The sequence below is a fragment of the Sphaerisporangium cinnabarinum genome (assembly GCF_055567015.1).
The window spans coordinates 1-55279 of record NZ_JBVHRG010000009.1 but is presented as its reverse complement, the minus strand read 5'-3'; the positions used below and the strand labels follow the sequence as shown (position 1 = coordinate 55279).

Below are 55279 nucleotides of genomic sequence, written 5' to 3'. Positions count from 1 at the left end.
GCGTCCGGCGACCCACGGGCAGCGTACGCGTACCGATCGCGCGCGCGTGTCCACCCTGAGGAGGAGATCGGGCGGCGGGTACGGCGCCCGGGGTAGGCCGCGCGAGGGATCCCCGTCACCCGACGCGCGACCGGACCGGGACGCTGCCATCATCGACCGGGTCAGCACGGCGCCGCCGAGCCGCTCGGCGCGGGCCGGCACGCGAGCGCGAGGGGCGTGGGGCATGGCCGCTGAGGACACGGCGCGGGGGACGGCGTCCGGCACCACGAAGGTCACCGTGCTCACGCTTACGGCCATGGTCGTGGGGTCCATGGTCGGGGCGGGCGTCTTCTCGCTCCCGCGCCGCTTCGCGCAGGAGACCGGGGTCGCGGGTGCGCTCGTGGCGTGGGTCGTCGCGGGCGCGGGCATGTTCACGCTCGCGCTCGTCTTCCAGCGGCTCGCGGTGCGCAAGCCGGGGCTCGACGCCGGGGTCTACGCGTACGCGAAGGCGGGCTTCGGGGAGTTCACGGGCTTCTACGCCGCCGCCGGGTACTGGGCGAGCGCGTGCGTGGGCAACGTGACGTACTGGGTGCTCATCATGTCGACGCTCGGGGCGTGGGTGCCCGCCCTGGGCACGGGCGACACGGTGCTCGCGCTCGTGCTCTCGTCGGTCGGGCTGTGGCTCTTCTTCGCGCTCGTACGGCAGGGGATCCGGGAGGCGACGGCGATCAACCGGATCGTCACGATCGCCAAGCTCGTGCCCATCCTCGTGTTCGTCCTGCTCGCCGCCCTCGCGTTCGACCCCGCGGTCTTCGCGGAGAACCTCCACGGCGCCTCGTACACCGGGTCGCTGTTCGACCAGGTGCGCGACACGATGCTCGTCACCGTGTTCGTCTTCCTCGGGGTCGAGGGCGCGAGCGTCTACTCGCGGCACGCACGCCGCCGCGAGGACGTGGGCCGGGCGACGATCCTCGGGTTCACGAGCGTGCTCGCGATCTTCGCGTCGGTGACGATCGTGTCCTACGGGATCCTGCCGATGGCCGAGATCGCGGAGCTGCGCCAGCCGTCGATGGCGGGCGTGCTGGAGGCCGCGGTCGGGCCGTGGGGGAGCGTGCTCGTGGGCGTCGGGCTGATCGTCTCCGTCCTGGGCGCCTACCTCGCGTGGACCCTCATGGCCGCGGAGGTCCTGTTCGTCGCGGCCAAGGACCGCGACATGCCGCGGTTCCTCACCCGCACGCGCCGCGAGGACGTGCCGGTGAACGCGCTGCTGCTCAGCACGGCGCTCTCGCAGGTGGTGCTCGTCGTCACCTACTTCTCGGACGACGCGTTCGACTTCGCGCTCGACCTCACCGCCTCGATGACCCTCATCCCGTTCCTGCTGGCCGCGCTGTACGCGCTGCGGCTGCGGCTCACGCGCGAGACGTACGACGGCGCCCCCGCCCGCACCCTGACGGGCGACCTCGTGGTGGCGGTCCTCGCGTCGGCGTACACCGCCTTCCTGCTCTTCGCGGCCGGGCTCGACCTCGCGCTGCTCGCGTTCGTCTTCTACGCGCCCGTCACCGTCCTCTTCGTCATGACGCGCCGCGAGCAGGGGCGGCGGGCGTTCGGGCCCGCGGAGCTCGCGCTGCTCGGCGTCGTCGTGGCGCTCGCGGTGCTCGCCGTCGTCGGCCTCGCGGCGGGGTGGGTGTCGCTGTGAGAGCACCGGACCGTACCGACCGCACCACCGAGAGGGAGCACCCATGAGCGTCGCGTCCGCCGTCCCGTCCACCGTCCCGCCCTCCCAGCACGGCGTCCACTCCGAGGTGGGGCGCCTGCGCAAGGTCCTCGTGTGCGCGCCGGGCCTCGCGCACGAGCGGCTGACCCCGACGAACTCCGACGACCTCCTCTTCGACGACGTCATGTGGGTGGAGGCGGCCCAGCGCGACCACCTCGACTTCGTCAACAAGCTGACGAACCGGGGCGTCGAGGTCGTCGAGCTGCACGACCTCCTCGCGCAGACGCTCGCTATCCCCGAGGCGCGGGCGTGGGTGCTCGACCGCAGGGTCGTGCCGAACCAGGTGGGCCTGGGGCTCGTCGAGGGCACGCGCGCCTACCTCGACTCGCTCAGCGAGCGCGAGCTCGCGCGGTTCCTCGTGGGCGGCCTGGCGACGACCGACCTGCCCGACGACTACCGCACCGGCTACGTGAACCTCGCACGCGAGTCGACGGGCGGGTTCGAGTACCTGCTCCCGCCGCTGCCCAACACGCTGTACACGCGGGACACGACGTCCTGGGTCTACGGGGGCCTGACGCTCAACCCGCTGTACTGGCCGGCGCGCCAGGAGGAGACGCTCCTCATGAAGGCGGTCTACACGTTCCACCCCGAGTACCGGGAGTCGACGGTGTGGTGGGGCGACCCGGAGCAGGACTGGGGGCAGGCCACGCTGGAGGGCGGCGACGTCATGCCGGTGGGCAACGGCGCGGTGCTCGTCGGGATGAGCGAGCGCACGTCGCGGCAGGCGATCTCGCAGCTGGCGAAGGCGCTGTTCGACGCGGGCGCGGCGGAGCAGGTGGTCGTCGCGGGCATGCCGCGGCTGCGCGCGGCGATGCACCTCGACACCGTGTTCACGTTCGCGGACCGCGACCTCGTGACGGTGCACCCGGCGATCGTCGACGGCATCCACACGTTCACGCTGCGGCCGTCGGACCGTTCGCCGGGCGTCGAGATCACCGACGAGGGCGACACTCCCTTCGTCGACGTGGTGGCGCGCGCCCTGGACCTGCCCGCGCTCCGCGTCGTGGAGACGGCGGGCGACGCGTACGCGTCCGAGCGGCAGCAGTGGGACTCGGGGAACAACGCCGTCGCCGTCGAGCCGGGCGTCGTCGTCACCTACGACCGCAACACCCTGACCAACGCGGCGCTGCGGCGCGCGGGCGTCGAGGTCGTGACGATCGTCGGGGCGGAGCTCGGGCGCGGCCGGGGCGGCGGGCACTGCATGACGTGCCCCCTCGCGCGCGACCCGCTCGACTGAGACGCCGCTCGGCGGACCACCGGTGCGGCGCGGCTCCCGGGATACCCTGCACGGGCCGCCCACGACGAGAGGACCCGCCCGATGTCCGACCCCACCGAGCCGTACGAGCCGGTCGACGACCAGACCGTCATGCGGCCGCCGCGGCGGTACGGGGACGACGGCGCCGCGACCCCGGGCGGGACGCCGCCCCCGCCGCCTCCGCCCGGTCCCGGGCAGCCCCACGCCCAGGTCCCGTACGGCACGGACCCGTACGGGCAGCGCGGGGCGCCGCCCGCGCCCCAGGGCTACCGCGGCCCGGACCCGCACCGGACGCTCCCGCCGACGGACACGGGCGCGACCTGGCCCCCCGCGGAGACCGGTGCGACGTGGCCGCCCGCCGCGACGTCGTCCGGGCACACCGCGCCCCCGCCGCCCCGGGCGTACGCGGGCGCGCCCGGGGCGCCCTACGGCGCCCCGACCCACGGCACCCCGCCCCCTGCTCCCTACGGCACGCCGTCCGCGCCGTACGGGGCGCCGTCGGGCCCGGGCTACGGCGCGCCCGACGACGCGACGGTCGTCCCGACGGCGACCGCGCCGCCGTCGGACCCGTACGGCTTCTCCCCGTACGCGACCCCGCCGGGCCGCGGGCGTCGCCCGTGGCTCGTGCCGGTGCTCGCCGGGGTGGGCGCGTTCGTGCTCGTCGCGGGCGCCCTCGGCGTGTGGCTCGGGCTGCGCGACGACGCCGCGCCCGACCCCGGGCCGACGGCCGAGCAGGCGCTCGCGACGTCGGACGCGCCGACGGAGCCCGAGCCGGAGCCGGAGCCGGAGGAGACCGAGGACCCCGCGGACACCGACGTCACGGACGACGAGCCGTGGCTCGCGCAGGAGTACCGCGCGGGCGCGGAGATGGACCCCGAGAAGGGCCCCGGGCTCGCGCCCCTGTCGTGGGAGTACTTCTCCGACAACGACTACCTCGTCAACGACGACCGCATCGCCCTCGTCGCGCGGCGCGACTTCGCGTGCGACGACGTCCCGGCGATCCCCGCGATCCAGGCCCTCGCGGGCTCGTGCCAGGCCGGGTTCGAGGCGCGCGTCGTGTCCGACGACGGCCCGACCGTCGCGCTCGACGTCGTCGTGCTGGACGTCGGCTCGAAGGAGGAGGCCGAGCGCGCCGCCGCGGCGTTCAACGACGCGCCCGAGGGCGACCCCGTGGCCGACACCACCGGCCCGGCCCACCCGACCCTCGCCGCGGCGGTCCCGCAGCCCGGGTTCCAGGGCTCGTACGCGATCCTCGACGACGGGGACGCGCCGTCGGTCATGCTGAGCACGGGCACCGTCGTGATCATGTACCGGCTCGGGATCGACGACGGCCTGGAGCGCGACCAGGTGCTCCCGGTCGCGCAGGCGGTCGGGTTCGTCGTCACCGACCACGAGCTGGCCAAGTCGTTCGAGGAGAAGAAGTTCGCGAAGCCCAAGGCCGGCTGAGCGGACGGTCCCGGCGCTGGCTACGCTGGGAGCGGTGATGGATCCCGCCGGGGCGCAGCCGCCCGAACCGCCGCCAGGGCTGATGGTTCCTGACTCGTCGCACGTCGGCGGGCAGGACGCTGCCCGCGGGAGGAGGCCGCATGAGAGCACGGCCGCACGCGGGGCCGGTGCCCCAGCCCGCGCTCGACCGGATGGTCCCGTTCGCGGGGCACGCCGTGGTGGTGGGCGTCGTCCCGGGCGGTGACCCGCTCGTCGTCCGCACGGCGGCGGCCTGGGCGGACGCCGCCAGGTCCCGCCTCGTCGCGGCGTACGCCGACGCGTCGCGCGCCGTGGTCGAGGAGCACCCGGACGGGTCCGTGACGCACGCGTCCCTCGACCCGGACTCCGCCGACGACGCCTGGCAGGGCACCGCCGAGCGCCTGCGCGCCGAGGTCGCCGCGGAGCTCGCGGGAGCACGCGTGCCGTGGGAGCTGCGCTACCTCGCGGGGCGGCCCGACCGCGCGCTGACCCACCTCGCGCGCGCCGTCGACGCGGCGGTGATCGTCGTCGGCTCGCGCGCGCAGGGCTCGCTCGCCCACGTGCGCGAGCTCGTCGAGGGGTCGGTCGCCGTGCACCTGGCCCACCACCAGCACCGTCCGGTGCTCACGGTCCCGCTCGCCGTCGTGGACTGGAAGGAGCTCCGCACCCCGTGGGAGAGGTGACGCGCCGGACCCCGCTGCTCGCGCTCGCGGGCCTCGTCGCGGCCGGGGGAGCGGTCGGCACGACGGCGCGCGCGCTGCTCGAGCAGGCGTTCGCGCCCGTGCCGGGAGCGTGGCCGTGGACGACGTTCTGGATCAACCTCGTCGGCTCGTTCGTGCTCGGCGCGCTGCTCGAGACGCTGCTGCGCGCGGGCCCCGACTCGGGCGGGCGCCGCGCCGTCCGGCTCGGGTGCGGCACGGGCGTGCTCGGGGGCTTCACGACGTACTCGACGTTCGTCGTCGAGGTCGAGCGCCTCGCGAGCGGCGGGCACGCCGCCCTCGGCGCGGCCTACGCGCTGGGGAGCGTCGCGCTGGGGGTCGCGGCGGCGGTGGGCGGGGTCGCGCTCGGGGCCGCGGCCCGACGGCGGCGCGTCGCCCGGGGCGGTGGCGCGCGGTGACGGGGCTCCCCGACCTGCTGCTCGTCGCCGTCGCGGGCGGTCTCGGGGCGGCGTCCCGGTTCCTCCTCGACACGGTCGTCGCGCGGCACAACCGCTGGTCGACGCCCCTCGGGACGCTCGTGGTCAACGTGACGGCGTGCTTCCTGCTGGGGCTCCTCACGGGCTGGGGGGCGACGCACCCGGGCCAGGGGGACGTCGTGGCGGTGCTCGGCGTCGGGTTCCTCGGCGGGTACTCCACGTTCTCGACGGCGTCGGTGGAGGGGGCGCGGCTCCTGCTCGCGGGCCGCGGCACGGTCGCGCTCGTGCACGCGCTGGGGATGCTGCTCGTGTGCCTCGCGGCCGCCGTGGCGGGGATCGCGCTCGGAGGCGGGTGAGGCGTCGTGGGCCCAGATGCAACCTGGGGGTTGCGCTCGACCGGGCGCAGTGCAACCGTGGAGTTGCACAGCAAGACCTTCCCCACGGAGAGGACGCACCATGACCACCACCAACGAGCCGGCCGTCGTCGACACGGCGTCGTACACCGTCACCCGGACCGTGACGATCGACGCCCCGGCCGCCCGCGTCTGGGCGGCGCTCACCCAGGAGGACCTCATCAGCCGCTGGTTCGGGCGGCGCACCTCCCTGCCCGACCTGCGCGTCGGCGGCGAGGGCGTGTTCAGCTGGCCCGACGTCCCCGACGTCCAGGTGCGCATCGAGGAGTACGACCCCACGACGACGCTCGCCTTCCGGTGGGGGACCCCGGTCGGGCAGCCCCTGGACGAGACGACGTCGACCGTCGCGCGCTTCACGCTCGAGCCGCAGGGGCCGACGACCGTCCTGCACGTCGTCGAGACGGGGTTCGAGCGGGCCGCCGACCCCGACGAGCTGCTCGAGAGCCACCGGCAGGGGTGGACGAGCGAGCTCGACGAGCTCGTCGAGCTGCTCGAGGGCGCGCTCGCGGGCGAGGGCGGGCACGCGTGAGCGCAGCGTCGACGGAGCTCGCGCCGGTGTTCTCCGCGCTCGCGGACGACACCCGGTGGCGGATCCTCCAGGAGCTCGGCAGCGCGGACCTCTCGGCGTCCGCGCTCGCCGAGCGGCTCCCCGTGAGCCGTCAGGCCATCGCGAAGCACCTCGCCGTGCTCGCGGAGGTCGGGCTCGTCGAGTCCGTCCGCGTGGGACGAGAGGTCCGGCACCGGGCCGTCGGGACCCGGCTCGGCGAGACCGCGCGCGCTCTCGAAGCCATCGGGGCGGCGTGGGACCGCCGGCTCGCGGCGATCAAGCGGATCGCGGAGTCGTAGGGGCCGTCGGTCAGGAGCCGGGAGCGGGGACGGGGTGCGCCGCGAGCGCCGCCGCGACGGCGTGCAGGTTGTGCGCCATGAGGCGCCCCGTCTCGCGCGCCCACTCGTGGCCGTGACCGGTCTGGACGTAGTCCGGCCCGGGGCCCGGGCCCTGGTTCCAGTAGGTCCACGCCTGGCCCGGGATCGTGTAGCCGATGTCCGCGAGGGCGCCGCTCACCTCCGAGATGACGTGGTGCGCGCCGTCCTCGTTGCCCGTGACCACGACCCCCGCGACCCGGTTGTAGGCGACCGGCATCCCCTCGGGCCCCTCCTCGGAGATCATCGCGTCCATGCGCTCGAGCACGCGCTGCGCGAGCGACGAAGGGCGCCCGAGCCACGTGGGCGTGAGGACCACGAGGATCTCCGACGCGAGCAGCCGCTCGTGCACGCGCGGCCACTCGTCGCCCTCGCCCACGTCGGTGACGACGCCGGGCGGCACGGCGAGGTCGACGAGGCGGACGTGCTCGACCTCCACCCCGCGGTCCTGGAGCGCCTCGGCGACCACGCGCCCGAGCGCCTCGGTGTTGGACGGCTCCGGGGAGCTCTTGAGCGTGCAGCTGACGAAAAGCGCCTTCATGGGGTCCTCCCGTGGCGCCGGGCGGTCGTGCCGCCCGGGACGGCCGGCGGCGGCTGGCTCCACCGTCCCGTCCAGCGTCACGGGGCCGCGCGGCGCTCGCAACGCGCGGCGTCGTCAGGGGAGGGCGGCGTCCTGGCGCCGGTAGCCCTGCGCGAGCCGGACCTCGCCCCGCCCGACGGCGGCGACGTCGTCCCACGGCACGAGGAACGTGCCGCGGTGCCGGCGCCGCACGAGCTGCGGCACCGGCCACGGCGCCGTGACGCCCGTGCGCTCGTACCCGAGGAACGACGACCCGGTCCGCGGGCTCACGAGGACCCCGACGACCCGCGCGCGCCCGACGCGGCTGCGCCGTCGCACCTGCTCGCTCAGCGCCCGGTCCTCGCGGTGCGCGTCGTCGGGGTCGGCCCCGCCCGCGGGCGGGGCGTCGTCGGGCAGCGTGTCGAGCGCGAGGCGCACGTCGACGAGGAACCCGAGGTCCTCGCCGTCGGGCCCGAGGACGCGCGCGTCGAGCAGGTCGCCGAGGATCACGACCCCTCCTCGGGGTCGTGCCGGCCCCCCGGGACGCGGCCGACCACGTGCTCGCGCAGCCAGTCCTCGGTCCAGTGCAGGTCGAGCGAGTCCGCGCGGACGGTGAGCTCGAGCGCCGTGCCCACGTGCCCGACGTCGGACCACGGCACCCGCTCCCAGCGGGACGCGGGCGGTCGGCCGCCGAGCAGGCGCGTCACGAGCACCGGGCCGGTGAGGACCGCGCCGACCTCCGCCGGCTCGCCGGGCACCGCGTCCCGCGGGCGGTCGTCCGGCGAGCGGTCGGGCGCGTCGTCGTCCCCGGCGGGCGCGGCGACGAGCTCCAGGTCGTCGACGGTGGTGACCGGCTCGCCGTCGACGTCGAGCACCTGGCGGCTCAGCAGGTGCAGGCGCGCGTCCACGAGGCGCACCCCGGTCGGCACGGAGTCGTCGCGGTTCATGACCCTGCTCCCGTCGCGATCATCAGGGGGACCGCCGCCACCGCCGCGACGACGACGATCACCAGGTAGACCATGCCGAGCGCGTTGGTCACGCGCCCGTTGACGTGCTCGCCCATGTACTCCGGGTCGTTGGCCACGAGGAGGATCGGCACGTAGGTGAGGGGCAGCGCGACCGCGGAGAACACGACGGACATCTCGGTGACCGCCACCGGGTCGACGCTCGTCATGAGGATCGCCACGGCGAGCAGCAGCGCGACGACCATCGTCAGGTGGAAGCGTGCGGCGCGCGCCGGGCGGCGGAACTTCCCCCACGACCAGCCGAGGTACTGCGCGAGCGTGTACCCGCTGGACAGCGCGGTCTCGAGCGCGGCGCCGAACGTCGCCGCGACGATCCCGACGATCACCACCGCGAGCAGGAGCGTCCCCCCGGCCTCGGCGACGGGCAGCACGATCTGCGACAGCGACGACACCTCGATGCCCGCGGGCAGCAGCACGACGGCCGCGCACGCGGCGATCGCCACCGACAGGAGCCCGCCGAGCGGGAACCCGACGAGCACGTTGACCCGGTTCTGCGCGAGGTCCTTCGCGGTCCAGCCCTCCTCGACGGCGCCGGAGGAGAAGAAGAACACCTCGTACGGCGTCATCGCGGCGCCGAAGAGCGCGACGGCGTAGTACCAGTACGTCGCGACGTGCTCCGTCGCGGGCGGCGACGGCGGCACCGCCTGGCGCAGCAGCTCACCCCAGTCCGGCCCCAGCAGGAACAGCGCGACCCCGAACCCGACGAGCAGCAGCCCGAGCAGGCCGGCGACGTTCTCCATCACCTGGAACTTCACGCACCACAGCACGAGCCAGACGGCGAACGCCGCGACCGGCATCCACAGCCGCGGCTCGACGCTGCTCGCGAGGTGCAGCGCGAGCGCGATGCCGCCGATCTCGGCGGTGAGCGTGAGGAGGTTGATCGCGAACGACGCCGCGAGGTTCACGCCCGCCGCCCGCGGGCCGAGGCGCTCGCGGATGATCTCGAACGTCGCGCGACCGCTCACCGCCGCGACGCGACCCGACATCGACGCGAACAGGCAGATCCCGACGACACCCACGACCACGACCCACACGAGCGACAGCCCGAACCGCGACCCCACGACGGCGTTCGTGACGAGGTCGCCGATGTCGACGAACCCGCCGATCGCCGTGAGGATGCCGAGCGCGACACCGAGCAGCTGCTTCACGCGCCACCCGCCAGGGCGAGCACCGTGTCGAGGTCGTCGGCCGCGCGCGCGAGGTCGGCCTGGAGCTCGGACGCCGTGAGCGGCACCGCCCCGGCGGCCGACAGGTCGCCGCCCGCCTCCCGTGCGACCCACGCGCGCGCGGTGACGACCTCGGCCGTCGCGTCGGCGACGGCCGCGAGGCCCGCGTCGCGCTGCGCGGACGAGACGTCGTCCGGCGGTACCAGAGTGGTCAGGGCGGTCGTGGACTCCTCGAGGACCCGGACCTGGTCGAGCACGGCGGCGTCCGCGACGGGCGTCGTCACGCGGTCGGCGTCGAGCAGCCGCACGGTGAGCCGCGTCGTCTCGACCGCCGACCCGGCCTGCGCGACCGCGTCGGCGACGGCGGCGGTCGCCTGGCCCGGCTCCTGCCGGCTCACGGTGCAGCCCGCCGTCGTGCCGAGCGCGAGCCCGAGCAGCAGCCCGAGCGCGGCCCCGGACCGGGTGATGCGCGCACGACGTCCCACGTCAGCGATGGTGCCGCTGCTCCGGGGGGCCCGCACCCGGACGGGACGGCGGTCAGGCGGCCTGGACGCCCGCGAGCACGCGGTCGAGCGCCGGGCGCGGGTCGACCCCGACCGGCAGGTCCTGCGCGACGGCGACGATCGACTCGGCGATGTCGCGCACCTTGACGTTGGCGAGGCTCGACGAGCGGCGGAGCGACGCGAACGCGGCGTCGGGGGTGACGCGGTAGGCGAGCGCGATGATGCCCTTGGCCTGCTCGATCGCGGCGCGGGACTGTGCCCACAGGCCGATCTGCTCGTTCGCCTGGGCCCGTGCACCCACGCCGACGACGCTCGTCACGTCCAGCACGACGCCCCGGGCGACAGGTACGCGGGTCGGGTCGGTCCAGGCGACGTCCACGAGCACGACGACCGCGCGCTCCCGGCCCCTCGCGTCCCGCATGATCTGCACCTGGACCGGCGCCTCGCCGGACACCGCGCGCGCGATGGCGGTGAGCGTCTGCTCCCGGTCCTTGCCCGTGGCGCGGTGGTGCCACAGGAGCAGCTCCGTCGTGGGGACGACCTCACCCGGGGAGTAGCCGAACAGCTCGAGGAGCGGGTCCGACCACCACCACCTGTCCTCGTCCGGGTAGTAGCGGAACTCCCCGGCGGCGACGGCGCCGGGAGAGGGCACCCACGTCGAGAGGACGGCGTCGGCCGAACCGTTCACTTCTGCTCCTTGCGGCCTCGAGGGCGGCGTCCGGGCCGCTGCATGACCCCGTCGCCCCGGCGCACATGCTCCCGCACCGCGCCCCCGAGCGACGAATCGCGTGCTCAGGGGCGCGGCGGAGCGGCCCGGCGCAGCGCTACAGGCGGTGCCGCGCGGTTCCCGCGGGCGCCTGCGCAGATCTGGCCGACGCGTCGGCCACCGGGTCGGGAGCCCTCTCGGCCGCCCGCCCCGGGCGCGACGGCACGAGCTTGAGGCCCACCACCGCGGCGATGATCCCGGCGATGAAGACCACCTTGCCCACGCTCACGGACTCGTCGCCCGTGAGGATGGCGTAGGTGACGGTGAGCGCCGCGCCGACCCCGACCCACACCGCGTATGCGGTGCCGATCGGGATGTGCTTGGTCGCCCAGCCGAGGCCGAGCATGCTGAGCGCGAGCGCGACGAAGAAGACGACGGACGGCCCGAGCACGGACAGCCCGTCGGACGTGCCGAGCGCCGTCGCCCAGACGGCCTCGAAGACGGCGCTGACGAGCAGGATGATCCACGGCACGGTCAGCTCACCGCCTTGAGCCCGATGACGGAGCCCACGAGCAGCACGAGCAGGCCGACGCGCGCCACGGTGGCGCGCTCCTTGCCCGTGACGAAGCCCCAGACGACGGTCAGCGTCGCGCCGATCCCGACCCACACCGCGTACGCGGTCCCGGTGGGGAGCGTGGTCATCGCCCAGGCGAGACCGACCATGCTCAGCGACATGGCGACGAAGAAGACGACGGTCGGGCGCCAGCGGCGGAAGTTCTCCGACGCTCCGAGCGCGGTGGCCCACACCGCCTCGAGCAGGCCCGAGAGGACCAGGACGAGCCATGCCATGACAAGCAACCCCTCTGAGTCAGTCTTGTCCGTGCGGGTACTGCTCCCTCGTCCGCAGAGCTACCTCGACGCAACTCTGGTACTAACGTACCACATTCGGCGCCGCCAGCCGCCAGCCGCGGCTCACGGTCGTCAGCTCGCGGAACCCCCAGGCGCGCAGCTGCGCGATCTCCTCGTGGTCCGTCGCGTCCGTGCCGACCAGGACGCGGTGCACCCCGGCGAGCTCGAGCCACGCTCGGGCCTCGGCCAGCACCCCGGCCAGCAGGGCGTCGTCGGCCCCCGGGCCGGGCGCGAGGTCCACCAGCTCGGCGGTGCCTCCCGTCGCGGCCTGCCGCTCGGCGCGGCCGAGGGTCGTGTCGATCTCGACGTACGCGGCCGTCTCCGTGCCGCGGTGCGCGGTGAACCGCACGCCCCCGCCGGGGCCGAGCGTGCGCCGCAGGGCGACGCCGTCCGGCACGGGGACGGCGCGGGGGAGCGCCGAGGTCGGGGCGAGCAGCACCGTCTCGGCGTGCTCTCCGGGACGGAAGCCCGCGCGCTCCAGGGCCTCGCGGACGTGCGGCCACTGCTCCGGCACCCCGTAGACGCCCGCGAACGGGAGCTGCCCGTCCGCGTACGCCACGCGCACCTGCCACGCGGCGAGCTGGGCGTGGCACGCGGCCGTCAGCGCGTCCGCGGCCGCGCGGGCCTCGGCGGACTGCTCCAGGCCCTCGTCGTCGGGCGGCGTGACGAGGAGCCACTGCACGAGGCCGGCGTCGCGGTAGTCGTCGCTCGCCTCCGGCCCGGCCGTGAACCGGTGCAGGTGCGCGGCGCCCACCACCCGGTGCCGGGACTCGACGACGAACGTCGCGCGCTCGACGACCCACGGGTCGACGACGTGCTCGTCGGGCTGGCGCTCCAGGCTCCCGAGCACGCTGTTGACCGAGAGCCGCGCGCCCGGCACGACGGCGGAGAGGTGGGAGTTGACGAGGTCCGTGAGCTGGTCGCGGTCGTCGCGACGGAAGGTCCGGACACGGGGACGTGCAGACATGCGGCTGCCTCCAGGCGAAGTGATGAGCTGGGAAGGCCGCCACGCGATGCGGTATGCGGGCACCCTAGCAGCCGCGGTCGCCCACCGTCAGGGGCGCAGCAGCGCCTTAATCGCGCGCCGCTCGTCCATCGCGGCGTAGCCCTCGGCCGCGTCGTCGAGCGAGACCTCGAGGTCGAACACGCGCGCGGGGTCGATGCGCCGTTCCAGCACGAGGTCGAGCAGCTCGGGCAGGTACCGGCGCACGGGCGCGGGCCCGCCGGACCAGTGCACGTGCCGGTAGAACATGTCGACCGCCGGGAGGTCGACGCCGTGCGGCAGCCCGACGACCCCGACGTGCCCGCCCGCACGGACGGCACCGAGCGCCTGGTTCATGGAGTCCTGCGTGCCCACCGCCTCGACGACGCTGTGCGCGCCGAGCCCGTCGGTCAGCTCGCGGACCCGCTCCACGCCCTCGTCGCCCCGCTCCGCGACGACCTCCGTCGCGCCGAACGCGCGCGCGAGCTCCTGGCGCGGCGCGTGCCGGCTCATCGCGATCACCTGCTCGGCGCCGAGCTGCGCGGCGGCGAGGACCGCGAGCAGCCCGACGGCGCCGTCGCCCACCACGACGACCGTCTTGCCCGGGCCTGCCTCGGCCGCACGGGCGCCGAACCACCCGGTCCCCAGCACGTCCGACGCCGTGAGCAGGCCGGGCAGGAGGTCGTCGTCGGGGCGTTCCGGCGTCGCGACGAGCGTCCCGTCCGCGAGCGGGACGCGCAGCAGCTCGGCCTGGGCGCCGCGCACGGGCTCCCGGTGCACGCACGACGTCTGGTACCCGGCCCGGCAGATCGGGCACGTGTTGTCGGACGCGAAGAACGACCCGACGACGAGCTGTCCCGGGCGCACGGTCCGCACGTCCGCGCCGACCTCCTCGACCGTGCCCACGTACTCGTGCCCCATCGCGACGGGGTGCTCGACCCGGTTGACGCCGCGGTACGTCCACAGGTCCGACCCGCACACGCACGCGGCCTCGACGCGCACGATCGCGTCGGTCGGCGCGAGCAGGCGCGGGTCGTCGCGCCGCTCCACGCGGACGTCGTACGGGGTGTGGATGACGGTCGCGCGCACGGGGGCTCCTCGGGGTGGGCGGGTGGCGGTCGGGACGTCGTCGAGCCTACGGCGACCGGTGGCGCGGGGCCTGTGCGGCCGTCGAGAGCCTGAGGTCAGCCGTCGTCGGTCCGGAGCGTCTGGACGGCGTGCTCCTCGTCGTAGGCGAAGCTGAGCCGCCTCGTGACGACCTCCTCGGCGACGTCGTCGAGCGTCGTGGACCGGGCGTAGGCGTGCGCCCGGAGCACCGCGAGCGCGTCGCCGGGAGGGATGCGGAGCTGGGCGGTGACCATGCCGGTCGCCTGGTGGACCTCCGCGCGGGGCGCCCAGTCCAACGAGTCCAGGTCGCCCAGCAGGGAGAGCCCGATGGTGTCGGCGAGGAGCTGCACGTCCTCCGGCCCCCGCGCCAGCGTCCGGGAGGAGGTGACGAGGCTCAGCACGCCGACGACCCGCCCTCCCGCGTGCATCGGCACGGCGTGGTACGCGCCCGGGCCCGTGATCGCCTCGACCGCGTGGGAGAAGACGGGGAAGTCGTGCTCGTCGCGGCCGTCGTCGGCCCCGCTGACGACGATGTGGTCCTCCGAGAGGGCGCGCTGGACCGGGCCCTCGCCGATCACCTCGCCCAGCCCCTCGATCCGAGCCGCGAGGCCGTCCGCCGTGGACACGGTGAGCCGGTCGTCCGCCGTCGGCGCGACGGTCAGCGCCGCGCTCCGGGCTCCGAGGACGGTCGCGGACGCCTGGCACAACCGCGTGGCCAGGGGGAGGCTGCGGTCGGCCCGGGAGAGCGCGCGAGAGAGCAGTTCCAACAGATCCGGCGCGGCGCCCACGATGTGCCTCCCTCCCTCGCGCACGGTCAGTCTGACAGCGCACCCCGCACTCGCTCGTCGGCGGCGGGCCGACGCTCCGACGCGCTCCGTCACGGGCAGTCCCCGGACCGGTTGCAGGAAACCGACGCCGGGCTAGAGTCCCCGGAGTCGAGTCTGGACCTGGCTCACCACCCCGCTGAACGACGACGGAGACGACCCATGTCCGTGGAGAACCCCGCACCGCTGCACCCTGTCTCGCTCGGCGACGGCGCGACGCCCGGGCAGTTCCGGGTCGACCTCGCGACCGACGCCTGGTGGTGGTCGCCGGAGACGTACCGCCTGCACGGCTTCGAGCCCGGGGAGGTCGTGCCGACGACGTCGCTCGTGCTCGCCCACAAGCACCCCGACGACCGCGACCGCGTCCGCGACCTGCTGGAGCGGGCCCGCGTCGACGGGGAGCCGTTCTCGAGCATGCACCGCATCATGGACGCGCGCGGCGGGGAGAGGGTCCTCGTGCTCGTCGGGCACGGCCGCCGCGACCGCGACACCGGCCGGCTCGTCGAGCTGATGGGCAGCTTCGTCGACGTGACGGTCGCCGTCCGGGACCGGGCGGAGCAGCAGGCCCAGCGCGACATCGCGGCCGCGGCCCGGAGCCGCGGGCCGATCGAGCAGGCCAAGGGCGTCGTCGCCGCCGCGCTCGGGGTGGGAACGGAGCAGGCGTTCGGGCTCCTCAAGCGCGTCTCGAACGACCGCAACGTGCGTCTCCGGGAGCTCGCCCGGCGGGTCGTCGAGGAGGGCACCGTGCCGAGCCCGGACCGGGCCCGGCGCGTCGTGTCCCTCCTGCGGTAGGCGCCGGGCCGGACGGTCAGCGCCGCGCGAGCGACCGGACGACCGCGGCGACGTCTCCCGGCGCCTCCTCCGCCAGGAAGTGGCCGGCCGTCGTCGTGAGGTGCTCGAGGTCGGGCGCCCAGCGCCGCCAGACGCCCGCGGCGTCGTACCCGAGCTGCGCGCCCCAGTCCTGCTGCACCACGGCGACGGGCATCGCGAGCCGGTCGCCCGCGTCGAGCGACGCCTGGTCGTGCTCGACGTCGACCGTCGCGGTCGCGCGGTAGTCGGCCACGATCGAGTCGACCGCGTCGCGGCTCGACGCGAGGTAGTGCGCGCGCACGTCGGCGGGGATCGCGGCCGGGTCCTGCGTCCACGCGTCGAGGAAGGACCCGAAGAACGCGTCGGCGCTGTTGCGGATCATCGTCTCCGGCAGGCCCGGGGGCTGCGCCATGAGGTACAGGTGGAACGCGACGGCGGCGTCCACGCCGTGCAGCACGGCCCACGTGTCGAGCGTGGGCACCACGTCGAGGATGCCGAGGTGGCTCACGCGGTCGGGGTGGTCGAGCGCCGCGCGGAACGCGACGAGCGCGCCGCGGTCGTGGCCGACGAGGACGAACCGGTCGACGTCGAGCGCGTCGGCGAGCGCGACGACGTCGGCGCCCATGGTGCGCTTGGCGTAGACGTCGGGCGTCGTGGCGGCGGGCTTCGCGCTCTCGCCGTAGCCGCGCAGGTCGGGCACGAGGACGCGGTGGTCGCGCGCGAGGTCGGTCGCGACGTGCCGCCACATGTGGCGCGTCTGCGGGAAGCCGTGCAGGAGCACGACGGGCGTGCCCTCGCCCGCGGTCTCGGCGCGCAGCGCGACGCCGGGCGCGACCTCGACGGTGCGGGTCTCGAAGCCGGGGATGTGCATGGGGTGTCCTCTCTCGGGGCGGTTCTCGGCCGTGCCGGGGTCGTGCCCGGCCGGCTCGTCGCCATCCTTCGGGCCGCGGATCAGTGTCCGATCAGTGCCGTCCGATCAGTGCCCCGGTGCGGCGAGAATGGCGGGGTGGTGGAGCTGCGCGTCGAGGTGCTCGGGCCGGTCCGCGTGCTGCGCGACGGCGCGGACGTCGACCCCGGCGGACCGCGCCAGCGCGAGCTCCTCGCGCGCCTCGCCGCCGCGCGCGGGCGCCCGGTGCCGTTCGACCGCCTCGCCGACGACCTGTGGGACGAGCCCGGCGCGGGGACGGGCGACCGGCGCGGCGCGCTCGCGACGTTCGTCGGCGACCTGCGGCGGCGCCTGGAGCCCGGGCGCGCGCCGCGCACGCCCCCGCGCGTCCTCGTCACCGCGCACGGCGGCTACGCGCTGCGGCTCCCGGACGACGCGCTCGACGCGGCGCGCCTGGAGGCGGCCGTCGCCCGGGCGAGCGCGTCTCCCGGGGCCGGGGACGCGGCGTCGGGCACGACGCGCGCGCTGGCGGACGCCGTCGCCGCCTGGCGCGGCGAGCCGTACGCCGACCTGCCGGAGCGGGAGTGGGTCCGGGCCGAGCGCCGGCATCTCGTCGAGGTGCACGCGCGCGCCGTCGAGCTGCTCGCGGACGCGCTGCTCGGCGAGGGCCGGGCCGCGGAGGCGGTCGTCGTGCTCGACGCGCACGCCGCCGCGCACCCGTGGCGCGAGCACGCGTGGGCGCTGCTCGCGCTCGCGCTGTACCGCGACGGGCGGCAGACGGACGCGCTCGACGTCCTGCGGCGCGCCCGCCGCCGCCTCGCCGACGAGCTCGGCCTAGACCCGGGCCCCGAGCTCGTCCGGCTCGAGCGCGACGTGCTGGGCCACGCGGCGTCGCTCGACGGCCCGACGCCGGGGCCGCGCCTCGCCGTCACGGCCCCCACCGGCTCGCGCACGCACCTGCGCTCGACGGTCGACGTCGCGCGCACGCTCGCCGTCGCCGGGGGCGACCACCTCGCGACCGCGCAGGAGCAGCGCGTCGCCGCGGCGCTCGCGGCCGAGGCGACCGGCGACCCGGTGCTCGCCGCCCGGACCGTCACCGCGTACGACGTCCCGGCCGTCTGGACCCGGAGCGACGACCCGGTGGCGGCCGACGCGCTCGTCGGCGTCGCGCGGCGGACCCTGGGGCGCCTCGGTCCGGGCGCGGCGCCGGTGCTGCGCGCGCGTCTGCTCGCGGTGGTCGGCATCGAGCACCGCGGGACGCGCGACGCGTGGGCGTGGGCCGCGGCGGAGGACGCCGTCGGGATCGCGCGCGACCTCGGCGACCCGGCGACGCTCGCGCTCGCGCTCAACGCGCAGTTCCTCCAGTCCTTCCAGCGGCCGGGCGCCGGTCCCGAGCGGGACCGGACCGGCGCCGAGCTCGTCGCCCTGGCGGAGGACCACGACCTCCCGACCTTCGCGATCCTCGGCCACCTCGTCCGGATGCAGGCGGCGGCGGGCGCGGGCCGGTTCCCCGACGCCGACGCCCACGCCGCCGCGGCCGAGGACGTCGCGGCAGGCTACGAGTCACCCGTGGTCCCGATGCTCACCGCCTGGTACCGGGCGATGCGCGACGCCGAGACCGCCCCGCCCGACGCCGCGGCGCGCGCGTACCGCGCCGCCGACGACCGGCTCGCCGGGGTGCGCATGCCCGGTGTGCGCGACGGGCTGCTCCCGCTCGCGCTCCTCACCGTGCGCATGCGGCACGGGCGACCGCTCGCCGGGATCGAGGCCGCCGACCTTGGCCCGTACGCCCCGTGGGCGGAGCCGCTGCTCGCGCTCGACGCCGGCGGCCCCGACGCCGCCGCGCGGCTCGCGCGCGCGGCGCCCGAGCCGCCCGCCGACCACCTGCGCGAGCTGCTGTGGGCGCTGCGCGCGGAGACCGCCCTGCGGCTCGGCGACCGCTCCCTCGCCGGGCAGGCCCGACGCGCGCTCGCCCGCACCCCCGACGAGCTCGCCGGGGCCGGGTCGGGCCTGGTCTCGCTCGGGCCCGTCCGCGGCTGGCTCGACCGGCTCGACGGGCGCCGCGCGTCGTAGGAGCGGCCGTCCGGGGTGGGCGTGAGGCCGCTCAGTGCTCCGGGAGCAACCCCGCCACGAGCGCGTCGACGACGTCGTCGGTCGGGATGTCGGGGTCGATCGGCGTGGTGAGACGGTCGAGGAGCAGCCCGTCGATCGCGTAGTGGAACAGGGCGATCTCCCGGCGTCCGCCGGGCAGGCCGGCCGACCGGTTGAACGCGACGTCGGCCTCGAATCCCGCGCGCAGCCACGGGCCGAGAACGGCCGCGAGCTCGCCCCGACGGCCGGACTCGAGCCGCAGCTCGAACAGGGCTCGGGTGACGTCGGCGTCGGTCGACAACCGGCGCACGATGTCGCGGAGGTAGTCCGCGAACAGCGCGCGGTCGGGCGTCTGGGCCGCGCGTCGGGCGAGGTCCTCGGGTGCCGGCGCGAGCCGCTCTCCGATGCGCTCGAAGAGCCCCGCGACGAGGGCGTCTCGGCTCCGGAAGTAGTTCGACGTCGTGCCCGTCGGGACCCCGGCCTCGTCGTCGATCGCGCGGTGCGTCAGGCCGCGCGACCCCTCGCGCGCGAGCACGGCGATCCCGGCGTCCGCCAGGGCGCTGCGCCGTGCGGTGTTCTTCGCCATGCGCCGAGGCTATCGCAACCACTGCACCTGTTGTAGTCTCACCGACAACCACTTCATCTGTAGTTGTCAGGAGACATGATGCGTGAGCTGACCTACTACGTCGCCGTGAGCCTCGACGGGTACATCGCCGGGCCGGGGGGCGAGTTCGACGCCTTCCTCGCCGAGGGCGACCACATGGCGCCCATCTGGTCCCGGTACCGCGGCACGGCGCCGACGGACCTGGCCGGGGCCGCCGGGCTGCCGGTCGCCGACGGCCCCTTCGACACCGTCCTCATGGGCTGGAACACCTACGCCGTCGGCCTTCCCGACCACCACCTGCCGAACCCCTACCGGCACCTGCGACAGATCGTCTTCACCCGCACGCACGAGGCGCCCGAGGGGAGCGAGGGGGTGCTGTTCACCGGCGCCGACCCGGTCGAGACGGTCCGCGCGCTCAAGCGGGAGGACGGCCGGGGGATCTGGCTGTGCGGCGGGGGAGCGCTCGCCGCCGTGCTCGTCGACGAGATCGACCGGCTCGCGCTCAAGGTCAACCCGGTGATGCTCGGCGCCGGGGTCCCGCTGTTCGGCGAGCGGGACTACGCGCCCCTCTCCTGGCGATCGACGGGCACGCAGACGTTCCGCTCCGGCGTCACGCTCGCGGAGTACGCGCGGGCGTGAGTGCCGGTCCCGGCGCGACGACCGTGCGCCTAGACGTCGAGCGGTCCCCGCACGACCGAGTCGCCCGAGTGGGACGGGTCGCCGTCGAAGTGCTCCTCGGAGACGTCGACCACGGGGAACTCGGCGAGGTCCAGGCCGTCAGGCACGTCGAAGCGACCCTCCGTGCCGTCGAGCACGCCGAGGCTCACGAGGCCGCTCAGGTCCTCCGCGAGCAGCCACACCTCGCGGTAGGTGCCGTCGGGCACGGGGGCGTCGACCGTCACCACGACCTGGCGGCGCCCGTCGGGACGCTCCTCGACGCGCGCGTCGCCGCTCGCGCCCTGCCAGTCGGGCAGCGGGTCGAGCGTCGCGCTCGCGACCGTCGTCTCGGGGGGCTCGACCTCGCGCCGCTCCCAGAGGATGCCGCCCACACCGCCGACGACGAGCGCCGCGGCGGCCGCCGCCGCGACCGGGACCCACATCCGACGGCGTCGCGGGGCGAGCGGCACGACGACCGCCGTGCCGGTCGCGCCGCCGTCCTCCGTCCCGGGCCCGGCCGCGGCCCGCGGGAGCGTCGGACCTGCGGGAGCGTCGGTGACCGCCGCGGGGGCGACGACGGGCGGCGCGGCGGTGCCGCTCGTCAGGCCGAGCTCGGCCTGGACCCGCGACCACACCGCGGCGTCGGGGGCGACGAGGTCGTCGGCCGCGTCCGCGCCGTCGAACGCGTCGACGACGCGGGCGAGGCGGGCGACGGCGTCGGCGCACTCCGCGCAGGAGGACAGGTGCGCGCGCGCGTCGTCGTCGAGCACGTCCTCGCCGAGCGCGAGGAGCGCGAGGGTCTCGTCATCGATGTGCTGCACCGTCCACCTCCAATCGGTCGCGCAGCCGGATCAGGCTTCGTCGTACGTGGCTCTTGACCGTACCCAGCGGCAGGCCGAGCTCCTCGGCGATCTGCACGTGGGTCAGGTCGCGGAAGAACGCGAGCTCCAGGATCGTCCGCCCCGGGTCGCCGAGCCGTCGCAGCTCCTCGGTGAGGAGCACGCGGTCGGCGACGCGCCCGACGTCGGTGTCCTCGCTCGCCGCGCGACCCGGGTCCGGGGCGGTCGTGGCCGCGGCCTCCTCCGACCGGCGGACCCGCGAGCGGGCCTCGTGCGCGTCGGCCACCGTGTGCCGCGTGATCCCGACGAGCCAGGCCGGGAGCCGGGCCCGGTCGGGGTCGAACCGGGACCGGCCGCGCCACGCCGCGACGAAGACCTGCTGGGTGACGTCCTCGGCGTCGGCGCGCGTGCCGAGCGAGCGCAGCGCGATCGTGTGCACGAGCGCGGACCAGCGTCGGTAGGCCTCGGCGAGCGCCTGCTCGTCGCCGTCGGCGAAGTCGCGACCGAGGCGCCACAGGTCCGGGTCGGTGGTCCCGGTCTCGGTCACGTTCAGGGCGGGTCCTCGAGGGTCGGTGCCGACCACCCGGGCGGCAGCGGCGAGCGGGTAGCAGCGATCGTAGCGCCCGTGCGGGCCGTCACCGCGCGGGGACCGCGGTCACGACGACGTTGTCCGAGTACGAGCGTCGCTCGGCGTCCCAGCGGCCGCCGCACGTCACGAGGACGAGGCGGCGCTCGCCGTCGCGGTCGAACAGCGCGTCGAGCGGGACGTCGGGCTTCGCGATGCTCCTGATGTCGGTCACTGTGTAGGTGTACGAGGTGCCCGTCGCGTCGACGACGTCGACGCTCGCGCCCGTCGTGATCTCGCGGAGCCGCGCGAACGGCCCGACGCCGTCCGGGTCGTCCACGTGCGCCGCGACCAGGGTCGTCCCGGTGGGGCTCGCCGGGGCCGGGCCGAACCGGTACCAGGCGGCGACGTCCCCGGAGCCCGGCAGCGCCATGCGTCCCTCGGGGTCGACGCCCGCCGCCTCGACGGGCAGGTCGATCCCGAGGTCACCGACGACGACCCGTACGGGCGCCGGGGGTGGGGGAGCCGGGACGTCCCGGGCCGGGCGCACCGGCACCGGTGCGTCCCGGGCCGGCCCGGGCGTCCCCGCGGTCTCCTCCCCGCCCTGGTGGGGGGCCGGGGTGGGGAGGGGGTCGGCCGTCGGTCCGAGGAGTCCGTCGGTCGACCCGTCGGCGGACGGCAGGGAGCATCCGCCGACGACCGCTGCGGTGACGAGCACCGCCCCCAGGAGGGTCCGGAGGCCGGCCCGCGCGCCCCGGGTGGGGCGCGCGGGACCGGCGGTCGTGCGCTGCGTCATGCCGTCCGGTCGCTCCGGACGGCGTGGGCCGCGTGCTGCTGGCGCCACGCGCGTGCCAGCATGACGGTCGCGGCGACGAGCAGGAGGCCGAACAGGGACGCGCCGAACGCGATGGCCACGCCCGTCGCGGTGCTCGGCGCGTCGGCCGCCGCGAGGCCCGAGAGCCCGGCCGGGACGCCCGACGGCGACGAGTGCAGACCCTCGACCGTCTGGGTCGCGAGGGCGAGGTTGCCCGCGTCGAGGCTGCCCCACGCGTACGCGATCGTGTTGACGCCCTCGGCGACCGTGAGGTCGGCCGGGCCGAGCACGGGCTCCGTGGTGCCCGCGGCGGCGATCGACGCCGAGATCGTGCCGGCCGGCAGGTCGAGCACGGCCTCCTTCGGGTTCTCCAGGCCGGTCACGACCGCCTCCCCGCCCGCGAGGACGTCGACCGCGGGCGCCGCGGCGACGTGCCGCACGGTCAGCCGGCCCTGGCCCGCGGCCGTCGGCTTCGTGTCGTTCGTGAAGAGCGTCGCGGTCGGCTGGCCGCCCGCGTCGAGGTGCGCGACGGCGGTGTAGCTCGTGCCGCCCGCGAGCTGGAGGTCGACCGGGCCGATGACCGGGGAGCTCGTGTCGGTCGCGTCGGGCGCGGTGATCGCGACCGTGTACGTCCCGGCGGGGAGATCGAGCGGACCCGCGAGGTCGCCGGGCTGGAAGTCGTCGAGCGTGAGCTCGTCGTTCACCCAGACGTCCACGGGCGTGTCCGGCACGCCGTGCAGGACGGAGAGCGAGGCGCCGTCGTCGGTGGCGGCCTGGGCGGGGAGCGCGACGGCCCCCAGCGCGACGAGGGTCGCTGCGCCCGCGAGCGCGGCGGTGCGTCGTGCGGTGCGGTGCATGGTGTCCTCCGGTGGTCGAGCCCGGTCCGTCCCGGGCGCTCGATCTGCTGACACCCCCTCTTCCCCCGCAGGTGCGGATCTGGATGCACACGCATCAAAAAAAGTGCCCGGCCCCGCGGGTGCGGGGCCGGGCACGTGGGGTCGGGCTGGTCAGAGGTTCTGCGGTCGCAGCACCGCGCTGATGCCGTGCGCGATCTGGACGTTGCCCTTGTTGAGGTCGAGCTTGCTCTTCACGAGGAACGGGTCGAGGTCGTTGCGGTCCTGGTCGACGAGGCGGACCAGGGCGAGGCGCTTGCTCAGCACGTCGACCCGGAACGTCGCGCCCTGCGCCGTGGTGAGGACGACGTCGTCGGACCGCAGCGCGGTGCCGGAGTCGATCGTCGCGCCGGGGACGACGTGGTACAGCAGGACCTGCTCGATCGCGTCGATGCCGACCGCGCCGGCGAGCGAGGTGAGCACGCGCTCCTCGGTGGGCTGCCAGCGGTGCGTGAGGTCGAGCGCGAGGAGCTGGAACGCCCGGTCGTTCGGCAGGAACGCGGTGAGCGGCACCGTGCCGTCGGCCAGGACCGCCACGGGGCTGTCCGGCTTGGCGGCGAGGACCGCGGCCACGGCCTGGTCGACGATGTCGAAGTCGTACCAGTTGCGGTCGAACGTGTCGCCGTCGGCCGCGAGCACCGAGGCGAGGCTCGCGGTGCCCGACGGCGGCGCCGCCGAGGGGGCGGGTGCTGCGACGGCCGGTGCGGCCGCGGCGGTCAGGGCGAGGAGCGCGGCTCCTGCCGCGGTGAGCGTGCGTCGGAGGTTCATCGTCGAGTCCCTTCGTCGTGCACGGGACGGCGGGAACGCCGTCGGACGCCGGTGCGGCGTCCACCTCTCCTTCACCCGGACCGCCGCCCGCGGATGCACCCACCGCCGGACGGCCTTCCGCCGCGCTCGACGCGCCGTCCGCTCAGCCCTCCGCGTCAGGTCCGTCCGTCGTGCCGCCCCCGAGCGGTCGCGCGAGCGCCCGGACGGTGTCGATCGTGTCCGCCTCGGCGGCCGTCTTGTCGTCGCGGTACCGGACGACGCGCGCGAAGCGCAGCGCGAGCCCGCCGGGGTACCGGGTCGAGCGCTGGAGGCCGTCGAACGCGATCTCGACGACCTGCTCGGGGCGCACGTGCACGACGTACCCCTCGTCGGAGGTCCGGAGCTCGCGGAAACGCTGCGTCTGCCACGCGAGCATCTCGTCGGTCATGCCCTTGAACGTCTTGCCGAGCATGACGAACCCACCCTCGGGGTCGCGCGCGCCGAGCCAGATGTTCGACAGCCACCCGCTGCGCCGGCCCGAGCCCCGCTCGACGGCGAGCACCACGAGGTCGAGCGTGTGCCGTGGCTTGACCTTCACCCACCCGGCGCCGCGCCGCCCGGCCGCGTAGGGCGCGGCGAGCGACTTCACGACGACGCCCTCCTGGCCCTCGGCGACGGCGGCGTCGAAGAACGCGGTCGCCGCCGCGGCGTCGTCGGTCACGAGGCGGCGCACGGCGAGCGGCCCCGCCGCGTCGGCGAGCAGGTCGTCGAGCACGGCGAGCCGGTCGCGCAGCGGCTCGTCCAGCAGGTCGCGGCCGTCGGCGTGGAGCACGTCGAAGAAGAAGGGGGAGAGCTCGAGCGAGGCCGCGAGCTCGGCCTCCTCGGCGGCGGTGCGCTCGCCCTGGGTCGCGGAGCGGGCGGCGGTCTCCTGGAACGGGCGGGGGACGCCGTCGGGCCCGACGACGAGCGCCTCCCCGTCGAGGACGAGCGCCCGGGCGGGGAGCGCCCGCACGGCTGCGACGATCTCGGGGACGCGCGCGGTGATGTCGTCGAGCGAGCGCGTGAAGACGCGTACCTCGTCGCCGTCGCGGTGCACCTGGATGCGGATGCCGTCGAGCTTGAGGTCCACGGCGACGGCGGTGCCCGACGGGTCGCCCGGTGCGGCCCCGAGCTTGTCGAGCGCGGCGCCGACGTCGGGCGCGGACTGCGCGAGCATCGGCCGGACCGCGCGGCCGACGGTGAGCCGGAACGTCGCGAGCGCCTCCGTCGCGGCCTCCGGGCCGCCCGCCGTGAGTGCCGCGCGGGCGACCGGCCCGGTCGCGCCCGCGAGCATGACCGCGCGGCGCACCGTGTCGGCGGGGACGCCCGCCGCCTCGGCGACGGCGTCGACCACCACGGAGTCGAGCGCGCCCTGGCGCAGCTCGCCCGAGACGAGCCCGGCGAGGAGCGACTGCTCGCGCGCGGTCGCGGCGCCGAACAGGGCGGCCGCCTCGGCCTGGCGCGCGGTCGACGACCCAGGGCCGGAGAGGTCCGCCATGCGGGCGAACGCGGTGTCGACGTCGGTCAGCGTGAGGCCGGGTTCCTCGGCGGGGGCGGGGAGGTCGCGCAGCGACCGCCACCCGAGCCCGGTGCGGCGCTGGCGCAGCTCGCCCGCGAGGTACGCGACGGCGATCTCCACCTCCGCGCTCCCGGCCTCGGCGTCGTCCGCGACGCGCCGCAGCAGGTCGGCGATGGCCGCGCGCTTGGCGAGGCGCGAGCGCGTGGCGGCGACGGCGTCGGACGTGGCGGCGACCTCGGCGAGCAGCATGCCCCATCCTCACGCCGACCACCCACGCCCCGCCCGCCGGGCGCCCCTCCGCGGTACATCCTTTTGTGAATACACGTGTCCATGTACTGTCGCACCCATGGTCGAGACGGTCACCCTCACCCACACCGCCGCGCTCGCGCGGCTGGGGCACGCCCTGTCGGACGAGACGCGCGCCCGCGTCCTGCTCGCGCTGCGCGAGGCGCCCGCCTACCCGTCCGACCTCGCCGACGCGCTCGGCGTCTCCCGCCAGGTCATGTCCAACCAGCTCGCGTGCCTGCGCGGGTGCGGGCTCGTCGAGGCGATCCCCGACGGGCGCCGCACCTGGTACCGCCTCGCCGACCCGCACCTCGCGCCCGCGCTCGACGACCTCCTGCGGCTCGTCGTCCAGGTCGACCCGACCTGCTGCGGCCCCGACGGGTGCACGTGCTCATGACCTCCGTCCCCGTCGGCGCACCGCCGTCCGCCCCCGCCCTGACGACCGCGCGCCGCGCCGTCCTCGAGCGGCGCGTGCGGTGGGTCGTCGCCGCGACGATCTCGTGGAACGTCGTGGAGGCCGTCGTCGCGATCACGGCCGGACGGGTCGCGTCGTCGGCCGCCCTCGTCGGGTTCGGGCTCGACTCGCTCGTCGAGGTCCTCTCGGCTGCCGCGGTCGCCTGGCAGTTCGCGGCGCCCGACCCCCACCGGCGCGAGCGGGCCGCGATGCGGGTCATCGCCGTCTCGTTCCTCAGCCTCGCGGTGTTCGTGTCCGTCGACGCCGTCCGGTCGCTGCTCGGCGCGGCGGAACCCGAGCACTCGGTCGTCGGCATCTGGCTCGCCGCGGTGAGCCTCGCCGTCATGCCGTTCCTGTCGTGGTTCGAGCGCCGCACCGGACGCGAGCTCGGCTCGGCGTCCGCCGTCGCGGACTCGAAGCAGACGCTGCTGTGCACGTACCTGTCGGCGGTCCTGCTCGTCGGGCTCGTCCTCAACGCGACCCTCGGGTGGTCGTGGGCCGACCCGCTCGCCGCGCTCGTCATCGCCGCCGTCGCGGTCAAGGAGGGCGTCGAGGCCTGGCGCGGCGACGCGTGCTGCGCCCCGACCGCCGTCGTGCACGCCGCCCCCACGGACGCCGCCGCCCCGTCCTGCGACTGCTGCTGACCGCGCCCCCGACCGACGAGCGACGTGCGTCGGTCGTACAGTGACCGCCGTGACGACCGAGCCTCCCGCTGATGTCGGTGCTGACTCCGACGCCGCCGCGGGCACGGCTCACCGGCGACGCCGCCGTCGTCTGCCGCCGTGGCTCCTCGCCGCGGTGGTCGTCGTCGCGCTCCCCGCGACGGGGCTGCTCCCCGCGGCGGACGCGCGCGACCTGCTCGTGCGCGCCGGGCCGGTCCTCGTGTTCCTCCTCGCCATCACGGTGGTCGCGGAGCTGTGCGCGGGCGCGGGCCTGTTCGACGCCGTCGCCGCCCGGGCGGCGCGGCTCGCCGGGGGTCGGCGGATCGTGCTGTGGGTGCTCGTCGTGCTGCTCGCGACGACCAGCACCGTGGTGCTGTCGCTCGACACGACGGCGGTGCTCGTCACGCCCGTCGTGCTCGCCCTCGCGCGTCGCACCGGCACCAGACCCCTGCCGCTCGCGCTCACCGTGCTCGCGCTCGCCAACACGGCGTCGCTCCTGCTGCCCGTCTCGAACCTCACCAACCTGCTCGCGGCGGACCGGTTCGGCACCGGGTACGTCGGGGTGATGTGGGCGCCGGCGCTCGCGGTGCTCGCCGTGACGGTCGTCGTGCTCCTCGTGCTGCACGGACGCCACCTGCGCGGGCGGTTCGACTTCGTGGGCCCTGGCCCGACGCCGCCCGACCGGGTGCTCCTGCGGGTCACCGGGGCCGTCGTCGTGCTCCTCGCGGTGGCGTTCGCGCTCGAGCTGCCCGTCGCGCCGACGGCGCTCGCGGGCGCGGCGGTGCTCGCGCTCGCGACGTGGTGGCGGCGCGTGCGCCCGCTCGTGCCGGTGCGGGAGATGCTGCCGTGGAGGTCCGCCGTGGTCGTGGCGGCGCTGTTCGTGGTCGTGGAGACCTGGCACGCGCACGGGCTCGGCGACCTCCTCGCCGCCGTCGCGGGCACGGGGACCGGACCGGGCGACCTCGCCCGCCTCGCCGCGACGGGCGTCGTCGCGGCGAACCTCGTGAACAACCTGCCCGCGTTCCTCGCGCTGCTCCCCGCGGCGGGCGAGGACGTCGAGCGGCTCGCGACCCTGCTCGTCGCGGTCGACGCCGGACCGCTGATCACGCCCTGGGCGTCGCTCGCGACCGTGCTGTGGTGGCAGCAGTACCGCCGTCACACCTTCGGGCAGGAGGCACCGCCCGCGTGGCACGTGATCCGCCAGGGCCTCGTGCTCGCGCCCCTCGCCGTCGCGGCGGGGGTCGCCGTCGTGGTGCTGCGCTGACCGGCGAGATCCGGCATCGCGGCCGGCGTCTCGGTCGCACGCGGTACCGGGCTCGAGGTCGCGGCCTGGGAGGGCCGAGCGGTACGACGGAGCCCGCGCGAGAAGGTAGCTCTCGGGACGCGCGCTTCGTGCTCTCTCAGGCGGAGAGCTTGTGGTTGGCGAGACGGTTCATGGAGATGCCCTGCGCGGCAGCCTCCTCGACGAGCCGGCGGTGCATGGCCGGGGGATCCGCACACGGAACTCGCCGGAGTAGTGGCGCTCGGACAGGGGCTCGGGGACCTCTTCGCCAGAGGCTGCCAGGTCCTCGACCACCTCGGAGGCGAGCTTCCGGATCCCGGCGAACGCGGCGGCCGACTCGGGCTCGAGCCAGGAGAGGGAGGGTAGCTCGAGAACCGTACCGACGAACTCTCCGTCGTCTGCGGACCAGGACACGCGGTAGCTGTAGTGCTCGGCGGCGTTCACTTCTCCTCCTCCGTGGAGTCGTTCTCCTCGTGCATGGCCTCGATCCTGGCCATCGCCTCGTGGACTTGTCTCACAGGCGGTCGAACGGGGCGGGGTAGGTGAACCGCCCGGCGTGCTCGCCGCGCCAGGCGCTCAGGGCGCGCGCCTGGAAGTAGTCCCCCCACGCCGGCTCGGGAGCCTCGATGCCCAGGGCGCTCGCGGGCACGAACCCGAACCGGGAGTAGAGCGCCGGCTCCCCGAGCAGCACCACGACCGGTTCGCCGAGGGCGTCCGCCGCACCGAGGATCGTGTGCATCAGCGCGGAACCCACGCCGCGCCGCTGGTGGTCGCGACGGACGCTGAGCGGTCCGAGACCGAGCGCCGGCCGGCCCCCGAGCTGACCGCGGGTGGCGACGACGTGCCCGACCACCTGGGGGTCGTGGGACCCGGTCTCGGCGACCAGCGACAGCTCCGGGATCCACCCCGGGTCCTCCCGCAGCCACCCGACCAGGGTGGCCTCGCCGGGTGCGCCGTCGGGCTCGACCGACGGCGCGGCGTGCTCGACCGCGGAGAAGGCGTCCACGGTGACGGCCCGGATCGACTGGACGTCCGACGGGCGCTCGCGTCTGATCAGCATGCCGACACTCTCGACGGGCGCACGACCGAGGGCAACGGAAATCGCTGCCGCCGCTCCCGGGAGGACCGGTGACCGTGCCGCGCGTCGGCCCGGGTGCGCTCCTCGCGGGGCCGTGGTCGGATGGGGAGCGATGACTTCGCGATCGATGACGACACGAACCGTCCGCGCCGCCGCCTCGTCGCTGGCGGCGGTCCTCCTGCTCGGCGGGGTACCCGCCGCGGCCGTCGCGGGCCCGGGGGGTGAGCCAGCCCGCACCGGCGCCGCCACGGCGTCGGCCCGCACCGGACCCGCCACGACGACGCCCGCCCAGGTCGAGGCCCCCGTGCCCGAGATCGCGTGGGGGCCGTGCGACGGCGACGGCCTCGAGGCGTTCGAGTGCGCGACGGCGCAGGTGCCGACCGACTACGACCGCCCCCACGGCCGCACGACGACCATCGGCCTGACGCGGCTCCCGGCGTCCGACCCCGAGCAGCGGATCGGGAGCCTGTTCACCAACTTCGGCGGCCCGGGCGGCCCGGGCGTCGAGACGCTGCACCTGCTCGGGGGCTCGCTCTTCGACGACGACGTGCTCGCCCGGTTCGACGTCATCGGGTTCGACCCGCGTGCCGTCGGGACGTCCGACCCCGCGACGTGCTTCCGCGACCAGGACCGCGAGAACGCGTTCCTCGCGGGCCTGCCCGCGTTCCCCGTGACCGACCGCGAGGAGGCGCGCTACCTCGGCCAGATGGCGGCGTTCGGGGCGTCGTGCACGCTGTTCTCGGGCGACCGGATCGCGCACGCGTCGACGGCGAACGTCGCGCGGGACATGGACCTGCTGCGCCAGGCGGTGGGCGACGAGCAGCTCAGCTACGTGGGGTACTCCTACGGCACGGTGCTCGGCGCGACGTACGGGGCGCTGTTCCCCGACCGCGTCCGCGCCCTGGTGCTCGACGGCACGATGGACGTCGACGCGTGGTCGGGCGTCGGGTCGCGCGAGCTGATCGGCGCCCGGATCGGGCAGGCCGCCGGCGCGACCGAGACGTTCGGCGAGTTCACGCGGCTGTGCTCGGAGGCGGGGCCGTCGGCGTGCGCGCTCGCGTCGCTCGGCGACCCGGCCGACGTCGTCGAGGCGACCTACGCCGCGCTCCGCGAGGCGCCCGTCGACGTGCCGCTCCCCGACGGCACGAGCGTGCGCGTCGGGTACCCGGACACGGTGGCGCTCGTCTTCCAGTACCTGTACGAGCCCGCCGCGTGGGGCGACCTCGACCTCACGCTCGCGTCGCTCGCGGTGCTGAGCGGCGCCGTCGAGCCGCCCGCGGCCGCGGACCGCCAGCGCACGCTCGGTGCCCTGCCCTCGCTCGGGGAGCTGCTCCGCCGCGCCGGGTTCGCCGAGGACTACGCGTCCGTCGGCGGCGCGCTCGCGAGCCTGTGCGTCGACACGACGACCCCCGGCCGGCCGTGGCAGTACCCCGCGAAGGTCGACGCGCTCGACGCGCAGTACCCGCACTTCGGGCGCTTCCGCGGCTGGGTGGGCGTCCAGTGCGAGTTCGTGCCCGTCGAGGACCGCGACGCTTTCACGGGCCCGTGGGACCAGACGACGGAGGCTCCCGTGCTCGTGGTCGGCACCCGGTTCGACCCCGCGACGCCGTACGGGTTCACGCAGCCCTACGCCGACCGCTGGCCCGACGCCCGCGTGCTCACCGTCGAGGGCTGGGGCCACACGATCATCGGCAAGAGCGCGTGCGCGGACGGCGCCGTCGCGCGGTACCTCGTGGACCTCGACGCCACCGACGGCGCCACGTGCGAGCAGGACGTCGTGCCGTTCCAGGGCCCGTCGGTCCCGCTCGGGGAGGCGCTGCGCCTGCCGGTCGTCTGACCCGCTGACCTGCGGACCCGTCGACGCGCCGACCCGCCGGACGGTGCCCGCTGGTCCCGTGCGGTCGCGGCCGTTCGGCCCTACCGCCAGGTCCCGGCGTCTGCCCACCCTGGAGGCATGACCGGACCGGGCCACCGCGTGACGGAGGCCGCCCGGCGCTACCCGTGGGTGGTCGCCACGGTGGCGGTGGGCGGTCTCGGCGGCGTGCTCGAGGCCTGGGGCCCGGACCGCTCGGCGCAGGTCGTGGTCTCGGCGTTCGCGCTCGTGCTCGTCGTGGTCCGGGCGCGGGGGATGGTGGCGGACCTGCGGGCGGGCGCGTACGGCGTCGACCTGCTGGCCGTCCTGTCCGTCACGGCCACGGTGCTCGTGGGGGAGTACTGGGCCGCGCTCGTCGTGTGTCTCATGCTCTCGGGCGGCGAGGCGCTCGAGGACTACGCGAACGGGCGCGCGCGGCGCGAGCTCTCGAGCCTGCTCGCCGGCGCCCCGCGCGTCGCCCACCGGGCCGGGCCCGGCGGGGAGCTCGAGGACGTCCCCGTCGACGACGTGCGCCCCGGCGACGAGGTGTGGGTGCGGCCCGGGGAGGTCGTCCCGGTGGACGGCGTCCTGCTCAGCACGGCGGCCACGTTCGACGAGTCGTCGCTGTCCGGGGAGTCGCTCCCGGTGGAGCACCGGCGCGGGGACGTCGTCCTGTCCGGGTCGGTGAACGGCGGCGGCGCGGCGCAGGTCCGAGCGACCGCGACGGCCGCGGGCTCGCAGTACCAGGCGATCGTCGAGCTCGTGAAGCAGGCGCAGGAGTCCAAGGCGCCGTTCGTGCGCCTCGCCGACCGCGTGGCGGTGCCGTTCACGGTCGCCGCCCTCGCGCTCGCCGTCGTGGCGTGGGTGCTCAGCGGTGAGCCCGCGCGCTTCGCCGAGGTGCTCGTCGTCGCGACGCCGTGCCCGCTGATCATCGCGGCCCCGGTCGCCTTCATGTCCGGCATGTCCCGCGCGGCGCGGAACGGGATCATCGTGAAGTCGGCCGGGACGCTCGAACAGCTGTCGCGCGTGCGCACCGTCGCGTTCGACAAGACGGGCACGCTGACCCACGGGGCGCCGGTCGTCGTGGACGTCCTGCCCGCGGGCGGCCGCACGCCGGATCACGTGCTCGCGCTCGCGGCCGCGGTCGAGCAGTACTCGGTGCACCCGCTCGCGGCGGCCATCGTCCGCGCGGCCCAGGAGCGGGACCTCGCGCTGCCCGCCGCACGGGACGCGACGGAGGAGACCGCCCGGGGAGCCCGCGCGACGGTGGACGGCCACGCGGTGGCGGTCGGCCGGCTGGCCTTCGTCGTCGCGGGCGCGCCCGCGGGCGTCCCCGTGCCCGGCGCGGGCCGCAGCGCCGTCCACGTGGGCGTCGACGGCGCGTACGCCGGGACCGTGCTCCTCGCCGACGAGCTGCGGGCCGAGGCCCGCCCCACCGTCGCCGCCCTCCACGCCGCGGGCGTGCGGACCACCGTCATGCTCACCGGCGACGGCGCGGCGACCGCCCGGCACGTCGCGGACCAGGTGGGCATCGACGACGTGCGCGCCGGCCTCCTCCCGCAGGACAAGGTCGACGCCGTCCGCGGGCTGCCGGACCGCCCCGTGATGATGGTCGGGGACGGCGTGAACGACGCCCCGGTCCTCGCGGTGGCCGACGTCGGCATGGCCATGGGCGCACGCGGCTCGACGGCGGCGACCGAGTCCGCGGACGCGGTCGTCGTCCGGGACGACCTCGCGCGCACGGTCGGCGCCGTGCGGATCGGCCGCCGCACGGTGCGGGTCGCGTGGCAGGCCATCGGCATAGGGATCGCCCTGTCCGGGCTGCTCATGGTCGTGGCCGCGACGGGGCGTCTCCCCGCGCTCGCGGGGGCGTGGCTCCAGGAGGTCGTCGACCTCGCGTGCATCCTGTGGGCGCTGCTCGCCACCCGCCCGGGCAGGGACGAGACGCCGCCCGGACCGTCCCGGACGGCGTCCACGGTCCCGGCCGTCGAGCCGCTCGTGCCGGCGGCGTCGGCCCGCTGACACCCCGCGCTCACCCGACCCGCGCGCGGGTGGCGCGGGTGGCGCGGGTACCGACGCGTCGAGGTGCGTCCCCGCGGGCCGCCGCCGCGTGCGACAGTGTTCCGGGCGTTCGAGCACAGGACGCCCGCCGCCCGACCGTGAGGCGCCCCGTGGCCACCTCGACCTCCCCGTCCGACCCCCCGGCCGCCGCCCTGGCCGAGGCGGAGCGGCTCGCCGTCGCGCTCGAACGTCGGGCGATGTCCGCGAGCGACGTGTCGTTCACCATCGCGGACGCGCGCGCCCCCGGCATGCCGCTGGTGTGGGTCAACCCGGCGTTCACGGCCACGACCGGGTACACGGCGGACGAGGTGCTGGGCACGAACTGCCGGTTCCTCCAGGGCCCGGCGACCGACCGCGACGCGGTCGCGCGGATCCGGGAGGGCGTCGTGGACGCCCGGACCGTGGGCGAGACGCTGCTCAACTACCGCAAGGACGGCACGCCGTTCTGGAACCAGCTCACCATCTCGCCCGTGCACGACGAGCTCGGCACCCTCACGCACTTCGTCGGCGTCCAGGCCGACGTCACGGCGCGGGTGGAGACGGCACGCTCGCGCGAGGCGGCCCTCGACGCCGCGATCTCCGCGAACCACCGGCTGACCACGACCACCCGGCTCGTCGAGCGGCTGGGCGAGCTCCTCGGCACGGAGGACGTGCTCGCCGAGGCGGCACAGGCCGTGGCCGAGGTGTTCTCGTGCTGGGCGGTCGTCGTGACGTACCCGGGTGGGCGCTCGCGCACCGACGTCGCGTCCCACGACCCGGCGCTCGCCGATGCCGCCCGGCGCCTGTCCCGGACGCCGGGCTGGGCGGACCGCTCGCTCGCCGCGGTCGATGTGCTCGGGGGCGGCGCGCGGTTCGCGTGGCCGTTCGACGTCACGCCCGACCTCGTCTCGCCGCACGCGGACGAGGAGGAGCTCGCCGCCATGCACGAGCTCGGGCTCGGCTCCGCGATGTCCGTCGGGCTGCGGGCCCGCGGCCGGATCGTCGGCGTGCTCGCCGTGGTCAGCGCGCAGCCCGGGTTCTTCGAGGACGAGGACGCCGTGATGTTCGAGGACCTCGGCCACCGGATCGGCCTCCTGCTCGACAACGCGCGGCTCTACGAGCGCGAGCGCGACGCCGCGCACACCCTGCAGGAGCGCATGCTGCCGCGGCTCGGATCCCTCGACGGGCTGGACGTGGCCGTGGTCTACCGGCCGGCGGGAGGTGGGTCGTCCGTGGGCGCCGCGGCGGTCGGCGGCGATTGGTTCGAGGCGATCGAGCTGCCCGACGGCCGCGTGCTGCTCGTGGTGGGGGACGTCGTCGGGCACGACATGCACGCCGCCGCCGCGATGGGTCAGATCCGGTCGGCGCTCCTCACCGTCGCGGCGGACGGCACGACGCCCGAGGAGGTCGTCGAGCGCCTGGACGGGCTCGTGAAGCGCTTCGGCCTCGCGGACGTCGCGACGTGCGTCGTCGCGACGCTCGGGCCGTCCGACGCGGACGGCGGGCGCGAGCTGGTCTACTGCCGGGCCGGCCACCCGCCGCCCCTGCTCCGCACGCCCGACGGCGCCGTCCGCCCGCTCGACGAGTCGCTCACCACGCCGATCGGGGTCGTCACGCCCCGGCCCGTCACGGCCGCCCGGCTGCGGCTGCGTGCCGGGAGCGCGCTCGTGCTGTACACCGACGGCCTCGTCGAGTCCCGCGCCCGGGGCCAGCGCGAGGGCGTCGCGGAGCTCGCGCGGGCCCTCGGCCGCGCCCCGGCGGACGCGGAAGCTGCCGCCGTCCGGGACCACCTGCTCGACCAGGCAGGGGGCCGCAGCGACGAGGACGACACGTGCCTGCTCGTCGTCCGCCTGCCGCGCGGGGACGAGGCCGCGGCGTCCGACGGCGGTGCGCCGCCCCACGCCTGAGCGGCGGGCGCTACGGACCCTCGGCGAGCGGCCCCCGCAGCCGCGCCCGGTCGTCCTCGGTCCCGCACCGGAGCCGGCGCGCGAGCGTGTCGCGCCAGCGCGCGGGGAGCGTCTGGAGCGCGGCGAGCGCCGCGGCGGCCGGGAGGTCGTCGCGGTCGAGGTTCATCACCCGGTTGACCTCCCGCACCGTCGCGCTCCGGCGCGGCCGGTCGACGACGACGGCGGTCGCGCCCGCCCGCACCGTGCCGGGCGTGAGCACGCGCAGGTACCAGCCCGTGCGACCCGATGCCTGGACCCGGTCCGGGAGGTCGACGAGGCCGTGCACGGCCGCGAGCTTGTAGCAGGGGCGGCGCGGCATGCTCACCTGGAGGGTCGCCGTCCCGAGGGCGAGCACGTCGCCCAGCAGCAGGTCGTCCTCGGTGAGCCCGCGCGTCAGGAGGTTCTCCCCGAACGCGCCGGGCGGGAGGTCCGCGCCGAGCTCGTCGCGCCACGCCGCGTAGTGCTCGACCGGGTACACGCACACGGCCTTCTCGGGGCCGCCGTGCACGCGCCGGTCGGCCTGCGCGTCGCCCTCCAGCCCTTCCGTCCCCACCGCGACGGGGCCGAGGCGCGGCCGCTTGCGGAACGCCGTCGGCACGTCGCGCCCACGGTGGGCCACCGTGCCCACCCCGCCGGTGCGCACCTCCAGCACGACGGCGCTCGCGGGTCCCGGGGCGGGCGCCGGGGAGCGTGGGTCGCCAGGGCGGGACGGTGCGGCAGGGCGCGACGGTGCGGCGGGGTGGGACGGCACGGTGGCTCCTCTCAGGCGGCGCGGCGCAGACCGACGGCGGGGAAGTCGACGGGGACGTCGAGCGCGACGTTGACGTAGTTGGTGAACAGGTTGAGCGCGACGTGCGCGACGACCTCGACCACCTGCTCGTCGGTCCACCCCGCGTCGCGCACCGCCTGCACGTCCTGCGCGCTCACGTGGCCGCGCTCGTCCACGAGGGCGAGCGCGAAGCGCAGCAGCGCCTCGACGCGCGGGTCGGACGCGGTGCCGTCCTGCGCGGCGGTGAGGTCGTCGCGCGCGACGCCGGCCTTGCGCCCGAGCGCGGTGTGGGCGGCGAGGCAGTACTCGCACGCGTTCCGGTTCGCGACGGCGACGGCGATCTGCTCGCCGACGGCCGCGCCGAGCGTGCCGGTGCCGAGGGCGCCGAACGCACCCCACATGCTCTGCAGGGCGGCGGGCGAGTTCGCGACCGCCCGGAACATCGCCGGGACGCCGCCGAACGCGGCACGGACCTGGTCGAGCCCGTCGGCGACGGGGCCGGTGGCGGACTCGGGGCTGACGAGGGGGACACGGGACACGGGGATCTCCTCCGGGTGCGGGACGCCGGCCCGGGGCGGGCCGACGTGCTCCAGCCTGGTCGTTCGCGCCGGACGACGGGGAACGAATCGTCCTCGGAACGTGTCCGATCGTCTGGCATCCTGGGGGGATGGCTCCCGTGGACCGGCTCTCCCACCTGCTCGAGCGGTTCCGCGTGCGGACGCACCTCTTCCACACCGGGCCGCTGTGCGGCGTCACGACGTTCGACGCGCGGCCAGGCCGTGGCTTCCTGCACGTGCTCCGGCGCGGCGAGATGGACATGACCCACGTCAGCGCGGACGGCCGGGTCGAGCGCCGCAGCGTCGACCGCCCGAGCCTGCTCTTCTACCCGCGCCCGCTCGACCACGCGTTCCACAACGCGCCCACCGAGGACTCCGACTTCGCGTGCGCGACGCTCGACGTCGAGGGTGGCGCCACCCACCCCCTCGTGCGGACGCTGCCGCCCGTGCTCGTGCTGCCGCTCGACGACGTCGCAGGGCTCGAGCCCGCGCTCGACCTGCTCTTCCGCGAGATCGACGACGTCCGCTGCGGCCGCCGCGTCCTCGCCGACCGGCTCTTCGAGGTCGTGCTCGTGCAGCTCTTCCGGTGGATCCTCGACCACGCCGACGACCTCGCCCTCCCGCCGGGGCTGCTCCCCGGCCTCGCCGACGAGCGCCTCGCGCCCGTGCTCGTCGCCGTCCACGAGGCACCGGGGGAGTCCTGGACGCTCGCCTCGATGGCGCGTGCGGCGCACCTGTCCCGGAGCGCGTTCGCCGCCCGGTTCGCGGCCGTCGTGGGGCAGCCGCCCGGCGACTACGTGACCGGCTGGCGCGTCACCGTCGCGCAGGACCGGCTCCGCGCAGGCGCCTCGGTGAGCCGGACCGCGACCGAGCTTGGGTACGCGACGCCCGCCGCGTTCTCGCGCGCCTTCAGCCACCGCGTCGGCCGCTCGCCGCGCGCGTGGCTGGCCGAGCGCGCGGACCCGGTCGCGCCGCCCGTGGCATCCTGACGCGGTGCGGGTCGAACGATGCGGGCCGAACCGGTGCGCGTCGAGCCGGTGAGCGAGGACGTGCTCGTCGACCGGGTCGTCGAGCGCGTGCTCGCCGTCGGGCGCGAGCGGCCCGGGGCGGTCCGCCTCCTCGTGGACGGCCACCCCTCCACGCGGCCCGAGGCGCTCGCCGACCGCCTGGTCGCGCCGCTGCGCGCCGCGGGCCGTCCGGTCGCGCGCGTGCGCGTGCAGGACTTCTGGCGTCCCGCGTCGCTGCGCCTCGAGCGCGGGCGCGAGGACCCCGACGCGCTCCTCGACGAGTGGGTCGACGTGGCCGGTCTCCAGCGTGAGGCGCTCGACGCCGTCGGGCCGGGCGGGTCCGGCCGCTACCTGCCGAGCCTGCGCGACCCCGCGACGAGCCGGTCGACGCGCGCCGCGTACGTCGAGGCCGAGCCGGGCCTCGTCGTCGTGCTCGACGGCGCCCTCTGCCTGGGGCTCGGCCTCGCGCTCGACCTCTCCGTGCACCTCGCCCTGCGCCCCGCGACGCTCGCGCGCCGCACCGCGCCCGACGCGGCGTGGACGCTCGCCGCCTGGACGCGGTACGCGCAGGAGGTCCGGCCCGAGGAGGTGGCGGACGTCGTCGTGCGGGTCGACGACCCGCGGCACCCCGCGCTCGTGGTCCGCTGAGCGGTCGCTGCCCGGGCCTGCCGGGGCGGGCGGGGTCAGCGGGGGAGGTGCGTCTCGACGAGCTCGACGATCGCCGGGTCGTCGGGCAGCGTGCGCGGCCGGAACCGGTGCACCTCGCCGCCGGGCAGGACGAGGAACTTCTCGAAGTTCCACGTGACGCGCCCCGCCTTGCCGTCCGCGTCGGGCGTCTTCTTGAGCTCCGTGTACAGCGGGTGCGCGTGCCGGCCGTTGACGCGCACGCGGTCCACCACGGGGAACGTCACGCCGTAGGTGAGCGAGCAGAACTCCTGGATCGCCTCGTTGGTGCCGAGCTCCTGGAGGAACTGGTTGCTGGGGAACCCGATGACGGTGAAGCCGCGGTCGCGGTACTTGTCCTGCATCGCCTCGAGCGTCGCGTACTGCGGCGCGAGGCCGCAGCGCGACGCGACGTTGACGACGAGCACGACGTCGTCCGCGTGCTCGCGCAGGGTGTGCGCTGTCCCGTCCATGGCGTCGAACGGGATGTCGTACAGGCTCATGGGACCTCCTCGGGCGAGGCGCCGGTGCGTCCGGGCCCGTCCCATCCTCGCACCGCGGGTGTGACGTCGTGCGGAACCTGTCCCGAACCCCGGTCGAGCGCGCGCGAGCCTGCCCGTGGCGTGCTGAAGTATGTGCGCGATGCCAACAGCCGAGAGAAGGGACGCCTCCATGCGCCCGTGGACCCCGAAGACCGACATGGTGCGCCGGTTGTACGTCGCAGGCCGGGAGGCGACGAGCCCGGCCGAGGCGCTCCGGATGTCCCCGCAGGAGCTCGCGGAGGAGTTCGACCGCTGGCTCGAGGGCGTCCGCGCCGCGCGCGAGCAGTAGGAGCGGCGGAATCTCGGTGGCCTCCGACGCCCGCGCGGGACAGACTCGGGACATGACGACGCGGGTGCCGGACGACGGGCCGGACCACGGCCTGGACAGAGGCCCTGACGACGGGCCGGACTCCACCTCGCCCGTGGTGCGGGCTGTGGTGGGTGTGGTCGTGGGCATCGCGATCTTCGCGTTCGTCGGCGTGGTGGGGTACTTCGTCGTCGTGACGGTCGGCATCCAGTCCTGGGCCGACCAGCGGGACTCCTCCGCCGAGCGGTCGGTGGCGAGCGCCCCGGCGAGCACCACGGACGGCGCCGAGACCGGGCGGGAGACGACGCTCGACGCGTCGAACGAGGCGTACCGCCAGCGTCAGGGCACCCCCGAGCGCGACGCCGAGGCGGCCCGCTCGGTGCCCGCGGTCCGCGCCGCGCTCGACCCGGTCGCGGACGGCTCGGCGGTCGACGCCGACGAGGTCGCGACGGCGCTCGCCGCCGCGGGGTTCGAGACCGTGCAGGTCGTGGGCACGACGGCGTCCGGCGAGGTCGCGACGACCGTCGGCGTGGGTGTCGCCGTCCCGGGCGGCTGCGTGTTCGGGGGCGTCGCGCCCGACGCCGTGACGCTCGAGGCGGGCGGACCGATCGCGGACGGCGGCTGCCTGGAGATGCCCTCGCACTGAGCCGCTCGCCACCCGGTGCCCCCGTGCGCGCGGTGCCGGTGGGGTGCCGGCGGGGTGCCGGCGGGGTGCCGGCGGGGTGCCGGGGAGGACGCCGGGCGGGTCGATCTCGCGACCTGCGGCTCCACCTGGGTACGGTCAGCGGGGCGGGCGACGGGGCCCGCACGGCTGACGGAGGATGAGAGATGCGGATCGAGGGCGCGGTCGCGCTGGTGACGGGCGGGGCGTCGGGCCTCGGGCGCGCGACGGCGGAGGGCCTGGCGGCGGCCGGTGCGCGCGTCGTGCTCGCCGACCTCGCGTCGTCCGACGGCGCCACGGTCGCCGCGGGGCTCGGCGACGCGGCGCGGTTCGTCCCGACGGACGTGACCAGCGAGGACGACGTCGCGCGGGCCCTGGACGCCGCGGACGCCCTCGGTGGGGCGCGCGTCGTCGTGAGCTGTGCCGGGATCGTGCTCGCGCAGCGGGTCCTCGGCCGGTCCGGGGTGCACGCGCTCGACGCGTTCCGCCGCGTCGTCGACGTCAACCTCGTCGGCACGTTCAACGTCGTCCGGCTCGCGGCGGAGCGCATGCTCGCCCTCGACCCGCTCGGTCCCGACGGTCCCGACCCCAACGGCGAGGAGCGCGGCGTCGTCGTGCAGACGGCGTCGGTCGCGGCGTTCGACGGCCAGGTCGGGCAGGCGGCGTACGCCGCGTCCAAGGCCGGGGTCGCCGGCCTCACGCTCCCGCTCGCGCGCGACCTCGCGCAGCACCGGGTCCGCGTCATGACGATCGCGCCCGGGATCTTCCGCACGCCGATGATGGCGTCGCTCCCCGAGGCGGCGCAGGAGTCGCTCGGGGCGCAGGTGCCGCACCCGAGCCGGCTGGGGCGGCCCGAGGAGTACGCGCACCTCGTGCGCGCGATCGTCGAGAACCCGATGCTCAACGGCGAGGTGGTCCGCCTCGACGGCGCCATCCGCATGGCGCCGCGCTGAGCCGCAGGACCCCGGGGGCACGGGCCGCCCGGACGACGTGACCGCGGGCCCGCGCCCGCACGAGAGGAGAGGGACGATGCCGCCGTACACGACGGCGACCGACTTCCGGGCCGACCTGCTCGCCCGCGCGACGGCGGCGCAGCGCCGCGCGTCCGCGCGGCAGTTCCCCGGCGACGCCACGCTCGCCGGGGTGCGCATGGGCGACGTGTTCGTGCTCGCGAAGAGCGCCCTCGACCTGCCCGTCGACCAGATCGAGCTGCTGCTCGAGGACCGCGTCCACGAGGTGCGCGCCGGCGGGTGCTCGATCATGGGCAAGGCGGCGACCGCCCGTCGCGTGACGGTCGAGCGGCACGCCGAGCTCGTCGAGCTCTTCCTGCGCCGGCACGACCGCATCGACACCTGGGACCTCGTGGACCTCACCGCGTCGCAGGTGCTCGGGACGTGGCTGCTCGACCGCCCGCGCGACGTGCTCGACGACCTCGCGCGCGCGCCCGACTGGCCGCGGCGGCGCTCCGCCGTCGTCGCGACGGCGGCGTTCCTGCGGCGCGGCCAGGTCGACGACACGTTCCGGCTCTCCGCCGTGCTGCTCGACGACCCGGAGCCGTACGTCCAGAAGGGTGTCGGCTGGATGCTCCGGCACGCGGGCGACGTCGAGCCCGAGCGGCTGCGGGCGTTCCTCGAGGAGCGGGCCGCCACGATGTCGCGCGACGTGCTGCGCGCCGCCGTCGAGAAGCTGCCGCCTGCGGAGCGCAAGGAGTGGCTCGCGCGCTGAGCGCCGTGGTCGCTCTCAGCCTCGGGACGGCACCCGGCCGCAGCATGGCTCGAGCATCCGGAGCCCCTCGCGGCGGGAGAACCACACGGTGAGCATCACGGTGGCGCTGCCGAGGAGCGCCAGGTCGACGAGCAGCACGAGCGGCTCGATCGCGCCCTGCTCCATCGACGAGGCGCTGAACGGTGCGAGGAGGAACAGGAAGAGGTTGTTGGCGACGTGCACGAGCACGGCCAGCTCCAGCCCGCCCGTCTTCCAGACGAGGAACCCGGTGCAGAGCGCGAACGCCGCGATGCCGATCTGCCCCACCCCGTCGTACCCGTGGCCGACGACGAAGAACGGGACCGGCAGGACGATCCCCCACACGGGCGAGCGGAGCCAGGTACCGAGCATCTGCTGGGGCAGGCCGCGGAACGCGTACTCCTCCGCGGCGCACTGCAGCGGCCCGAGCAGGAGGATGCACCCGAGGCTCACGAGGAGGGCCGGCGTCACGGCGGGGGTCGCCAGGTCGGACGGCGGCCGGAGCAGGAACCCGCCCACGGTGACGACGCCGTAGAGCGGCACGACGAGCGGCACCGCGCTGCGGACGAGCCCCCACCGGAACCTCCCGGTCACCGAGTGGATCGTGCCGCGGCGTCGACCGCCCCAGCGCACGCCGAGCACGACGGCGGGCAGCAGGAGCGCGATGAGCCCGAGGCCGATCGCCCAGTCCAACGGGTTGAGCGGGTCGGAGAAGTCGTCGGTGGGTGTCGGCAGCCCGGGCCGGTAGGGCACCAGCACGGCGTAGGCGACCGCGACGACGGCGACCGGGGCGAGGAAGGCGAGGTAGACGAGCGCCGTCGCGCCGAACGTGGTGAGCGGGGTCCACCACCGTGCGGGGCGGACGTCGGCGCGCGCCGCCCGGTGGTACGGGAAGGTGGTCGCGGTCGTGCCGTCCGGTGCGGGCCGGGACGCGGGACCGGTGGGCAGCGGGCCGGGGAAGGGCGCCGTCGGGACGAGGCTCTCGTCGAGCGAGGGGTGCATGTCTCGAGCCTGGTCGAGCGGCCCGGCCCGGGGTATCGGTCATCGGTCTGATTTCCTGTCCGCACCCTGGGGGGTCGGGCTCCTGGGTGCCTACAGTGCTCCGGTGAGCATGTTCGCGCAGCGCCCGGCGTGGCGTCGGGTCCTCCGCGAGACCGGCCTCCTGGCCGCGGTCGCCCTGTCGGGTGCCCTGCTGTTCCTCGGCAACTTCGCCCTCAGCGTCGACACGCCCGGGGCGCAGGACGAGCCCGTGCGGTTCGCCGCACTGCTGTTCCTCGACCTCGCGTTCGGGGTCGCGGCATGGGTGGTCGTGCTCTGGCGTCGCAGCGCGCCCTTCCTCGTCGCCCTGCTGCTCGCCGTGCTCGCCGCCGTCTCCGCCGCTGCGGTGCCGGCGGCGCTCTTCGCGTTCGGGTCGCTCGCCACCCGCCGTCGGGTGCGCGAGCTGGCGACCGTCGCGGCGGTCTGGCTCGTCGGCGTCGTGGCGGTGACCGCCCTGGGGATCGACCTGGTCGGCGTCGCGCTGCCGTGGTGGGAGGTGGTGGCCGCGGTCGTCGCGACCGCCGTCGTGCTCGCCGTCGCGCTCGCCGCGGGCCTCGCGGTCGGCGCGCGGCGGGACCTCGTCGCCGCGCTGCACGAGCGGGTCCGGCTGACCGCCGAGGAGCAGCGCCTCGGCGAGGAGCGCGCGCGCCACCAGGAGCGCACGCAGATCGCCCGGGAGATGCACGACGCGCTCGCCCACCGCCTCTCGGTGACCGCGATGCACGCGAGCGTCCTGCGGCACCGGACGGACCTGGGCGCCGCCGACCGGGACGAGGCCGTCGCCGCCCTGCACGACAGCAGCCGCCAGGCGCTCGCGGACCTGCGCGAGCTCCTCACCTACGCGCGGGGTCCGAGCCGGTCGGACGACGACCGGCCCCAGCCGACCCTCGACCGGCTCGACGAGCTCGTGGCCGAGACACCGCTCGCCCGGACGGACTGCGCCGTCGACCTCGAGCGCCTGCCCCCGACCGTCAGCCGGCACTCGTTCCGGATCGTCCAGGAGTGCCTGACCAACGCCCGGCGGCACGCCCCCGGGCAGCGTGTCGACGTCGCCATCAGCGGCGCTCCCGGCCGCGAGCTGGCGATCGTCGTGCGCAACGCACTCGCGGGGCCGCGGGAGGGCGCGTCCCGACCGGGCCTCGGCGTCATCGGGATGCAGGAACGGGCGCGGGCCGTGGGCGGGTCCGTCAGCGTCCGCCCGGGCGCCGACGAGCACGTGGTCGCGGTGACGATCCCCTGGCCGGCCGCGTGAGCCGCCCGTCATCCGACGTCGTCCGGGTGGTCACCGTCGACGACCAGCCGGAGGTCCGCTCGGCGCTGCGCCTGATGCTCGGCGGCGAGCCCGACATCGCCGTGGTGGGCGAGGCGGTCGACGGGGACCACGCGCGCGACGTCATCGAGGCCTGCCGGCCGGACGTCGTGCTCATGGACCTGCGCATGCCGCGCTGCGACGGGCTGGTCGCGACGGCGCGCGAGACCGCGCTCCGGCCGGAGACGGCGATCATCGTCCTGACGACCTTCGACACGGACCACCACGTCGTGCGCGCCCTGCGTGCCGGGGCGTGCGGGTTCCTCCTCAAGGACGCGCCGCCCGACGAGCTCGCCCACGCCGTCCGCGCGGCGGCCCAGGGGCGGCCCGTCCTCGCGCCCGCGGTGCTGCGGCGGGTGATGACGCTCGCCGCCGAGAACACCCGACCGCCGGACAGCGCCGCGGTCGACGCCCTCGCGACGCTCTCCCCGCGCGAGCGCGAGATCGCGCGCGCCCTCGCCCGGGGGATGTCGAACGCGGAGATCTGCGCGGCGCTGTTCATCTCGCTCGCCACCGTGAAGACGCACGTCAGCCGGGTGATCGCCAAACTCGGCGTGGAGTCGCGGACCCAGGTCGCCGCCCTCGTGCTGCGGAACGACCCGGAGCACGAATGACCGCGGCGGGGGTTCCCGCGGTGGACCGGGCGGCGTACGGTGAGCGCACGCAGCCCGGACGCCCTGGCAAGAATCTCCCTTTCGCCTCTCTGCTGTGAAACTTTGTGCCACACTGGCCCCGTGAGCAGCAGCACGCCCGAGGGCCCGTGGGTCGTCGGGCTCGACGTCGGGGGGTCGGGGAGCCGCCTCCTCGCCCGTCGCCTGCCCGCTGCGGCAGGCTCCGGTGCGAAAGCGGACGACGTCGCGCTGACCGGCCGACCGGTCGCGATCGGGCCCACGGGGAGCGACGCCGCGGACGTCGTGCGCGATCTCCTCGACCGGCTCCGGGACGCGGTCCCCACCCTCGCCGCGGACGGCGTCGCCGCTGCCGCGGTCGGTGCGACCGGCCTCGCGTCCCTCGTGCGCGATCCCGCCGAGCTGCACGCCGCGCTGCGCACGGGCCTGCCGCCTGCCGAAGGTCTCGCGGTCGACGGCGACCCGGCCGTCCGGCCCGGCCCGCGCACCGCCGTCGCGGCCGACGCGCTCACCGCGCACCTCGGCGCGCTGGGTGGCCGTCCCGGCGCCGTCGTGGCGGTCGGGACCGGGGCGATCGCGCTCGGCACCGACCTGCGGACCGTGTGGCACCGCGTCGACGGGTGGGGCCACCTGCTCGGCGACCTGGGCTCCGGGTCGTGGATCGGCGCGCAGGGGCTGCGTGCCGCGGTCGCCGCGCACGACGGCCGCGACTCCGGCGGCTCGACGGCGCTGCTCGCCGCCGCCGTCGCGCGGTTCGGTCCGGTGCCGTCGTGGCCCGGGCAGCTCTACACGCGCCCCGACCGCGCCCAGGTGCTCGCGTCGTTCACGCCCGACGTCGCGGCCGCGGCCCGTGCCGACGACCCCGTCGCGCGGCAGGTCCTCGCGGGCGCTGGGGCCCACCTCGCGACGACGCTCGTGGCTGCGCTCGTCGACGGCGTCCCGCCGCTCGCCGCCGCGACCGGCGGGGTGCTGGGGATCGGCCCGCTGCTGACGGACGCGTTCCGGGCGCGGCTCGCCGTGCTGCGGCCCGACGTCGCGCTCGTCGACCCCGCGGGCACGCCGCTCGACGGCGCGCTGCACCTCGCCGCGCGCCTCGCGACCGAGCCGGGCTCCGTCGTCGGGCACGCACCCTGGCTCACGCTCGTGGACCACGCCGCGCCACCGACCGCCGCGCCACCGACCGCCCTGCCGCCGGGCGCGCCCGGTACCGCCCCGCAGCACCCGACCACCGCCGAGGAGACCCCATGACCGCCGACGGCCTCGTCCGCATCCGCCAGGCCCTGCCGAGCCTGCGGCCCGCCGAGGCGCGCATCGCCGAGGCCGTGCTCGCCGACCCGGCGGCCGTCGTGGGCAAGACGATCACGGAGCTCGCCGCGCTCGTCGGGACGTCGCAGGCGACGGTCGTGCGGTTCTGCCGCGCCGTCGGGTACGCCGGGTACCCGGAGTTCCGCATCGACCTCGCGCAGGCGACGAGCCGCCGCGCCGTCGAGCAGGAGCGTGCGAACGTCGCGCACGGCGAGATCGACCCGGACGACACGCTGCACGACGTCGTCACGAAGATCGCGTTCCACGAGGCGCGCACCATCGAGGAGACGGCGCGCATGCTCGACCTCGACGCGCTGGAGCAGGTCACCGCCGCGGTCGCGCAGGCGACGCGGATCGACCTGTTCGGCGTCGGGTCGAGCGGGCTCACGGCGCAGGACCTCGCGCAGAAGCTCCAGCGCATCGGGCTGCTGTGCTTCGCGTCGCCGGACCCGCACGTCCAGCTCCAGTCCGCGGCGCTGCTGGCCGAGGGCGCCGTCGCGGTCGGCGTCTCGCACAGCGGGCTCACCGTCGAGACGAACGACGCCCTGCGCATCGCGCGCGACCGCGGCGCGACGACCGTCGCGGTGACGAACTTCCCCGAGTCGCCGCTCGTCGAGCACGCGGACCTCGTGCTCACCACGACGGCGCGCGAGACGCAATTCCGGTCCGGCGCCCTGTCGAGCCGCATCGCGCAGCTCGCGCTCGTCGACTTCCTGTTCGTGCGCGTCGCGCAGCGCCTGTACGACCGCACGACCGCGAACCTGCGCGCGACGTACGAGGCCGTGCAGCCCCACCGCCTCGGCTACGACCGCCGGACGCGCCCGTGACCACCGTCGAGACGCCCGGCCTCGAGCTGCGCACGGACCTCCTCACGCGGGTCGCGCAGGCGCACGACGCGTCGCACTATCTCCTGCGGCCCGAGGTCGTCGTGCGCGCGCACGACCGCGACGGCGTCGTCGCCGCGATGCGCGAGGCCACCCGCCGCGGGCTGCCGGTGACGTTCCGGTCCGGCGGCACGAGCCTGTCCGGCCAGGCGTCGGGCGCGGGAGTGCTCGTCGACACGCGCACGCGCTTCACCCGGGTCGAGGTGCTCGACGGCGGCGAGCGCGTGCGCTGCGAGCCCGGCGCGACGCTGCGGCTCGTCAACGCGCACCTGCTGCGGCACGGGCGCCGGCTCGGCCCGGACCCGGCGAGCGAGATCGCGTGCACGATCGGCGGGGTCGTGGCGAACAACTCGTCGGGCATGTCGTCGGGGACGGCGCGGACCGCGTACCGGACGGTCGAGGCGATGACGGTCGTGCTCGCGAGCGGGACGGTCGTCGACACGGGCGCGCCCGACGCCGACGCGCGCCTGCGCGCGGCCGAGCCCGCGCTCCACCGCGGGCTCGCGGAGCTGCGCGACCGCGTGCGGGGCAGCGCCGCGATGCGCGCGGAGATCGAGCGCCAGTTCGCGATGAAGAACACGATGGGCTACTCCGTCAACGCGTTCCTCGACCACGACGCGCCCGTCAAGATCCTCGAGCACCTGCTCGTCGGGAGCGAGGGCACGCTCGGGTGGGTCGCCGACGTGACGTTCCGGACGGTGCCGCTCCTCGCGCACGCCGCGACGACCCTCCTCGTGCTCGACTCGCTGGAGCACGCGACGGACGCGCTCGTGCCGCTCGTCGCGTCGGGCGCGGAGGCGATCGAGCTGCTCGACGCGGCGTCGCTCCGCGTCGCCGCGGCGGACCCGGCCGCCGACCCCTCGATGCGCTCGCTGGCCTCCGGGGCGGGCATCCACCGGCAGACCGCGCTCCTCGTCGAGTACCGCGCGGCGACCCCCGACGGTCTCGCGCCCTTCCAGGAGGCGGCGCGCGACGTCGTCGGCTCGCTCGCCGGATCCCTCGCCGTCCCCGCCGCGGTGACGACCGACGCCGCGACGCGCGAGCGCCTGTGGCGCGTGCGCAAGGGCCTGTACACCGCCGTCGCGGGCGCGCGGCCCGCGGGCAGCACCGCGCTGCTCGAGGACGTGGCCGTCCCTGTCGCCGACCTCACCGCGACGGTGCGCGACCTCGGCGCGCTCTTCGAGCGCCGGGGCTACGGCGACGCGGTGACGTTCGGGCACGCCAAGGACGGCAACCTGCACTTCATGATCACGCCGCGCCTCGGCGACCGCGCCGAGCTCGACCGGTACGCGGCGTTCAGCGACGACCTCGTCGACCTCGTGCTCGGCCACGGCGGCACGCTCAAGGCCGAGCACGGCACCGGCCGCATCATGGCGCCGTTCGTGCGGCGTCAGTATGGCGACGAGCTCTACGCGGTCATGCGCGAGGTCAAGCGGCTGCTCGACCCGCACGGCCTGCTCAACCCGGGCGTCGTGCTCACCGACGACGACCACGAGCACCTGCGCAACCTCAAGGTCGAGTCGTCGGCGGGCGGGGACGACGCGGCGCTCGTCGACCGCTGCGTCGAGTGCGGGTACTGCGAGCCGGGCTGCCCGTCGCGCACCGTGACGACCACGCCGCGCCAGCGGATCGCGCTGCTCAAGGAGATGGCCGCCGCGCCGCCCGCCGAGCGGCGCGAGCTCGAGCGGCAGTACGCCTACCAGGGCGTCGCGACGTGCGCCGCGGACTCGCTGTGCGTCGAGGCGTGTCCCGTGGGCATCGACACGGGCGTCGTCATGAAGGGCCACCGCGCGCGGTCGCAGCCGCGGCTCGTGCAGCGCGGGGGAGCGGCCGCCGCCGAGCACTGGGGGACCGTCGTCACGGGCCTGCGCGCCGCGCTCGGCGTCGTCGAAGCGCTCCCGACGCCGCTCGTGCGCATCGCGTCCGACGTCGCCCGCGGGGTCGTCGGGACGGACGTCGTCCCGCGCGTCGACGCCGACCTGCCCGGCCCGGGGCCACGCCGCGGGACCACGGCCGTCGTGCCCGACGGCGGCGCCACCTCCGCGCGCGCGGTGCTGTTCGCGTCGTGCATGGGCGAGCTCTTCGCGCCCGCCGGGGCGGGCCTGCCCGCGGGCGCGTGCGGCGGGGACGGCGCGAGCCGCCCGGTCGGGGCCGAGGCCGCGTTCCGGGCGCTGTGCGAGCGGGCGGGCGTCGGGTTCGTGGTCCCCGACGGGATCGGCGGGCTGTGCTGCGGCACCCCGTGGTCGTCCAAGGGCCTGCCCGACGGCGCGGCCGCCATGGCCCGCAAGGTCGTGGACGCGCTGTGGGTCGCCACGCGCGAGGGCGAGCTGCCGGTCGTGTGCGACGCGTCGAGCTGCACCCACGGCCTCGCCGAGACGGCGCGCCACCTCACCGGGACGGACCCGCGCGACGAGCGGACGCGCGACCGGTTCGCCCGCCTGCGGGTCGTCGACGCCGTGACGTTCGTGCGCACCGACGTGCTGCCCGGCCTCGCGGCCCGCGGGGTCGACGTCGCGCGGGCGGGGGACGTCGTCGTGCACCCGACGTGCGCGACCGTGCACCTGGGCGCCGTGGACGACCTGCGGGCCGTGGCGGAGGCCGTCGCCGAGCGCGCCACCGTGCCGACGGCCTGGGGCTGCTGCGGGTTCGCGGGCGACCGGGGGATGCTGCACCCCGAGCTCACCGCGGGCGCGACGCGCGCCGAGGCGGACGAGGTCGCGCACCGCGCCGGCACGCTCCCCGAGGGGCGCTTCGACGCGTACGTGTCGAGCAACCGGACGTGCGAGATGGGCATGTCGCGCGCCACGGGCAAGGACTACGTCCACGTGCTCGAGCTCCTCGAGGCGGCCACGCGCCCCGGCGCGACCGTCTGAGCCGCGCGCGGTCGCGCCTCGGTCGGCGCGCTCGGCGCGGTCGCTGCGACGCGGGGAGGCGGCAGACCGCTCGTCGTGGTGCATAGGGAGAGCTGACCGGTGGACGCCACCGCCGGCACGCCCCCAGGAGGACGACCGGATGGACGGCATCACCGCGATCGCGCAGCGCGTGGCTGCCATCGAGGCGACCCTCAGTCCCGCCCGCACCGTCGACGTCCGCACCGTCGACACCCGCGCCGCGGACGCCGTCGCGAGCGGCTCCGGCGCGCGCTTCGACGAGCTCCTCAGCACGGTGCTGGCGGGCTCGACCGGCACCGGCAGCACCGCGGTGGCGGGCGCGACCGGTCCCGACCGGACGCGCACGGTCGACGGCGTCCCCGGCGACCTCGCGGCCTACGGCAACGGGAAGATCCCCCGGACCGCCCTGCAGGAGGTCGGGACGACCGGCCACCGCCTCTGGGCGCCCGCGGGCCAGGCGCTCGAAGGCCTGCTCGCCGAGGCGGCGCGCGACGGCGTCCGCATCGGCATCACGGACTCCTACCGGTCCTACGACGCGCAGGTCGACGTCGCCGCGCGCAAGGGCCTGTACTCCCAGGGCGGGCTCGCCGCCGAGCCGGGGACCAGCCCGCACGGCTGGGGCATCGCGGTCGACCTCGACCTGGACGACCGGGCCCAGGCGTGGATGCGCACCAACGGCGGCCGCTTCGGCTTCGTCGAGGACACCCCGCGCGAACCGTGGCACTGGGTGTACCGGTCCTGACCGCGGGGCCCTCCTGCAGCAAGGAGTTCCGCGGCGCCTCGCCGCGTGGTCGACCACGGTCGACCTCGTCGCACGAGCAGGCCCTGCTCGCCGCACCCGCGAGACGCGCAACGCGTGACGGCTCGGGGTCCGACCGGCGCTTCGGGGTACGTGACGACTCCTGAACCCGAGCACGCTGGAAGCGAGTCGATGGTCACGGGTGTGTGCTCGTGCGTAGCGTGCGGGGAGGGCTAGGTACGAGCGAGCCGACTCGAGTACGGCCGTGTACTGGGCCCGGGGCGTCGCTGCCGGGCGCGGACCGACAGGCACGTAGCGCGGCCGAGATGCGCACCGACCAGCCCTGCCATCTGCTCGCGCTCAAGGTGCGTGGGCGCGCCAGCGCGAGCCTGGACGAAGCCGAGTTCGTGCGACGCATGCGCCGCGTCGGATTCCTGGTTCGCGGACGGGCGCGTGGACGTCGTGACGGGCTACTCGGTGGCCGAGCGACCCGAGGCCGGCGAGCGTCCGATCTGGTACGGCGGCGGCCACCTTGCCCGCGACCTGTCCCTGCCGCGGCTGCGTGACGGGTGGCCCGACACACCGGCCGGTGCCAGTGACGCGGCGGCCGAGTGGAATGCCGCCAAGCGCGGCCGGCGGGCCGTGTCCGCGGGTCGCGAGACGGCCGAGCCGGACCCTGAGGTGTGGGCCAAGCAGCACGATGAGCTGCGTGCGCTCGTCGACCGGTTGCGGTCGGTCCCGGTCGAGGATCGGGACATGTGGGCGACCGTTGCGCGCCAGACCGCGGGCGCGTTCGCCGCGTGGTCGAACGCGACCGAGGAGACGCCTGGCGACCTCGCGGCGGCTGCCGACGCGCTGTCGCGTTCGGCTCAGACGCACCGGCGCACGGTGCGCCCGGACAAGGTCGGCACGGTCGCCATCTCTGGTGCGGCGATGCTCCTGGCGAGCGCGGCCCGCGGCGGGCAAGGAACCGTCGCGCAGGCAGCGATGATCCGCCAGCTGCTCCGACTCACCCAGGCCGTGCACGGGGCCGCCGTCGCGGCCCAGCAGGAGCGGCACGCGCGCCTGCTCGCCGCGGACACCCGTGCACGGCTCGTGCGCGTGCGCGAGGCCCTGCCGAGCCTGACGCCGAGCGGCGACGCCGCGGCGACGGTCACCGCGCCGGCGCCGACCACGACAGTGCTCGACCGGGACGCGCAGGCCGTGCTCGACAGGCTCATCGCAGGGCACACGGGCGCGAGCACCACGGACGGCACACGGTCCAGCCGGGCGCAGAGCGCGGCCCGGAGCGATAGAAGGGGGCGAGTCATGGCCGAGGAGAGCGACGGCATCGAAGAAGCGTTCGAGGGCCAGCTGCGCGTGCTGGTCACCGCGGCCGGGCAGGTCGGGGAACGCATCGCTCGGATGCGTGAGGAGGCGCTGCGCCGCGCGCAGGCACGCAGCGAGCAGCAGGCTCGCGAGTTGCAATCCCGGTTCGAGGCCGAGCGGCGTGCCGCGCGCGTCGAACTCGGGAACATGTACCGGTCGGACTGGTGGGACCGGACCTCCGCGGAACAGGTCGCCCAGACGTATCAGGTCGCCAGGGCGTGGGCGCGTGAGGACCCGGACGCGGTGCGCGCCGAGGAGCACATGCGCACCGAGATGCGCATGCGCTACGGCCTGGACCCCGACGGCCTCGCGGAGCGGGCGGCGCGGGCCGAGCGCGACGCCCGCACGCCCGGGCCGCGGTTCGAGGCCCGTGACGAGCTCGTCGGATCGCAGCTGGCCCGCGCGCTCACGAAGGACGACGCGTTGGAGATGATCGACCGCCTGCAGGCGGACGCCGACCTCGGACCGGTCGGGCGCGGCGGACTGCGTGACGTGCAGGCCTGGAAGGGCACGGATCCCGACGTCGATCTCGCGATCGCGTCGAAGTTCCCGCACCTGATGAGTCCGGCGGAGCTCGTTGCCCTGGCGGCCGCCGAGAAGGAGCGCCACCGCGCCGCGGCGGAGCACGCCGAGGCCCAACGGCTCATGCAGCAGGCCGACCGCGAGGACCGGCTGGCGGACCAAGCGCGGACCGCCGCCGAGCACGAACCGGACCCCGACGAGCGCGCGGGGGCGGCCTCCGAAGCAGCCCAGCGGGACGCGTTCGGCGACCGGGGACGCGAGGACGGGCGCGCCACGTACGACAGCGCCGAACGCCGCGCCGCCACCGCCAGCGAGCTACGCGCCAAAGGCATCCCAGGCGACGTCGTCGACACCCGGATCCGCGCCGACGTCAGCCAGGCCCGGCCGGCAACGGACGCCGTGGCGGCCAGGACCGCGGGCCGTAGCCCGAAGGCACGCAAGACCCGCGACCGCGCGATTCTCGCCCAGCGCACGGGACTGGATCGGTAGCGAGCGGAGACGGTCGTGATCGGCCTGGTGGCTTTGAAGGCTGCCGGAGGTGACGGTCTGAAAAGGTGAGGGTTCTACGAACATGGGCACTTTGCGCGCTGATCACGTCCAGGATGGGTTCGTGTCAGAAGGTGCGTCCTCCGAAGTTTCCACCGCTCGGCTTCTTCGGCGTCGTCTCTACCGCACCGGTCTCCATCTGCTGTTACTCGTCTTGGCTGGGACGATAGCGACTGCAGGGTTGTTGCTCGCCTATCGAGCTTACAGCGAACTCGGCTATGCGCCGGTGAACGCCGAGGAAATCCCCGACTCCGGGCCCGCCTTCTCGGCGGCGCGTGACGCCCTGGAACCGCTCCGGAGCATGGATGGGGTGGAGACTGTCGAGGTCTGGGCGGTCCACGTCACAGATCAAAGCGGTCGGCCCACGCTTGACCATCCTTTCGTGGAGGCACACGTCACGGTCGACTCCTGGACCTCGACCGGCGCAGCCGGAGTGCTCACCGCCGCATACGACGCGTCGAGCGACGCATGGCCCGAAGCCGATCTGCGAATCACCGTCAGCGCGCAAGGGGCGACGGTGCAGGCCTACTCCTCATCGGCTCTCACGCCGGAGGGAGCCCTCGCCTTGATGAAGGTCGCTGTCACCGATGACATCGACGACGCAGTCAGGATCGCCACGGAACCGCTTGCCCGACTTCGCGATGACCGGAACTCGATGCAGGCCACCGTGAACGTCGGTGCCAATGGAGACCGGACCGACGTCGAGAGCATCTGGCGCGAGCGGCTAAACCTGATGACGGGTGCTCCGGTTGACTTGCTGGTCCTGTAGCCCTCCGGGGACCTCGTCTCGGAGTCCTTGCCCGCTGGGCGCAGCACTGGTGCGATGTTGGACACCGAGCGCAGCGGCGGCGAGGAGATCCCCGCCGCCGCTGCGTCCCCAGCGCTAGGAGGCGTGGGAGGCGATCTTCTCTGCGAAGGCCTGCGCGGCAGCCTCGTAGGTCGACAGCGGAACAAGCTCAGGCAGGACCTTCGGCTCGCCCTCGCTGAGGACCAGAGCGTACGTCGCTACAGCGAGGGTGCTCTGCTCAGGCGCGCCGGAACGCATGTTGGTGAACAGGTAGTTGGCGGCCGCAAGCAGATTGGCCTGTGTGCCGAAGCGACGCGTCCTGAAGGCGCTGAACCGGTTTGTGGTCGCTGACGGGCCACCGTAGGTGAGATGCCGGGCGACGACCGCTGCGAATGTCTCACCGGTGTTCGCGAGGACATCGCTCGCGATGTTGACGGAGTCGGCGTCCTGGCACAGGTCCGTGATCCCGAAGAGTGTGTCGCTATTGGTGGTAGGTGCACCGATGAACCTCCGGTAGAAGTCCAGCGCACTCTCGTTGGGGTTTGCGTGGCGGTAGTAGCTGGAGATCACGGACGCCAGGTCGCCGGCCCACGAGGGGATGTCCGAGATATGTGCCGTTGCGCTGGCCGATGGGACTGCAGCCCGCGCAAGGTACCCCTCGATGGCGACGAAGAGGTGAGCGGCGTCGAACGGTGATCCGAGAACCACGCCGTCCTGCGAAGGGTCCGAGTAGATCGGCACCTCGGAGACGTTCTCGTTCGCACGTCGGGTATCGACATAGGCCGTCCAGTCGTCATCGATGACGTCGACAAGCGCGTCGAAATTAACATCATCGTACTGGAGGCGACGGACATACTGGCACACGAGTCGAGCTGCGCTCCGCGATGACACGTGTGTCGACAGGTAGTCGGCTGCGGCCATCTCGAGCCAGTTGATGTAGGCGATGAAGTCCGCGTTTCCCGGCGTGTTGACTGCCACGGTGTGGTCGAAACCGTGGTCTCGCCCGGACTTGATGTTCTTGTCCAGCGGCAGGCCGGTGGTGACGGTGTACTCGTAGATCTGGTCGAAAGCCCAGTTGGTCGGCAGGGTGTATCCCAGATTGCCGCTGAACCCGGTCGACATGCCGGCGACGAAACTGTACGCCGCGAGCCCCGCGTCGGTCACTGTCTGGCACACATTCCGCGTGCCGTAGACTCCCGCCGTGTAACGACCACCTCGACTCTCCAGTGCGGCAGCGACCCCACGGAAGTGGGGCAGAACAGCAGCGGAAATTTGGTCGTCAGTGGGATCGAAATCGACTGCAAAGTAGACGGTGGTGCCCGGCGGGATCCCGTGGCCTTCTGCAGCGGAGTCGGCGCGCAGGCCCGCTTCGAATCCCTTGCCGAAAGTGAAGTTGGCGACGCTGCTGCCGACTTCCTGGTAGATCGGGTAGACGCTGAGTCCGGCGTTAAAGATGGTGTTGAGCTCGCCGGGCTTGATTTCCTTGTCGAGCGGGTTGGCTACGCGAGCGTTGGTGAGGTATCGCCCGATCGTCTCGTATCCGAGGTTGGACAGGATGGAGCCAAACGTCGGGGTGATCTGGACGCGGGTGTCGCATGCGGTTCCGAGGCGGGTGGGGTCACCGTTGGAAACGAGCAGGGAGCACCACGTGGGGTAGTCGGCATTGCCGTTGACGTCGAGCTTGCAGAAGTCTTGGAAGGATTCGACGACGGCGGAGTCGCTGGCGGAGAAGTTGGAGTCGAACGGGACCTGGTACTTGTTGAAGATCAGGGCCCCGTGGAACAGGCGAACCCACTGGCTGCCACCGGAGTCCTGGGCGCCCTGGTTGAAGGTTCCGTTGTCGCGGACCCCGTCGCGGGTACCAGGACCGAAGTTGCCGTTGGCGGTGGCGTCGGTCATGCCGATCTCGTACTGCAGCGCGTACACGAGTGCCTTTTGGGTGTTGCGGGAGTACAGGCCGTCGCACGGCATAACGAAGAAGTTCTGCCGGGCGAGGTAGGTGGCGTTGAGCCACTGCTGCACGTGCGTGCTGCGGACGTTCCGCCGGGGAGCAGGACGTAGGCGTCCATGGTCAGCAGGCCCTGGGACTGCTGCAGGAACGGTTGACACGGGGTTAGTGGTGATCATGCCGCCTGGGCGGTGAAGGCGAGCTCGTACTCGACCGGGGTGAGCTTGCCGAGGGCACGCTGGCGCCGACGCCGGTTGTAGGTGCGTTCGATCCAGAACA

General features: G+C 75.4%; 57 protein-coding genes and 2 riboswitches. Of the genes, 31 read left to right on the top strand and 26 right to left on the bottom strand.

What is annotated here, in order from left to right:
- The first annotated feature begins 223 nt into the window (after nt 1–223).
- The 8 genes from ACZ4MO_RS13735 (at nt 224) to ACZ4MO_RS13700 (ending at nt 6866) form a co-directional block, all read left to right on the top strand.
- Entirely contained in the window at nt 224–1675 is a 1452-nt protein-coding gene (locus ACZ4MO_RS13735) for a basic amino acid/polyamine antiporter (RefSeq protein ID WP_175009468.1), read from the top strand.
- A gap of 43 nt (nt 1676–1718) precedes the next feature.
- Nucleotides 1719–2990, top strand: coding sequence for an arginine deiminase (locus ACZ4MO_RS13730; RefSeq protein ID WP_175009469.1), 1272 nt, complete (start codon nt 1719–1721; stop codon nt 2988–2990).
- An 81-nt stretch (nt 2991–3071) separates the two neighbouring features.
- Nucleotides 3072–4454: a hypothetical protein gene (locus ACZ4MO_RS13725; protein ID WP_175009470.1), complete on the top strand. Its 1383-nt coding sequence runs from the start codon at nt 3072–3074 to the stop codon at nt 4452–4454.
- Nucleotides 4455–4478: 24 nt separating this feature from the next.
- A riboswitch (Fluoride riboswitch) is annotated at nt 4479–4553 on the top strand.
- Between the two features lie 41 nt (nt 4554–4594).
- Nucleotides 4595–5155 carry a universal stress protein gene (locus ACZ4MO_RS13720; RefSeq protein ID WP_114552910.1) on the top strand — a complete coding sequence of 187 codons (561 nt, stop codon included), beginning with the start codon at nt 4595–4597 and terminating at the stop codon, nt 5153–5155.
- Nucleotides 5143–5589, top strand: a complete 447-nt coding sequence (locus ACZ4MO_RS13715; RefSeq protein WP_255437311.1) for a FluC/FEX family fluoride channel — start codon at nt 5143–5145, stop codon at nt 5587–5589. The genes ACZ4MO_RS13720 and ACZ4MO_RS13715 overlap by 13 nt, the downstream gene beginning before the upstream one ends.
- Nucleotides 5586–5963 (top strand): CrcB family protein, encoded by a 378-nt coding sequence (locus ACZ4MO_RS13710; protein WP_175009471.1) that lies wholly within the window; start codon nt 5586–5588, stop codon nt 5961–5963. Before ACZ4MO_RS13715 ends, ACZ4MO_RS13710 begins: the two co-directional genes overlap by 4 nt.
- 100 nt (nt 5964–6063) lie before the next feature.
- On the top strand, nt 6064–6549 hold the full coding sequence (locus ACZ4MO_RS13705; RefSeq protein ID WP_175009472.1) for an SRPBCC domain-containing protein: 486 nt from the start codon (nt 6064–6066) through the stop codon (nt 6547–6549).
- Entirely contained in the window at nt 6546–6866 is a 321-nt protein-coding gene (locus tag ACZ4MO_RS13700) for a metalloregulator ArsR/SmtB family transcription factor (protein WP_114552907.1), read from the top strand. The genes ACZ4MO_RS13705 and ACZ4MO_RS13700 overlap by 4 nt, the downstream gene beginning before the upstream one ends.
- A 10-nt stretch (nt 6867–6876) precedes the next feature.
- Here the strand turns inward: ACZ4MO_RS13700 and ACZ4MO_RS13695 are convergent, their stop codons facing one another.
- The 11 genes from ACZ4MO_RS13695 to ACZ4MO_RS13645 form a co-directional block, all read right to left on the bottom strand.
- A complete protein-coding gene (locus ACZ4MO_RS13695) occupies nt 6877–7482 on the bottom strand; it encodes an NAD(P)H-dependent oxidoreductase (RefSeq protein WP_114552906.1) in 606 nt (201 codons plus the stop codon).
- A 114-nt stretch (nt 7483–7596) separates the two neighbouring features.
- A complete protein-coding gene (locus tag ACZ4MO_RS13690) occupies nt 7597–8010 on the bottom strand; it encodes a PRC-barrel domain containing protein (RefSeq protein WP_114552905.1) in 414 nt (137 codons plus the stop codon).
- On the bottom strand, nt 8007–8447 hold the full coding sequence (locus tag ACZ4MO_RS13685) for a hypothetical protein (protein WP_114552904.1): 441 nt from the start codon (nt 8445–8447) through the stop codon (nt 8007–8009). Before ACZ4MO_RS13685 ends, ACZ4MO_RS13690 begins: the two co-directional genes overlap by 4 nt.
- Nucleotides 8444–9673 (bottom strand): divalent metal cation transporter, encoded by a 1230-nt coding sequence (locus ACZ4MO_RS13680; RefSeq protein WP_175009473.1) that lies wholly within the window; start codon nt 9671–9673, stop codon nt 8444–8446. Before ACZ4MO_RS13680 ends, ACZ4MO_RS13685 begins: the two co-directional genes overlap by 4 nt.
- Complete coding sequence (locus tag ACZ4MO_RS13675) at nt 9670–10176, bottom strand: hypothetical protein (RefSeq protein ID WP_114552902.1); 507 nt, start codon at nt 10174–10176, stop codon at nt 9670–9672. Before ACZ4MO_RS13675 ends, ACZ4MO_RS13680 begins: the two co-directional genes overlap by 4 nt.
- A 52-nt stretch (nt 10177–10228) precedes the next feature.
- Nucleotides 10229–10882, bottom strand: coding sequence for an ANTAR domain-containing protein (locus ACZ4MO_RS13670; protein ID WP_175009474.1), 654 nt, complete (start codon nt 10880–10882; stop codon nt 10229–10231).
- A gap of 136 nt (nt 10883–11018) precedes the next feature.
- Complete coding sequence (locus ACZ4MO_RS13665; RefSeq protein WP_175009475.1) at nt 11019–11432, bottom strand: SMR family transporter; 414 nt, start codon at nt 11430–11432, stop codon at nt 11019–11021.
- A gap of 2 nt (nt 11433–11434) precedes the next feature.
- Nucleotides 11435–11749 carry a DMT family transporter gene (locus ACZ4MO_RS13660; RefSeq protein ID WP_021482216.1) on the bottom strand — a complete coding sequence of 105 codons (315 nt, stop codon included), beginning with the start codon at nt 11747–11749 and terminating at the stop codon, nt 11435–11437.
- A gap of 13 nt (nt 11750–11762) precedes the next feature.
- Nucleotides 11763–11829: riboswitch (guanidine-III (ykkC-III) riboswitch) on the bottom strand.
- A gap of 2 nt (nt 11830–11831) precedes the next feature.
- Nucleotides 11832–12776: an N-acetyltransferase gene (locus ACZ4MO_RS13655; protein ID WP_175009476.1), complete on the bottom strand. Its 945-nt coding sequence runs from the start codon at nt 12774–12776 to the stop codon at nt 11832–11834.
- Between the two features lie 87 nt (nt 12777–12863).
- Nucleotides 12864–13880: a zinc-binding dehydrogenase gene (locus tag ACZ4MO_RS13650; protein WP_175009477.1), complete on the bottom strand. Its 1017-nt coding sequence runs from the start codon at nt 13878–13880 to the stop codon at nt 12864–12866.
- A gap of 95 nt (nt 13881–13975) precedes the next feature.
- Nucleotides 13976–14665, bottom strand: a complete 690-nt coding sequence (locus tag ACZ4MO_RS13645; protein ID WP_175009478.1) for an ANTAR domain-containing protein — start codon at nt 14663–14665, stop codon at nt 13976–13978.
- Between the two features lie 219 nt (nt 14666–14884).
- Here ACZ4MO_RS13645 and ACZ4MO_RS13640 point away from each other — a divergent pair, with 219 nt between their 5' ends.
- Complete coding sequence (locus ACZ4MO_RS13640) at nt 14885–15514, top strand: PAS and ANTAR domain-containing protein (RefSeq protein ID WP_175009479.1); 630 nt, start codon at nt 14885–14887, stop codon at nt 15512–15514.
- 16 nt (nt 15515–15530) lie between these two features.
- Here the strand turns inward: ACZ4MO_RS13640 and ACZ4MO_RS13635 are convergent, their stop codons facing one another.
- Complete coding sequence (locus ACZ4MO_RS13635; RefSeq protein WP_175009480.1) at nt 15531–16403, bottom strand: alpha/beta fold hydrolase; 873 nt, start codon at nt 16401–16403, stop codon at nt 15531–15533.
- 135 nt (nt 16404–16538) lie between these two features.
- On the opposite strand from ACZ4MO_RS13635, the gene ACZ4MO_RS13630 reads away from it, so the two are divergent.
- Nucleotides 16539–18491, top strand: a complete 1953-nt coding sequence (locus ACZ4MO_RS13630; RefSeq protein ID WP_222592409.1) for an AfsR/SARP family transcriptional regulator — start codon at nt 16539–16541, stop codon at nt 18489–18491.
- A gap of 31 nt (nt 18492–18522) precedes the next feature.
- On the opposite strand, the gene ACZ4MO_RS13625 is transcribed toward ACZ4MO_RS13630, so the two are convergent.
- Nucleotides 18523–19095, bottom strand: coding sequence for a TetR family transcriptional regulator (locus tag ACZ4MO_RS13625; protein ID WP_175009481.1), 573 nt, complete (start codon nt 19093–19095; stop codon nt 18523–18525).
- 78 nt (nt 19096–19173) lie between these two features.
- Here ACZ4MO_RS13625 and ACZ4MO_RS13620 point away from each other — a divergent pair, with 78 nt between their 5' ends.
- Complete coding sequence (locus tag ACZ4MO_RS13620) at nt 19174–19752, top strand: dihydrofolate reductase family protein (RefSeq protein ID WP_175009482.1); 579 nt, start codon at nt 19174–19176, stop codon at nt 19750–19752.
- 29 nt (nt 19753–19781) lie between these two features.
- On the opposite strand, the gene ACZ4MO_RS13615 is transcribed toward ACZ4MO_RS13620, so the two are convergent.
- The 6 genes from ACZ4MO_RS13615 to ACZ4MO_RS13590 form a co-directional block, all read right to left on the bottom strand.
- Nucleotides 19782–20591: an anti-sigma factor domain-containing protein gene (locus tag ACZ4MO_RS13615; RefSeq protein ID WP_175009483.1), complete on the bottom strand. Its 810-nt coding sequence runs from the start codon at nt 20589–20591 to the stop codon at nt 19782–19784.
- Complete coding sequence (locus ACZ4MO_RS13610; RefSeq protein WP_074803869.1) at nt 20575–21156, bottom strand: RNA polymerase sigma factor; 582 nt, start codon at nt 21154–21156, stop codon at nt 20575–20577. The genes ACZ4MO_RS13615 and ACZ4MO_RS13610 overlap by 17 nt, the downstream gene beginning before the upstream one ends.
- Nucleotides 21157–21244: 88 nt before the next feature.
- Nucleotides 21245–21970, bottom strand: a complete 726-nt coding sequence (locus ACZ4MO_RS13605; RefSeq protein ID WP_175009484.1) for a sortase domain-containing protein — start codon at nt 21968–21970, stop codon at nt 21245–21247.
- On the bottom strand, nt 21967–22845 hold the full coding sequence (locus ACZ4MO_RS13600; RefSeq protein ID WP_175009485.1) for a DUF4397 domain-containing protein: 879 nt from the start codon (nt 22843–22845) through the stop codon (nt 21967–21969). The genes ACZ4MO_RS13605 and ACZ4MO_RS13600 overlap by 4 nt, the downstream gene beginning before the upstream one ends.
- Nucleotides 22846–22995: 150 nt before the next feature.
- Nucleotides 22996–23649 carry a fasciclin domain-containing protein gene (locus ACZ4MO_RS13595; RefSeq protein WP_175009486.1) on the bottom strand — a complete coding sequence of 218 codons (654 nt, stop codon included), beginning with the start codon at nt 23647–23649 and terminating at the stop codon, nt 22996–22998.
- Between the two features lie 142 nt (nt 23650–23791).
- Nucleotides 23792–25435, bottom strand: coding sequence for an ATP-dependent DNA ligase (locus ACZ4MO_RS13590; protein WP_175009487.1), 1644 nt, complete (start codon nt 25433–25435; stop codon nt 23792–23794).
- A 97-nt stretch (nt 25436–25532) separates the two neighbouring features.
- On the opposite strand from ACZ4MO_RS13590, the gene ACZ4MO_RS13585 reads away from it, so the two are divergent.
- Genes ACZ4MO_RS13585 through ACZ4MO_RS13575 form a run of 3 tightly spaced genes read left to right on the top strand, consistent with a single transcriptional unit; the run spans nt 25533 to nt 27851 of the window.
- Nucleotides 25533–25868: an ArsR/SmtB family transcription factor gene (locus ACZ4MO_RS13585; protein ID WP_043652840.1), complete on the top strand. Its 336-nt coding sequence runs from the start codon at nt 25533–25535 to the stop codon at nt 25866–25868.
- On the top strand, nt 25865–26569 hold the full coding sequence (locus tag ACZ4MO_RS13580) for a cation efflux transmembrane domain-containing protein (RefSeq protein ID WP_175009488.1): 705 nt from the start codon (nt 25865–25867) through the stop codon (nt 26567–26569). Before ACZ4MO_RS13585 ends, ACZ4MO_RS13580 begins: the two co-directional genes overlap by 4 nt.
- A gap of 49 nt (nt 26570–26618) precedes the next feature.
- The gene (locus tag ACZ4MO_RS13575) at nt 26619–27851 is read left to right on the top strand and encodes an SLC13 family permease (protein WP_255437312.1); all 1233 of its coding nucleotides are present in this window, start codon (nt 26619–26621) and stop codon (nt 27849–27851) included.
- Between the two features lie 136 nt (nt 27852–27987).
- Here the strand turns inward: ACZ4MO_RS13575 and ACZ4MO_RS13570 are convergent, their stop codons facing one another.
- Together ACZ4MO_RS13570 and ACZ4MO_RS13565 are read right to left on the bottom strand one after the other, a co-directional pair.
- Nucleotides 27988–28068 (bottom strand): toxin-antitoxin system HicB family antitoxin, encoded by an 81-nt coding sequence (locus tag ACZ4MO_RS13570; RefSeq protein WP_354052490.1) that lies wholly within the window; start codon nt 28066–28068, stop codon nt 27988–27990.
- 315 nt (nt 28069–28383) lie between these two features.
- Nucleotides 28384–28929 (bottom strand): GNAT family N-acetyltransferase, encoded by a 546-nt coding sequence (locus ACZ4MO_RS13565; protein ID WP_175009489.1) that lies wholly within the window; start codon nt 28927–28929, stop codon nt 28384–28386.
- Nucleotides 28930–29074: 145 nt separating this feature from the next.
- Between ACZ4MO_RS13565 and ACZ4MO_RS13560 the strand changes: the two genes are divergently transcribed.
- From ACZ4MO_RS13560 to ACZ4MO_RS13550, 3 genes are all read left to right on the top strand, one after another.
- Entirely contained in the window at nt 29075–30784 is a 1710-nt protein-coding gene (locus ACZ4MO_RS13560) for an alpha/beta fold hydrolase (RefSeq protein WP_175009490.1), read from the top strand.
- A gap of 117 nt (nt 30785–30901) precedes the next feature.
- A complete protein-coding gene (locus ACZ4MO_RS13555; RefSeq protein ID WP_175009491.1) occupies nt 30902–32821 on the top strand; it encodes a heavy metal translocating P-type ATPase in 1920 nt (639 codons plus the stop codon).
- A 149-nt stretch (nt 32822–32970) separates the two neighbouring features.
- On the top strand, nt 32971–34746 hold the full coding sequence (locus ACZ4MO_RS13550; RefSeq protein ID WP_175009492.1) for a SpoIIE family protein phosphatase: 1776 nt from the start codon (nt 32971–32973) through the stop codon (nt 34744–34746).
- A 10-nt stretch (nt 34747–34756) separates the two neighbouring features.
- Here ACZ4MO_RS13550 and ACZ4MO_RS13545 read toward each other — a convergent pair whose 3' ends face one another.
- The gene (locus ACZ4MO_RS13545) at nt 34757–35536 is read right to left on the bottom strand and encodes an MOSC domain-containing protein (protein ID WP_175009493.1); all 780 of its coding nucleotides are present in this window, start codon (nt 35534–35536) and stop codon (nt 34757–34759) included.
- A gap of 11 nt (nt 35537–35547) precedes the next feature.
- A complete protein-coding gene (locus tag ACZ4MO_RS13540) occupies nt 35548–36093 on the bottom strand; it encodes a peroxidase-related enzyme (RefSeq protein WP_175009494.1) in 546 nt (181 codons plus the stop codon).
- A gap of 128 nt (nt 36094–36221) precedes the next feature.
- Between ACZ4MO_RS13540 and ACZ4MO_RS13535 the strand changes: the two genes are divergently transcribed.
- Nucleotides 36222–37100 carry a cupin domain-containing protein gene (locus ACZ4MO_RS13535; RefSeq protein WP_175009495.1) on the top strand — a complete coding sequence of 293 codons (879 nt, stop codon included), beginning with the start codon at nt 36222–36224 and terminating at the stop codon, nt 37098–37100.
- A gap of 18 nt (nt 37101–37118) precedes the next feature.
- Complete coding sequence (locus tag ACZ4MO_RS13530) at nt 37119–37766, top strand: nucleoside/nucleotide kinase family protein (protein WP_186810463.1); 648 nt, start codon at nt 37119–37121, stop codon at nt 37764–37766.
- A gap of 35 nt (nt 37767–37801) precedes the next feature.
- Here the strand turns inward: ACZ4MO_RS13530 and ACZ4MO_RS13525 are convergent, their stop codons facing one another.
- Nucleotides 37802–38284, bottom strand: a complete 483-nt coding sequence (locus ACZ4MO_RS13525) for a glutathione peroxidase (RefSeq protein WP_074803854.1) — start codon at nt 38282–38284, stop codon at nt 37802–37804.
- A 169-nt stretch (nt 38285–38453) separates the two neighbouring features.
- Between ACZ4MO_RS13525 and ACZ4MO_RS13520 the strand changes: the two genes are divergently transcribed.
- From ACZ4MO_RS13520 to ACZ4MO_RS13505, 4 genes are all read left to right on the top strand, one after another.
- The gene (locus tag ACZ4MO_RS13520; RefSeq protein ID WP_021483806.1) at nt 38454–38612 is read left to right on the top strand and encodes a hypothetical protein; all 159 of its coding nucleotides are present in this window, start codon (nt 38454–38456) and stop codon (nt 38610–38612) included.
- A 52-nt stretch (nt 38613–38664) separates the two neighbouring features.
- The gene (locus ACZ4MO_RS13515; RefSeq protein ID WP_175009496.1) at nt 38665–39276 is read left to right on the top strand and encodes a DUF6993 domain-containing protein; all 612 of its coding nucleotides are present in this window, start codon (nt 38665–38667) and stop codon (nt 39274–39276) included.
- Nucleotides 39277–39458: 182 nt separating this feature from the next.
- Nucleotides 39459–40244, top strand: coding sequence for an SDR family NAD(P)-dependent oxidoreductase (locus tag ACZ4MO_RS13510; RefSeq protein ID WP_175009497.1), 786 nt, complete (start codon nt 39459–39461; stop codon nt 40242–40244).
- Between the two features lie 76 nt (nt 40245–40320).
- On the top strand, nt 40321–41016 hold the full coding sequence (locus ACZ4MO_RS13505) for a DNA alkylation repair protein (RefSeq protein WP_175009498.1): 696 nt from the start codon (nt 40321–40323) through the stop codon (nt 41014–41016).
- Nucleotides 41017–41031: 15 nt separating this feature from the next.
- Here the strand turns inward: ACZ4MO_RS13505 and ACZ4MO_RS13500 are convergent, their stop codons facing one another.
- Nucleotides 41032–42036 (bottom strand): CPBP family glutamic-type intramembrane protease, encoded by a 1005-nt coding sequence (locus ACZ4MO_RS13500; protein ID WP_175009499.1) that lies wholly within the window; start codon nt 42034–42036, stop codon nt 41032–41034.
- A gap of 109 nt (nt 42037–42145) precedes the next feature.
- On the opposite strand from ACZ4MO_RS13500, the gene ACZ4MO_RS13495 reads away from it, so the two are divergent.
- The 8 genes from ACZ4MO_RS13495 (at nt 42146) to ACZ4MO_RS13460 (ending at nt 53034) form a co-directional block, all read left to right on the top strand.
- The gene (locus tag ACZ4MO_RS13495) at nt 42146–43324 is read left to right on the top strand and encodes a sensor histidine kinase (protein WP_255437322.1); all 1179 of its coding nucleotides are present in this window, start codon (nt 42146–42148) and stop codon (nt 43322–43324) included.
- The gene (locus ACZ4MO_RS13490) at nt 43321–43995 is read left to right on the top strand and encodes a response regulator (protein WP_175009501.1); all 675 of its coding nucleotides are present in this window, start codon (nt 43321–43323) and stop codon (nt 43993–43995) included. The genes ACZ4MO_RS13495 and ACZ4MO_RS13490 overlap by 4 nt, the downstream gene beginning before the upstream one ends.
- Nucleotides 43996–44115: 120 nt before the next feature.
- Nucleotides 44116–45258: a BadF/BadG/BcrA/BcrD ATPase family protein gene (locus ACZ4MO_RS13485; protein WP_186810464.1), complete on the top strand. Its 1143-nt coding sequence runs from the start codon at nt 44116–44118 to the stop codon at nt 45256–45258.
- The gene (locus ACZ4MO_RS13480) at nt 45255–46142 is read left to right on the top strand and encodes a MurR/RpiR family transcriptional regulator (protein WP_021482220.1); all 888 of its coding nucleotides are present in this window, start codon (nt 45255–45257) and stop codon (nt 46140–46142) included. The genes ACZ4MO_RS13485 and ACZ4MO_RS13480 overlap by 4 nt, the downstream gene beginning before the upstream one ends.
- Nucleotides 46139–49072 carry an FAD-linked oxidase C-terminal domain-containing protein gene (locus ACZ4MO_RS13475; protein ID WP_175009503.1) on the top strand — a complete coding sequence of 978 codons (2934 nt, stop codon included), beginning with the start codon at nt 46139–46141 and terminating at the stop codon, nt 49070–49072. The genes ACZ4MO_RS13480 and ACZ4MO_RS13475 overlap by 4 nt, the downstream gene beginning before the upstream one ends.
- A 139-nt stretch (nt 49073–49211) precedes the next feature.
- Entirely contained in the window at nt 49212–49832 is a 621-nt protein-coding gene (locus tag ACZ4MO_RS13470) for a M15 family metallopeptidase (RefSeq protein ID WP_061269404.1), read from the top strand.
- A gap of 450 nt (nt 49833–50282) precedes the next feature.
- A complete protein-coding gene (locus ACZ4MO_RS13465; protein ID WP_186810465.1) occupies nt 50283–52208 on the top strand; it encodes a hypothetical protein in 1926 nt (641 codons plus the stop codon).
- Nucleotides 52209–52329: 121 nt separating this feature from the next.
- Nucleotides 52330–53034 (top strand): hypothetical protein, encoded by a 705-nt coding sequence (locus ACZ4MO_RS13460; protein WP_175009504.1) that lies wholly within the window; start codon nt 52330–52332, stop codon nt 53032–53034.
- 114 nt (nt 53035–53148) lie between these two features.
- Here ACZ4MO_RS13460 and ACZ4MO_RS13455 read toward each other — a convergent pair whose 3' ends face one another.
- Nucleotides 53149–55074 carry a glycoside hydrolase domain-containing protein gene (locus tag ACZ4MO_RS13455; protein ID WP_186810466.1) on the bottom strand — a complete coding sequence of 642 codons (1926 nt, stop codon included), beginning with the start codon at nt 55072–55074 and terminating at the stop codon, nt 53149–53151.
- Nucleotides 55075–55279 lie beyond the last annotated feature (205 nt).

Excerpts from the sequence above, each read along its gene's own strand:
- ACZ4MO_RS13660 (WP_021482216.1), bottom strand. The coding sequence starts at position 11,749 with ATGGCATGGCTCGTCCTGGTCCTCTCGGGCCTGCTCGAGGCGGTGTGG.
- ACZ4MO_RS13720 (WP_114552910.1), top strand. The coding sequence starts at position 4,595 with ATGAGAGCACGGCCGCACGCGGGGCCGGTGCCCCAGCCCGCGCTCGAC.
- ACZ4MO_RS13530 (WP_186810463.1), top strand. The coding sequence starts at position 37,119 with ATGCGGGCCGAACCGGTGCGCGTCGAGCCGGTGAGCGAGGACGTGCTC.
- ACZ4MO_RS13480 (WP_021482220.1), top strand. The coding sequence starts at position 45,255 with ATGACCGCCGACGGCCTCGTCCGCATCCGCCAGGCCCTGCCGAGCCTG.
- ACZ4MO_RS13640 (WP_175009479.1), top strand. The coding sequence starts at position 14,885 with ATGTCCGTGGAGAACCCCGCACCGCTGCACCCTGTCTCGCTCGGCGAC.
- ACZ4MO_RS13705 (WP_175009472.1), top strand. The coding sequence starts at position 6,064 with ATGACCACCACCAACGAGCCGGCCGTCGTCGACACGGCGTCGTACACC.
- ACZ4MO_RS13580 (WP_175009488.1), top strand. The coding sequence starts at position 25,865 with ATGACCTCCGTCCCCGTCGGCGCACCGCCGTCCGCCCCCGCCCTGACG.
- ACZ4MO_RS13495 (WP_255437322.1), top strand. The coding sequence starts at position 42,146 with ATGTTCGCGCAGCGCCCGGCGTGGCGTCGGGTCCTCCGCGAGACCGGC.
- ACZ4MO_RS13500 (WP_175009499.1), bottom strand. The coding sequence starts at position 42,036 with ATGCACCCCTCGCTCGACGAGAGCCTCGTCCCGACGGCGCCCTTCCCC.
- ACZ4MO_RS13590 (WP_175009487.1), bottom strand. The coding sequence starts at position 25,435 with ATGCTGCTCGCCGAGGTCGCCGCCACGTCCGACGCCGTCGCCGCCACG.
- ACZ4MO_RS13635 (WP_175009480.1), bottom strand. The coding sequence starts at position 16,403 with ATGCACATCCCCGGCTTCGAGACCCGCACCGTCGAGGTCGCGCCCGGC.
- ACZ4MO_RS13520 (WP_021483806.1), top strand. The coding sequence starts at position 38,454 with ATGCGCCCGTGGACCCCGAAGACCGACATGGTGCGCCGGTTGTACGTC.
- ACZ4MO_RS13735 (WP_175009468.1), top strand. The coding sequence starts at position 224 with ATGGCCGCTGAGGACACGGCGCGGGGGACGGCGTCCGGCACCACGAAG.
- ACZ4MO_RS13625 (WP_175009481.1), bottom strand. The coding sequence starts at position 19,095 with ATGGCGAAGAACACCGCACGGCGCAGCGCCCTGGCGGACGCCGGGATC.
- ACZ4MO_RS13515 (WP_175009496.1), top strand. The coding sequence starts at position 38,665 with ATGACGACGCGGGTGCCGGACGACGGGCCGGACCACGGCCTGGACAGA.
- ACZ4MO_RS13605 (WP_175009484.1), bottom strand. The coding sequence starts at position 21,970 with ATGACGCAGCGCACGACCGCCGGTCCCGCGCGCCCCACCCGGGGCGCG.
- ACZ4MO_RS13510 (WP_175009497.1), top strand. The coding sequence starts at position 39,459 with ATGCGGATCGAGGGCGCGGTCGCGCTGGTGACGGGCGGGGCGTCGGGC.
- ACZ4MO_RS13695 (WP_114552906.1), bottom strand. The coding sequence starts at position 7,482 with ATGAAGGCGCTTTTCGTCAGCTGCACGCTCAAGAGCTCCCCGGAGCCG.
- ACZ4MO_RS13730 (WP_175009469.1), top strand. The coding sequence starts at position 1,719 with ATGAGCGTCGCGTCCGCCGTCCCGTCCACCGTCCCGCCCTCCCAGCAC.
- ACZ4MO_RS13505 (WP_175009498.1), top strand. The coding sequence starts at position 40,321 with ATGCCGCCGTACACGACGGCGACCGACTTCCGGGCCGACCTGCTCGCC.
- ACZ4MO_RS13470 (WP_061269404.1), top strand. The coding sequence starts at position 49,212 with ATGGACGGCATCACCGCGATCGCGCAGCGCGTGGCTGCCATCGAGGCG.
- ACZ4MO_RS13600 (WP_175009485.1), bottom strand. The coding sequence starts at position 22,845 with ATGCACCGCACCGCACGACGCACCGCCGCGCTCGCGGGCGCAGCGACC.
- ACZ4MO_RS13570 (WP_354052490.1), bottom strand. The coding sequence starts at position 28,068 with ATGCACCGCCGGCTCGTCGAGGAGGCTGCCGCGCAGGGCATCTCCATG.
- ACZ4MO_RS13725 (WP_175009470.1), top strand. The coding sequence starts at position 3,072 with ATGTCCGACCCCACCGAGCCGTACGAGCCGGTCGACGACCAGACCGTC.
- ACZ4MO_RS13555 (WP_175009491.1), top strand. The coding sequence starts at position 30,902 with ATGACCGGACCGGGCCACCGCGTGACGGAGGCCGCCCGGCGCTACCCG.
- ACZ4MO_RS13655 (WP_175009476.1), bottom strand. The coding sequence starts at position 12,776 with ATGTCTGCACGTCCCCGTGTCCGGACCTTCCGTCGCGACGACCGCGAC.
- ACZ4MO_RS13685 (WP_114552904.1), bottom strand. The coding sequence starts at position 8,447 with ATGAACCGCGACGACTCCGTGCCGACCGGGGTGCGCCTCGTGGACGCG.
- ACZ4MO_RS13525 (WP_074803854.1), bottom strand. The coding sequence starts at position 38,284 with ATGAGCCTGTACGACATCCCGTTCGACGCCATGGACGGGACAGCGCAC.
- ACZ4MO_RS13560 (WP_175009490.1), top strand. The coding sequence starts at position 29,075 with ATGACGACACGAACCGTCCGCGCCGCCGCCTCGTCGCTGGCGGCGGTC.
- ACZ4MO_RS13535 (WP_175009495.1), top strand. The coding sequence starts at position 36,222 with ATGGCTCCCGTGGACCGGCTCTCCCACCTGCTCGAGCGGTTCCGCGTG.
- ACZ4MO_RS13585 (WP_043652840.1), top strand. The coding sequence starts at position 25,533 with ATGGTCGAGACGGTCACCCTCACCCACACCGCCGCGCTCGCGCGGCTG.
- ACZ4MO_RS13595 (WP_175009486.1), bottom strand. The coding sequence starts at position 23,649 with ATGAACCTCCGACGCACGCTCACCGCGGCAGGAGCCGCGCTCCTCGCC.
- ACZ4MO_RS13620 (WP_175009482.1), top strand. The coding sequence starts at position 19,174 with ATGCGTGAGCTGACCTACTACGTCGCCGTGAGCCTCGACGGGTACATC.
- ACZ4MO_RS13565 (WP_175009489.1), bottom strand. The coding sequence starts at position 28,929 with ATGCTGATCAGACGCGAGCGCCCGTCGGACGTCCAGTCGATCCGGGCC.